We start from the raw sequence: 57,671 nt of genomic DNA on the forward strand, positions 1-57,671 counted from the left end.
GGGCGTCGACGCGGAGCGTCGGCAACCGACGACAACGCCGCAGATGTGCGTGCCAGACCCCGCGACGCCGGCATGATCCAAACGACAGGCCCTAGTCCTGGAGGCGCTCCTCTATCGCAGCCGGCCGCAGTTGCGCGGCCCGGACGCGGTCGACGTCGAGCTTGACGCCGCGGTCGAAGCGGTAGATGCCGTTCTGTTCCTGGAAGACGTCCGTCAGCTGGGTGTAGCAGTAGCCGAACATGTTCGGGTCCTCCAGCAGCACTTGGGTGAGTCCGGCGAAGCGCGCGTGGAACTCCTCCTCGTCGCGGACCCGTTCGCCGTAGCCCCAGGAGGCGGTACGGTCCTCGCCCGACTGGGCGGCGGCCGCCTCGGGGTCCCACCAGATGCCGCCGAACTCGCTGACGAAGTACGGCTGTCCGCGGTACGGCTGCGAGTAGGCGGCGCCGTTGTCGTAGGAGTTGACGAAGGGGTCGCCCTTGGCCAGCCCGGACATCAGCGTGCGGAACTCCTCGGGGTCCTGCTCGTAGTTGTGGGCGTCGTAGATGTCGGTCTCGGCGACCCGGTGGGAGTAGCCGGAGGCGTCGACGACCGGCCGGGTGGTGTCCATGGCCTTGGTGGCCAGGAACATCGCGCGGGTCACGGCGTCGAGCTGGGTGATGCGGTCGTGCAGCTTCTGGTACGTCTCGTTCAGGGGGCACCAGCCGATGATCGAGGGGTGGGAGTAGTCGCGTTCGAGAGCCTCCAGCCACTGGGAGACGTAGGAGGCGTCGGGCTGCTGGTTGTCGCCCGAGGAACCGCCCACCTCGCAGCCCCAGTCCCCGAACTCGCCCCACACCAGATATCCCAGGCGGTCGGCGTGGTACAGGAAACGCTCCTCGAAGACCTTCTGGTGCAGCCGCGCCCCGTTGAAGCCGGCCGCCATGGCCAGCTCGATGTCCCGGACGAGTGCCGCGTCGGTGGGCGCGGTCATCAGGCCGTCCGGGTACCAGCCCTGGTCGAGCACCAGGCGCTGGAAGACCGGGCGGCCGTTGAGGGTGACGGCCTTGCCCCGAAGCCCCACGGCGCGCAGGCCGGCGTAGCTGTCGAGGGAGTCCACCAACTCCCCGTCCGCGTCCAGGAGTTCGAGGCGCAGGCCGTACAGGTGCGGGTCGCCGGGGCCCCACTCGCGGCGCCTGTCGTCGGGGACCGGCAGGACCAGGCGGGGGGCCATGTCCAGGTCGGCGCGGACCTCGGCGCGGCTCACCTCGCCGCCCCCGTCGCTGAGCACGGCACGCACGCGGAGGCCGGGGCGGTTGCCGGACAGCGGCAGTTCGAGGTGGAAGGCGGAGCCGGCCAAGTCCGGCGTGATCCGGGGGCGCCTGAGGTGCAGTTCGGGCACGGGTTCGAGCCAGACGGTCTGCCAGATGCCCGTCACCCGGGTGTAGTTGCAGTCGTGGTTGGCGTACTGGACGGCCTGTTTGCCGCGCGCCTGGGGGCCGGACTTGGGGTCGCGGGCCCGGACGGTGATGACGACGTCCGCCCCCGGGCCGGCGATGTCGCCGAGGTCGGCGGTGAAGGGGGTGAAGCCGCCGCGATGCCGGGCCACCTCGCGCCCGTCGGCCCACACGGTGGTGTCGTAGTCGACGGCACCGAAGTGCAGCAGCACCCGCCGCCCGGCCCAGTCCGCCGGCAGCGTGACGGTACGGCGGTACCAGACGGCCTGAAGGAAGTCGGTGTCACCGATGCCGGACAGCTCGGACTCGGGCGGGAAGGGGACGAGGATCTCGTCGTGCAGTGCGCGGTCGAGGAGGCCGCGTTCGAGTCCGCTGTCCCCCTGGTCGGTCTCGAACTGCCAGGCGCCGTTGAGGTTGAGCCAGTCGCTGCGCACGAACTGCGGGCGCGGGTACTCCGGGCGCGGTACGGAGTGAGTGGGCACACATGCTCCAGTCGATCGGGCGGCCGGCGAGCGAGCCGCCGTGCCTGCGTATACGGCGGGAAAGGTGAGGTCAGGAGCCGCCGAGGCCGGTGGTGGCCACGGAGTTGACGATGCGGCGCTGGAAGAGGAGGAACACCACGATCAGCGGCAGCGCGGCCAGCAGCGCGGAGGCCATGGACTGCGCGTACTGGATGCCGAAGGCGTCCTTCACGGTGGCCAGGCCGACCGGGAGGGTCATCAGGGCGGGGTCGTTGGTGACGACGAACGGCCACATGAAGTTGTTCCAGGCGCCGATGAACACGAAGATCGACACGGCGGCGACGATCGGCCGTGACAGCGGCAGCACGATGGACAGGAAGACCCGGAACTCGGACGCGCCGTCGATGCGGGCGGCGTCCTCCAGCTCACGGGGGATGCCGTCGAAGAAGCGCTTGAGGATGAACACCATCATGGGCGCGACCACTTGAGGCAGGATGACTGCCGCATAGGTGTCCACCAGGTCGAACAGCAGCATCTGTTCGAAGAGCGGGACGACGAGCAGCTGCGGCGGGACCATGACGGCGGCCACCGTCACCCCGAGCAGGGCCCTGCGGCCGCGGAAGGTGCCGCGCGAGAGACCGTAGGCGGCGAGGGTGGAGACGGCCACGGTCAGGAGCGTCACCAGCCCGGCGATCAGAAGGCTGTTGAAGGCCCAGAGGGTGACATTGCCGCGCTCCAGGATCTGGCGGTACGCCCCCAGGGTGAAGGCGCCCTTGAAGGGCGAGAGTCCCGGGGTGGCCACGTCCTGCTCGCTCTGCACGGAGGTGGCGATCGCCCAGACGAACGGCAGCAGCCAGAGGGCCGCCAGGACGGCCAGCGCGGTGCCGGCCAGTACACGCGGCGTCCGGCCGTGGCCGAGGAGCAGCGGCGAGCCGTCCTGCCGCAGTGGTGGGCGGCGCCGTGGACGCAGGGTGGGTGCGGTGACGGACACGGTCAGTCCTCCCGGCGGAACAGGCGCAGCTGGACGAGTGAGACGACGACGATGAGGGCGAAGAAGAGGTACGAGACGGCGGAGGCGTAGCCGAGCCGGTAGCCGGTGAAGCCGACGTCGTAGACGTACTCCAGGACCGGGCGGGTCGAGCCGCCCGGGCCGCCCTTGGTGAGGATGTAGATCTGGTCGAACACCTTCAGCGAGGCGAGGATCTGGAGCATGGCCACCAGTGCGGTGGTCCTGCGCAGTTGCGGCAGGGTGACGGACCACAGCCGCCGCCACGCCCCGGCGCCGTCCAGGGCGGCGGCCTCGTCGTAGGTGGTGGGCAGGGACTGGAGTGCGGCGAGGTAGAGCAGGAAGTTGAAGCCGACCGTCCACCACACGGTGAGCGCGGTGATCGACCACATCGCGACGGCCTCGTCGGAGAGCCAGCCGACGGGTCCGACGCCGAAGGTGTCGAGGAACTGGTTGGCCAGGCCGATGTCCGGCTGGTAGAGCCAGGCCCAGACGAGCGTCACCACGGTCACGGGCAGCAGGTAGGGGGCGAAGAAGGCCAGCCGCCAGGCCCACTGCCCGGCGAGCCCGCTGTGCACCAGCAGCGCCATCGCCAGGGCGACGAGGACGAGGGGCACGGAGGAGATGACGGTGAAGAAGACGGTGTTGCCGAGGCTGCTCCACACATCCGGGTCCCCGAAGGCCTCGGCGTAGTTGTCGAAGCCGACGAACGTGGTGTCGCGCAGGGCGAGGGAGCTGTCGGTGAAGCTCATCCACAGCCCTTGCGCGATCGGCCAGACCATGAAGAGGGCGAAGAGGACCAGGAACGGCAGCACGAAGACCAGTCCGTTGCCGGTGGTCGTAACGATTCTCCAGCGGCCGGGCCGGCGGGGGTCGCCGGCCGGGGTTGCGGCAGCGTCTGCGCGGGCCTGGGCGCCGTGTGGTGCGGTGGTGGTCATGTCGGTCACTCCTTTCGTTCGTCAGGCCACCGGGTTGGGCTGCCGCAGCAGCGTGTCGGCCTCGCCGACCATCTGCCGCACGGCCTTCTCGGGGGTCGTGTTGCCCAGCAGGGCCGACTGGAGGGGCTGGCACATCCGGTTCTGGAAGTTCGAGCCGGCTCCGGCGAACCAGTTCGGCGGGTCGAGCACCGCGACCTCCGCTGCCCGCGCGTACGAGGACTGCGGGTCGAGGGCGGCGTACTCCGGCTGCGCGAGCACGGGCTGGTAGGCGGGGATGTGGCCGGCGCTCGCCCAGGTCAGGCTCTGCTTGACGATCTCGGCGACGTACCGGTGTGCTTCGCGGCGCCTGGCCGGGTCGGGGTTCTCCTGGCGCGGGAGGACGAAGCTGTGGCTGTCGGTGTAGACGGCCGGCTTGTCGAAGACCTGGGGGAAGGGTGCGGCGCCGAGCGGGATGCCGGACTTCTTCAGGGTGGGCAGTTCCCACTCCCCCAGCATGACCATGCCGCCGCGGCCGCCGAGGAATCCGGCCATCGCGCCGTTGTAGTCCAGGTTGTTGGGGTTGGTGCGGCCGTCGAAGAGCTGCTGCATGAACGTCACGACCCGCACCGCGGCGTCGATGTCGATCTCGGCCGGGCCTGACTCGGGGAGGGTGAAGGACGCGCCGGTCTGGGCGTAGAGGGCGGCGAACTGCCGCCAGCTCTGTGCCGTGTCGGTGACGTGGCCGAACAGAATGCCCGACTGCCCGGTCGCCTCGGCCAGCGCCCGTCCGGCGTCCAGCAGGGCTTCCGGTGAGCCCATCGGGGCCAGCTCGCCCGAGGAGTCGAGCAGCCCCGCGGTGTCGGCCGCCTCCTTGTCGTAGAAGACGATGAAGGGGTGTACGTCCAGCGGGATCGCGTGGACGACGCCGTCGTGCCGCGTCCGTTGCCAGACAGCGGGGGCGAAGTCCTTCTCGGTGACGCCGAATTCGGCGAGCAGGTCCAGGTCGAAGGGGTCCAGGAGGCCGCCCGGCGCAAAGCCGGCCAGCCGCGACAGGTGCAGGACCGCCACGTCGCACGCGCGGCCACCGGCGGCCGACATGGCCAGCTTGGTGTAGTACGAGGGACCCCAGTCGAGGATGGTCCGCTTCACCTCGAAGCCCCGCGGGCCTGCGGAGACGGCCTCGATCATGTCGTCCATCAACATGCCGTCGCCGCCCTGGAACAGGTCCCAGACGCTGAGGTCCGAGGCTCCGGAGGCCGCGGCCGGCGAGGCGCAGCCGGACAGCGGTCCCGCGGCGGCCAGTGCTCCCGCCGCGGCCAGGGTGTGGTGCATGAGCCGACGGCGGGTGAGGCCCCGCGGCCGATCGGAGGGGGGCGCTGCTTCTGGTACAGGAGAGCGGGTGGACATCGCTGACCTTTCGACGGCCGGACGCGCGTGCCGGACCGGCGGTGGGCCACCGCGAGGGTGACCACCGGCGGCGGCAGGCGGCGGGTCGCACCGGTCGGATCGGTGCGGTGGCATGTTTTTACATCGATGTACATTGGCTGTAAAGAGCCTCGGACGCACAGCCCCGGATCGGTACCGGACAGCCCGCACGGACAGCGCTCAGGTCCGCGCCACGCCCGGACATAGACTCGGCACGCGCGAAGGGGCAGGGAGGTCTCGGTGGCACGACCCAGGATCAAGGACGTCGCACGGCACGCGGGGGTGTCGGAGAAGACGGTCTCCAACGTGATCAACGACTACGAACACGTCTCCGAGCGGACCAGGCGCGCGGTGCAGGAGGCGATCGAACACCTCGGCTACAAGGTGAACCTGGCAGGGCGTCACCTCCGCAAGGGGCGCACCGGCATCATCGCCCTCGTGGTCCCCGAGCTGGACGTTCCCTACTTCGCCGAACTCGCCCGGCATGTCATCCGGGAGGCCGAGGCGCACTCGCTGACCGTGCTGATCCACCAGACCGGGGGCGACCGGGACCACGAGCTGTCGGCTCTCGCCGGGTTCGGCTCCGCCTTCGTCGACGGGGTCATCCTCAGCCCGCTCGCCCTCACCGCCGACGATCTGCGCGATCGCGCGGACGCCCCGCCCACGGTGCTGCTCGGGGAGCTGCTGGAGGAGGGCGCCGACCATGTCGCCATCGACAACGAGAAGGCCGCACGGGAGGCGACCGAGCACCTGATCGGCCTCGGGCGCCGCACGATCCTGGCCATCGGCGGCCGGGACGACGTCGGCCTGGGCACGGCCGAGGCACGCACCCGCGGCTATCGCACCGCCCTCGACGAGGCCGGCATCGCCCACGATCCGGCCGCGGCGATCCCCGTCGCGTCGTTCAGGATGCCCGACGGCTACGAGGCCGTGACCCGGGCACTGGAGACCGGCGCGCGGCCGGACGCGCTGCTGTGCCTCAACGACCAACTGGCGCTGGGCGCACTGCGCGCGCTGCACGAGCGCGGCGTCCGGGTGCCCGAGGAGGTGGCCGTCATCGGCTTCGACGACGTGGAGGGCGGACGGTTCAGCGTGCCGACGCTGAGCACCGTGGCGCCCGACAAGGCCGCGGTGGCCAAGGTGGCCGTCGAGCTGCTCCAACGCCGTATGGACGAGGCGGCGGGCACCGGCGAGGCCGACGACCGTGCGCCGCGGGATCTGGTCGTGCCGCACCGGCTCGTGCTGCGGGAGAGCACGGAGGGAGTGACGGGGGACCGCTCCGTGCGGACCTGAGCCGGCGACGGCACGCGCGGCGTCACGGTGGCGCCCCTCGCCTCTTGACCGTCGCGCCGCGCCGTTCCAGGCGCCGGCCGTGGGGCCTTCGGCCGTCGCGCCCGTGCCGTTCCACGCCATCGCCGCCTCCGGGCAAGGGGGCCCCGAACTCCCGGTGACCCGAGCACCCGTCATTGACATGCTCACCGCCAGACAGGATGCTGCCCCGTATTCCATCGATGTAAAGCGTGCTGGACGATCCGACCACGGGAGCAACCATGAAGCGTGAACCACGCCTCTTCGGGGCAGCCACCCTGGCGCTGAGCCTGCTGCTCGCGCTCGCGACGGCCCTGTCGGCGCCGGACACCGCCCAGGCGGGTCAGACCTCCCTGCGCGCCGCCGACCCGAGCGTCCTGCGGGTCGGGGGCACCTATGTGTCGGTGCAGTCGACCGGCGACGGCATCGCCGTACGACAGGCCTCCTCGACGGCCGCGCTGGCCACGGCTCCCGCCCGTCAGGTGTGGTCGGACACGCGGGGCCTCGGCGAGGTGTGGGCTCCGGAGATCGTCCGCGACGGCGGCCGCTACCACGTCTACTTCTCGGCCGGCCGAGGCTCCGCCCACCGGATGTACGTGATCAGCTCGGCGAACCCCGACAGCGGCTACACGGCCGCGACCCGGCTCGCCCTCCCTGACGACAAATGGGCCATCGACGGCACCCTGTTCACCTTCGGCGGCCAGCGCTGGTTCGTCTGGTCCGGCTGGGCCGGCGACACCAATGTCGAGCAGAACCTCTACATCGCCCGCATGAGCAGCCCCACGACACCGACCGGCCCGCGATACGTCATCTCGCAGCCGCGCGAGAGCTGGGAGCGCGTCGTCGGGAACCCCTACATCAACGAGGCTCCCGAGGCCGTCAAGGACCCGGACGGCCGGCTCCACATCGTCTACTCCGCCAACGGCAGCTGGAGCGACCAGTACTGTCTCGCCGACCTGCGTCTGCGGGCCGGCGGCGACCCGACGTACGTGTGGGACTGGTACAAGTCGAACGGCTGCCTCTTCGGCTCCCACCGCGCGACCATGATGAGCGGCTGGGACCCGACGCTGTACGTCGACGGGCCCGGCCACCACAGCTTCGTGCTCCTCGACGGCGACATCGCCACCAGCCCGCCCGCCGGTCCCACGTTCCCTCTGATGTTCCACGCGGTGCCGAAGGGGACGCCGTACGCCTGGGAGAACCGGTACTGGTACACCGGCTCCTTCTGCTGGTGGGGTGGGACCACCTACAGCCGCGCCAACGTCCCCGGCCCTGTGACGGACACCGGCTGGAGCCTGAAGTTCTTCGAGTGAAGGCAGCTGCCCCGACGGTCAGGCGGTGTGCAGGGTCAGGCCGTAGCGGGCGAGGATCTCGTTGACCGGCTGGAACCATGTCTCGCCGCCGGTTGAGCAGTTGCCCCAGCCGCCCGATGTGACGCCCTGCGCCTGGTCCCCGCTGATGAACGAGCCGCCGGAGTCGCCGCCCTCGGCGCAGACGCTGGTCTTCGTCATCTGGTACACCGCGCCCTGGCTGTAGTTGACCGTCTCGTTCTTCGCCAGGACGGTGCCGCAGTGCCAGTGGGTCGTGGAGCCGGAGCGGCAGACGGACGTGCCCACCGGCGCCTCTGCGGAGCCCTTGACCAGCCGGTCGGGGATCGTGCCCCAGCCGAGCACCACGGGCACGGTCCACCAGCCGCTGTGGATGCTCACATAGGCGTAGTCGTCGCCGGGGAACGAGGAGCCCTGGAAGGTGCCCATGGCGGAGCCGTCCCAGCCGCGCACGGCCGCTCCGGCCCGCCCGCAGTGGCCGGCGGTGACGAAGCCGCCGTGCACGGAGAACCCGATCGAGCAGCGGACGTTGCCCGTGTAGTACGGGTCTCCGCCTACCGTGCCCGCCGCGTACGTGCGCGGCGCCTCGGCCGTCTGCGTGACGGAGACCGGGGCGTCGCGCCGGGCCCGGTCGACGAAGGCCCGGACGGCCGGGTCGGTCCGCTCACCGCGTACGACGGTGATCTGGACGGAGTTGGCCGCGGGATCGACGTGCCAGCCGGCGACGCCCTTGGGGGCGGAGAGCGAGTCCAGCCGGGACTTGGCCCGGTCCAGGGCGGCGGCGCTGTGCCGCACGAGCCGTGTGTCGGCGCCCAGTGCGCGCACCTCGGGGGCCTTGGCCCGGTCGGTGAGTGCCACGACGAGCCGCCCCGAGGACGGCTCGAACCATGAGCCGCCGTACGCCTTTCCGGCGGCGGTCCGGGCGGCCTTCTCCGTGCGCATGGCGGCCTGTTCGGCGTGCAGGCGCTCCTCGGCCTGCGACGCCGTGAGCCCGAGGTCGCGGCGCATGGCGTCGAGCAGGCCGGGCGAGACGGAGACGGAAGCCTCGGCCTCTCTGAGGGAAGGGGCAGCGTTCGCGGTGCCGGCGTGGGCGGCGCCGAGTCCGGCGACGAGCAGCACGGCCGCAACGGCGGCGCGCAGGGTGGCGGTGCGTTTCACGGGGCCTCCTGGGGTGGGGGAGCGGAAGGGCGCCCTGAGAGCGCTCTCAGGGCGCATTCGCACGCTAGGCCTGCAGCGCTTGACAGGTCCATACCAGGATTCGGCCGTCGTCGGCCCTCTCCCCCGGCCCGTACACGGGCACGCCGAAGCCCCGGTCCGCGTGTGCCGCCCGCGGACCGAGGGTGGCGCGCCGCCTCGTACAGGGGGCCGTCTACCGCTTCTCGGCGGCGTACAGGGCGCTCACCTCCTCGGCGGAAAGTGCCTTGTCATAGGCGTGGACCTGGTCCACCGAGCCGTTCCAGAAGTCGACGTTCCCACCGCCCCACTTGGCCCGGCCCACCGCGAGCGGACCGGTGCTGACATCGGCGGGACCGGGCGTCGCCGTGGCCATGAGCGTGCCGTCGACATACAGCCGGATCTCGTTCCTCGCGGTGTCCCGCACGCCCACCAGGTGGTACCAGCGGCCGAGTTCGGGCGTCGTGACGTACCGGGCGCGGTTGCCTCCCGGCGTGCTGAAGGCGAAGGCGCCCTGTCCGTACTGGAGGTAGAAGGGGTTCTCCTGGCGGCGTCCGTCCTGGCTGACGACGGTCGCATAGTTGCCGGGCAGGGCGTCGAGCGTGGCCCAGGCGGCGACGGTGTAGTCGGTGGTGGTGTCGAGCACGGGGCCGTCGGTCTGGGCGTAGTCACCCTGGCCGTCGAACTTCAGGGCGCTGCCGCGCACACCGTCCGTCCAGGTCGTGCCCGCGGTCAGCGAGAGGGGCCTGGCGTTCGGTCCCGTGTCGGCGGCGGTGGTGCCGCTGCCCTCGTCCAGGGACCAGGAGCCGCCGCCCTTGAGCGGGGCCCGGTCACCGGCCGCGGCGCCCGCGGCGATCACCTTGAGGTTGACCTCCCGGACGCGGGCCGGGTCGACCTTGATCTCGCGGCGGTCGTAGGTGTACAGGCCGTTCAGCTCGTTCTCGAGGTCCGAGATCTGGGTGTAGACCGAGCCGGAGAGTTCGGCGCCGGCGGCCTCCAGGTAGTACTTCTCGGTGTTCTCCACGTACCCGCGGGTGAGCGCCTCCTTGTCGGCGACACCGCTGTAGATCACCGTCGGGGCGCCCGGCCACATGTGGCCCGGGGTGCGCAGCGTGAAGCCGCCGTGCTCGCCGTCCATGGCGGCCCTGCGCGCGTCGGGGAAGGCCGGGTCGGTGTTGTTGTAGTCGTGGTGGTCGATGATGTCGCCCTTGCCGGAATCACCCTTGGAATTGCAGCAGTTGACGCCCGAGTGGGCGTTCGTGACGCGCGAGGGGTCGGCCGCCTCGACCTGTTCGGCGATACGGCCGGTCGCCGCGCGGTCCCATTCGCCCCAGCCCTCGTTGAAGACGGTCCAGCCGATCACGGACGGGGAGTTGTGGTGCTGGCGCATCATCTCGCGGCCCTGGTCGACGAAGGCCTGCTGCCCGGTGGGCTCGGTGATGTCGCCGGAGACGAAGTCCTGCCAGACCAGCAGGCCGAGCCGGTCGGCGTGGTAGAACCAGCGCGGCGACTCGACCTTGATGTGCTTGCGCACGGCGTTGAAGCCGAGCTTCTTGTGGGCCTCCAGGTCGAAGGTGAGGGCCTTGTCGCTGGGCTGGGTGTACAGCCCGTCCGGCCAGAAGCCCTGGTCGAGCGTGGCCAGGGAGAAGACGGGCTTGCCGTTGAGGACCAGCTTGCGGAAGCCGCCCACGTCGGCGACGTCGATCTCCCGCATGCCGAAGTAGCTCTCGACGCGGTCGGCCGACTGCCCGTCGGTCAGCCGCACTTCGAGGTCGTAGAGGTAGGGGTCGTCCGGGCTCCACAGGTGCTGGTCCGCCACCGGCAGACGCAGCTCCTGGTTGGCGGGGCCGGTGACCCGGCCGACGACCCTGCCTTCGGTGTCGCGGGCGACGGCGTCCACGCGCGCGCCGGCCGAGGCCCGCCCGGACTCGACGGTCACCACCAGGCTGCTCGTGTCGATGTCGGGCGTGGTGACAAGGTTGTCAACGGACACGGGGGCGACGGGTTCCATCCAGACCGTCTGCCAGATGCCGGACGACTGGGTGTAGAAGATGCCGCCGGGGTTGCTGGACTGCTTGCCCTTCGGCTGGTTCGCGCCGCCGGTGTCGGTGACCGCGACGACCAGCTCCTGCGGTCCGGTGCCCTTGAGCGCGTCGGTGATGTCGGCGCTGAACGCGTTGTAGCCGCCGGTGTGTCGGGCGACCTGCTTGCCGTTGACCCAGACCCTGGCCCGGTAGTCGACGGCTCCGAAGTTGAGCATCAGGCGGTTGTCCTTGCCGCCCGCGCCGACCTTCCAGCCCTTGGGCACGTCGACCAGCCGGCGGTAGACCATGTGGTCCTCGTGCCGTTCGAGTCCGGAGAGCTGCGACTCCACCGGGAAGGGCACCACGATCCGCTCGTCGAGGTCCTCGCCGAAGACCGGTGTCTCGCCCGCCTCGGCACCGGCGAACTGCCAGGGCCCGTTGAGGTTCTTCCACTTGGCGCGCACCTGCTGCGGACGCGGGTACTCGGGCAGCGGACGCTGCTCGTCCAGCTGGTCGCCCCACTTGGTGGTGAGCCGGTGGGTGGAGGCGTTGGCCGCGAAGCGCAGGATCCGCGGGACGGACTCGTCACCGTCCTTGAGCCCGCCACGGCCGTCGTAGTCGATCCGGACCTGCTGGCCCTGCTGGACCGGCGCCGCGAGGTCTACCAGGGCGGTGGCCGGGTCGCCGGGCGCCGCCCGGACCGAGCTGACGGGGAGGGGCGTCGTGTCGGCCTCGACCGTGAGGTGGTCCTTGACGTCGGCGAGGCCGCTGACCGGGTGCTCGAACCTCAGGCGGAGCTGACGTCCGTTCGCCGGGACCGTCGGCTCCATCGGGTAGACCTCGAAGTCGGCCGGCGGGGTGAACGCCGACTCCGGCACCAGCTGCTTGGGCATCGTCGGGGTGGACCAGCGCAGGAACATGTTGGCCCCGCCGACGTCCTGGAACATCTCCAGGCGGAACTCGTGCTCCTGCCCTGCGGTGAGCCGGACCGGCGCGCTGGTCTGCTCCCGGTCCCAGTCGGGCACCCAGTGGTCGATGACCGGCCGGCCGTCGACGAAGAGCCGGAAGCCGTTGTCCCCGATGCCGTAGAACGTGTAGTCGCCGGTGACGGGCGCTTCGATCCGGCCGGTCCAGCGAGCGGTGGTGTGCTCGGACCGCCCGGTCAGGGACTGGAACGTGCCGGTGAGGCCGGAGAAGTTGATCTGCGGGTCGAGGGCGGTGCCACCGAGCGTGGCGAAGTCCCGGGCGCCGGGCGCCGACATGCTGAAGTACTCGCCCTTCAGGCCGTGCACTTCGATCGCGGCGTCGTCAGCGTTCACAGCGGAGGGCGCGGCCGGTTCCGTGGCGGACGCGGCGGGAACCATGCCTCCGGTGGACAGCAGCAGGACGGCCGCCGCGGTCAGCAGCGCCCGTCTTCCGCTGCGGGGGCGGGTGTTTCGGGGGCGGGTATGTCGTCGTGTCATCGAGTCATTCCTCGGGGGGAGGGGATTCGGAGCCGACCGGAGGCCTGATGAGCTGGTTGCGCTGAAGTGCCCCTGCAGGGCGCCCCGTTCGTCTCGGGGCGTGGGCCTCCGGTGACCACGCAGTCCCGGTCGGCCGGCCGACGACGTCACACGGCGAGGTGTGGGCCGCCGGAATTCCATCGATGGAAATTTCTGCGCAGCGGAATGACAGCACGCCGCCGGGAGGCTGTCCAGACCCTGTGCGACAAGTCGCTGACCGCTCGTCATGTGGGCTGCGTGGACCGACGGTTGCGGGGACCCCGAGAGTTGACCGCCATACCCGAGGGCATCGAGACCGCGAGAACCTCGCGGCGCTCAGTGTCCGGCGGGCGGCTCCAGGCAGCCGGTCTCCGGGTACAGGCCGTTGGTCCGCACCTGGTAGTTGGTCTTCTGCAGGAACGCCGTGACGCAGGTGTCGTCGTGCACGCGCAGTGCGACCAGTGCTCCCTCGGGCGTGACGTAGTGGTCGGTCTCGAAGCGCGGGTACATCTCCCGGACGGTGAGCGTTCCGCCGAGGCGCTTGCCGTCCTGGGTGATGCGCTCCTCCTCGTAGCCCAGGTCCAGCAGGGCGGTGCGTACGCTGGCGGGGTCCCACTTCTTCTGCTTCCACAGCCGCTCGATCACCGGGGTGATCCGCTCGGCCTCGCGGTTCGCGTCCGCCTCATGGGCCGGGGACATCTCGCCCTCGCGGCGGTAGGCGTTGTTCTCGTTGTAGTGCGGGGCGCCGTCGCCGGCTCCGGGTTCCACGTAGGGGCCGGCTCCCGGGTCGCCGGACGAGGCGCTCGCCGAGGGTGCGGCCGGGCCGCCGCCCGTGGCCGTCGTGTCCGAGGCGCGCTCCCGGCCGCAGCCGGTGAGCGCCAGCGCGGCGGACAGGACGAGGACGGCAGCGGCGAGCGGGGCACGACGGGCCGAGACTGAGGCGGACATGGCCTCACACTGTCATGTCCACAGGCGGTCGGGATCAGCACCCGCACGCACGGAACATGAGTACCCGTACTCATGACAGACGCGCCCCGGCGGGGGAGTCGTCGTGTGCTCAGGACTGTCGCGAAGTCATGACATTCGCACGACCCTGACAGTCGCATACTCATCCCATAGGCGCATGCGCGACGGTCAGAGGAGCCGTTCGGCCCTGGCCCCGACCCGTTTCGGCCCTGGCCCCAACCCGTCCAGAGCGCTTTCCCGGAAGGGTCGGAGGAGGCTGCCATGACTGGCGAAATCCCGGCTCCGCGCCTTGGAAGGCGCGTCTCCGTCGTCCTGATCTCGGCACTGGCGTTGTCGCTGCTGTCCGTCGCAGCCTGCGACTCCGGCTCCGGCTCCGGCTCCGGCTCCGGCGGAGACGCGTCCCCGAGGCCCGCCCGGCCGTCCACCTCGACCACCGAACCGGGCACACCGGGCGACACGACCGGCACCCGCACACCGGCGGACACCGGCACACTCACCGTCACCCCGAGAACTCCGGCAGCCCCCGTCCAGCCGGTCACCGAACCGCCCCGGGCCACCCCGCGCAGGGTGGCCACCGCGGTGTACTTCCTGCACGGCGCGTACATCTCCCCCGCCCCGCGCACCGTGACCGCGCCGGGCACCGCCGCGGGGGCCCTTCGTGCCCTGCTGGCAGGCCCCAGCGGCACCGAGGTGCGGCAGGGCCGTACTACGGCGATCCCGTCGGGCACCACGCTGCGCTCGCTGGCGGTGCGCGACAAGGTGGCGACCGCCGACCTGTCCGGGCGTTACGACGACGGCGGCGGCACCCTCTCGATGCGGGCCCGCCTCGCCCAGGTCGTGTACACGGTGACCCGCTACCCGAGCATCGAGAAGGTGCGCTTCCAACTCGACGGCAAGCCCGTCACGTCGTTCGGCGGCGAGGGCATCCTCCTCAACAGGCCTGTGGGACGGGCGGACTTCGAGGACGTCACGCCGGCCGTCCTGGTCGAGTCGCCGCTGATCGGCGGCACCGTCCGTACGCCGGTCAGGGTGTGGGGCACCGCGAACACCTTCGAGGCCGAGTTCCGGCTGAAGATCACGGACGTCACCGGACGGACGGCCGCCGACGTGCGGGTCATGGCCACGTCCGGCACGGGCACCCGCGGCACGTTCGACGTGAGGTTCCCGTACGAGGCGGCGCGGACCGGGCCCGGTGTACTCACCGCGTACTACTACTCCCCCAAGGACGGGCGACCCGTCACGGTCGACACCGTGCCGGTGACCGTGAACCGCTGAGCCGGCCGCACCCGACCCTGGCCGGTCGATGCGGGCCGGCCTGCGCCAGCCGCACGGACGGAAGGCATCAACTGCCGCATGCGGCAAGGGACGTACGAAAGGGACAGTCCTCGCGCCGACCCGGGCCGGAGCCGGTCCCTGTCCAAGATCGTGGCACGATGTCGGCCGTGACGCAGGACATACAGACCCGCGGCGAGGCACTCGTCGCCGCCGCACGCGCAGGCGACTCGAAGACCGCCCGCCGGCACACCGACTTCTTCGTGCTCGGCCATCACGTGGACGAGGGCATCCCGTACTGGGAGCAGGCCGTGGCGGCGGGCGACGCCTTCTCGCACTACACCCTTGCCCGGTACCGGAAGATCCGAGGGGCCCGGCCGGCGGCGGAAGCCCTCTACCGCGCTGTCGCCGACCGCCACTCCGGATGCGCCTACGGACTCGGTGTGCTGCTCAAGGAGAACGGCGACCCGGAGGCCGCCGAATGGTTCCGGCGCGGCTGGGAGAACGGCCGCAACCTGGACTGCAAGATCGAGCTCGGCAAGCTGCTCGTGGCCGAGGGACGGCTGGACGAGGCGCCGAAGTTCCTGATGAGCGACATCGAGCTCGGCGACATCGCGGTCTTCCGCTGGGTGAAGCTCTTCGAGTCGATCCGCGAGGACTTCGACCGTGTGGCCGCGGACCTCGACGCCGCGGAGGCCGCCGGGGACGGGGACGCCGCGGCCTCGGCTCTGCACCCGCTCTTCGACCTGGAGAAGCATTTCCGCGACTACCCGGGCCTGACCGTCGAGGCCGCGGGCTACTACCGCCGGGCCTCCGCGCTCAGCGCGTCGGCCCGTGTGGACCATGCGGTGTTCCTGACGGAGACCGCCGACGACACGGTCTGGCCCGAGGCCCGCGCCCTGCTGGTGCATGCCCACGAGGACGGCTACGAAGGCGCCGCGTATGTACTCGGCGTCCTGCACGAGCAGCGCGGCGACCTCGCCGACGCCGAGCACTGGTACGGCCTGGCGGCCGCTGCCGGGCACCCGGCAGCGCAGTGGAACCTCGGCATCCTCTGCAGACGGCAGCGGCGGTACGAGGAGGCCGAACGCTGGTTCCGTCAGGTCGGCGAGGACGACGAGGACGTCGTCGCGCAGCTCGAACGGATCGCCGCGGCGCGTGAGGCGGGCGGCGTCGCGCCCGGCAAGGACCTGCGCAGGTTGCCCGGGCTCCGCGAGCGCGCGGAGGCGGGCGACGTCCACGCCTCGTACGCGTACGGGAAGATCCTCCGCGACTGGGCCGGCGCGGCCGAACGGCACCTGGTCCGGTGGATCGAGCCCGCCGCGCTGGCCGGCGATCCGGAGGCCGCGTACGACCTCGCGGAGCTGTACCACTCGCTGCGCAGGCCCGCATTGCCCGACCAGTGGTACCGGAAGGCCGCCGAGGCGGGGCACCACGACGCGTGCAACGAGATGGGCTGGCTCTCCGAGTACCACCGGGACTACCAGGAGGCCGAGCGCTGGTACGTGCGCGCGGCCGACGACGGCTCGTCGCTCAACGCCATGCTCGCGGGCAAACTCAAGGCCCAGCGCGGCGCGTACACCGAGGCGGAGCCTTTTCTGCGCCGGGCCTGGGAAGAGGGCGGCGACGCCGCCCACCGCACGGAGGCGGCGGGGTACTACGGACTCGTCCTGCACCGGCTGGGCCGGCTCACCGAAGCCGTCGAACCGCTGCGGGCGGCCGTCGCACGGTGGGACGACGATGTGCGCGCCCGCTACAGCCCGGACGACCTGACCGTGCCGGCCCGGACGGCCGACCCGGAGAAGGAACTCGCTGAGGTGGAGGCCGCGCTGGCGAGCCTGCCGTGATCGGGGCGGTCCGCGGCCACTGCCGCGGACCGCATCACCGACCGGCTGTCCCCGCCGGACGGCTCCGCACTTCGCCGACCGCGAGGATGCTCAGTCGAGACAGAACTCGTTGCCTTCGATGTCCAGCATCGGGATGCACGCGTCATTGCCGTCGTACAGCGTGCGCACATGTACCGCGCCGAGCGGGACCAGTCGCGCGCACTCGGCCTCAAGTGCGGCGAGGCGTTCTTCCCCGACGAGTCCGGTGGCGACCCGCACATCGAGATGCAGCCGGTTCTTGGCGGCCTTGCCTTCGGGGACGCGCTGGAAGAACAGCCGCGGGCCCACACCTGAGGGATCGACGCATGCGAACCACGCGTCCTGCTGCTCGGCCGGCAGCGAGCGCTTGAAGTCGTCCCAAGTGGCGAACCCCTCCGGTGGCGGCGGTATGACGTACCCCAGCACCTCGCACCAGAAGCGCGCGAGACGCTCGGGTTCCCCGCAGTCGAAGGTGACTTGGAACTTCTTGATCGATGACATCGGCGCACCTTACCAAGGGGGAGCGACAGCTCCCGTACGCCCGAACTCCCCACCGTGAACCGGCACATGAAAAGGGAGAAGGGCAAGGAGGTCGCTCTCCTTGCCCTTCTCAACGTATAGCAGGCAGGGGGGCTTGCGGCAAGGCCCGGGTGGTGGCGCAGAATCGTCGGCCAAGGCCACAACCTGCGGAAATGGGGGCACGACGTGCCGGTGTCGTTGTCGATGTACGGGGGATGCGGGTGCGCGCCATGCGACTCGTCAGAGGTGGGGACGACGGTGATCCGGCCGGGCGGTGCGGTGCGACGGAGCAGGACGACCTCGGGGGTGTCGCGATGAGCGAGCAGTACGTGGTGGATCTGCAGGCGGTCGACGAGACGCAGGTCGCCGTCGTCGGCGGCAAGGGGGCGCACCTGGGCGGTCTGTCGCGGATCGAAGGCATCCGCGTGCCGGACGGCTTCTGTGTGACGACGGAGGCCTTCCGGGGGGTCATGGCGGCCGCGCCGGCGATCGAGGAGCTGCTCTCCGAGCTGTCGTGCTCGGACCCGGACGACCGGGAGGCGATCCGCGCCCTCAGTGCGCGGATCCGGCGAGCCATCGAGGGCGTCGCCCTCCCCGACGAGGTCGCGGCGGCGATCACCGGCGCCCTCGCTCGGCTCGGCGAGCGGACCGCCTGTGCCGTGCGGTCCAGCGCGACGGCGGAGGACCTGCCGACGGCCTCCTTCGCCGGCCAGCAGGACACGTATCTGAACGTCGTAGGGCCGCAGGCGATTCTCCGGCACGTCAGCCGGTGCTGGGCCTCGCTGTTCAGCGAGCGGGCCGTGATCTATCGCCGGCGCAACGGGATCGACCACCGTACGGTCCATATGGCCGTGGTCGTGCAGAAGATGGTCTTCCCGGAGGCGGCCGGCATCCTGTTCACGGCCGACGCCGTCTCGGGGAACCGGAAGGTCGCCACCTTGGAGGCAGGCTTCGGCCTCGGCGAGGCCCTGGTCTCCGGCCTGGTGAACCCGGACGTTTTCACGGTGCGGGACGGCGAAGTCGTCACCAGGACGATCGCCGCCAAACAGCGTGCCGTGCAGGCCCTGCCGGACGGCGGTACGCAGGAGGTGGAGGTCGAGGCGCGGCGGCAGGAGCAGCCGACGCTGACGGATGCCCAGGTGCTGGAGCTCGTACGGCTCGGGCGGCGGATCGAAGCGCACTTCGGCTGTCCGCAGGACATCGAATGGTGTCTGGTCGACGACGGCTTCCGGATCGTCCAGAGCCGGCCGATCACGACGCTGTTCCCCGTCCCCGAGGCGGATGACCAGGAGAATCACGTCTACGTCTCCGTCGGTCACCAGCAGATGATGACCGACCCCATGAGGCCCTTGGGGCTCTCCGTGTGCCAGCTCACCGCCATGACACCGATGCAGGACGCGGGCGGGAGGCTGTTCGTCGACACCACCCGGCGCCTCGCCTCGCCCGCGGGGCGCGCCGGCCTTCTGGACCTGGTGGGGAGGTCCGATCCGCTGACCAGGGACGCGCTGGAGACGGTCCTCGACCGGGACGGCTTCGTCCCGTCGGTCCCGGACGCGGGTCCCGGCGGGCCGCCGGCCGGTGGCGCCTCCGCCCCGATCGAGACCGATCCGGCCATCGTCAAGGGGCTGATCGAGCGGAGCCAGGCGTCCCTCGGCATCCTGAGGCGCGACATCGGCATGAAGACCGGGCCGGCGCTGTTCGACTTCCTTCTGGAGGCCTTCCAGGAGCACAAGCGAGTTCTCGGTGATCCCCAGAGCATGCAGGCGATCATGGCGGGGATGGAGGCCACGTGGTGGCTCAACGACCAGTTGCAGGAGTGGCTGGGCGAGAAGAACGCGGCTGACACGCTCACGCTGTCCGCCCCCGACAACATCACGTCGGAGATGGGACTGGCGCTGCTGGACGTCGCGGACGTCATCCGCCCGTACCCGGAGCTGGTGGCGTTCCTGCAAGGCGTCCAACACGACGACTTCCTGGACGAGTTGGCGAAACTCCCGGGCGGGACCGAGGCGCGCGACGCCATCGAGGCCTACCTCGACCGGTACGGCATGCGCTGCGTCGGCGAGATCGACATCACCAGGCCGCGGTGGCGCGAACGCCCCACCGCTCTCGTGCCCGCGATCCTCGACAATGTCAGGAACTTCGAACCGGGCGCCGCCCAGCGGCGCTTCGAGCAGGGCCGGAAGGAGGCGTGGCAGAAGGAACAGGACGTGCTGTCACGCCTGCGGGACCTGCCGGACGGGGCGGAGAAGGCAGACCGGACCAAGCGCATGATCGACCGCGTCCGGACCTTCATCGGATACCGGGAGTACCCGAAGTACGACATCATCAGCCGCTACTTCGTCTACAAGCAGGCCATCCTGGAAGAGGCCGAGCGGCTCGTGAAGGCGGACGTAATTTCCGAGGTGGAGGACATCTTCTACCTCACGTTCCAGGAGCTCCACGACGTCGTGCGCTCGCACCAGGTGGATGAACAGCTCATCCAGCGGCGCAAGGAGGCCTTCCGGTCGTACCACGCGCTCACACCGCCTCGGGTGCTCACATCGGACGGTGAGACCTTCAACGGGGCGTATCGGCGCGACGACGTGCCGGCCGGTGCGCTGATCGGCCTGCCGGTGTCCGCCGGAACCGTGGAGGGAAGGGCCCGTGTCGTGCATGACGTGGCGGATGCCTTTCTCGACGCGGGAGACATCCTGGTCACGACCTTCACGGACCCCAGCTGGTCGCCCCTGTTCGTCGGGATCGCGGCCCTCGTGACGGAGGTGGGCGGCCTGATGACCCATGGCGCGGTCATCGCCCGGGAGTACGGCTTGCCGGCCGTCGTGGGCGTGGACCGGGCCACCCGGCTGATCCGGGACGGCCAGCGCATCCGCGTCCACGGCACCGAGGGGTACATCGAGATCCTGCAGTGACCGACACGTCCGGAGGCTGCGGCTGGGGCAACCGCCCCAGCCGCTGGGCCTGGAGGTGTTACGACGGAACGGCGTCACCGGGGACCGGATCGCCGTCGCCCGGCTCCGCCGGCGGCTCGCCGAGCTGCTCGCGCACGTAGTTCCACACCACGGCGATCAGAGCCGCGACCGGGACGGCGAGCAGGCTGCCCACGATGCCTGCCAGGTTGCCGCCCAGCGTCACCGCCAGCAGGATCACCGCTGCGTGCAGGCCGAGTCCGCGGCTCTGGATGATGGGCTGGAAGACGTTCCCCTCGAGCTGCTGCACGACCACGATGATGGCCAGCACGATCAGTGCGTCGGTCAGGCCGTTGGAGACCAGCGCGATCAGGACCGCGACGAAGCCGGCGAACAGTGCGCCCACGATCGGCACGAACGCGGTGACGAACGTCAGCACCGCCAGCGGGAGCACCAGCGGCACCCCCAGCGCCCAGAGACCGAGGCCGATCAGCACGGCGTCGAGCAGGCCGACGGCGGCCTGGGACCGTACGAACGAGCCCAGGGTGTCCCAGACACGCGCGGCGACGGTGGGGACGTCGGTGGCGAGCCGGCCGGGCAGCTGACGGGCAAGCCACGGCAGGAAGCGCGGGCCGTCCTTGAGGAAGAAGAACATCAGGAAGAGGGCCAGCACGGCGGTGATCACGCCGTTGACGACTGTGCTGACTCCGGTGACGACGGCGGTGACCGCACTGCCGATACCCTCCTGGGCTCGGTCGACCGCGGTGTCGAACGCCTTGTCGATCTGGGCGTCCCCGATGTTCAGCGGCGGGCCGGCTGCCCACTCCCTCAGCTTCTGGACCCCCTCGACCACACCGTCGGTCAGGTCGCCCGACTGGGACGCCACCGGAACCGCGATCAGCGCCACGACCCCCGCGGCGACGAGCAGGAACACGACCGTCACCAGCGACGCGGCCGGCGCGGGACGCCAGCCTCGTGAGCGAAGGAAGCGCGTCGGCGGCCAGGTCAGGGTGGTCAGGAGCAGACCGACGACGAGCGGCCACACCACCGACCACATCCGGCCGAGCAGCCAGAGGGCCACCGCGAGCATCACGAGCACCAGCAGCAACTCGGCGGAGACACGTGCCGATGTGCGCAACGCGGCGCGGGATTTCGTGGAACTCAACCTGGCAGACATGGGGTTCACCCTATGGCGCCCGGCCGCCTCCAGAGCAGGTGGTGGCTGCTGTCAGACTGGTTCCATGCCGAAGAAGCGAACGCCCGACAAGAACTTCGCCGACGTCGTGGCCTCACTGGAGACCACGGAGGGGTCCGACCCGGCCGACGGTCTGCTGTCGCCCGCGAGCGGGGGTGAACTCGTCGACGCCGAGGGGCGGCTGTGGACGAGGGAGCGCGGGCCGCTGGACGCGCGGCTGGCCAGGCGGCTCGTGCGCAGCGCCGACGAGATGATCATCGGAGAGGGCGCCGGGGAGGTGCTGCGGCCGGTGCCGGCCGACGGGCGTGAGGAGGCGTGGGCCCTGATCAAGGACGCGCTGGAGGCGCCCGAGTCGGGCACGTACCGGGCGTACGACTTCCGCTCGGAGGACGGTCGCGTCCTGCTGTACGTCGAGGAGTTCTGCTGACGTCGTACTGACGTCGGTATGCGTCGGGGCGGTCCGGTGTACGGACCGCCCCGACGTTCATGTCACCTCTCTCTGTTCTCCCGGTTCACGTCCGCGGTGTTCACCAGCGGTAGTGGTTCGTGCGGAAGATCCGTCCGAACCGGTTGATGAAGTCGACGTGGACGTGGTTGCCGGAGCCGCACGGACCGCGGTAGCGGCAGCGGCCGCCGGTCCTGGCGACCTGCTTGGCATGGCGGACCGCCGCTGCCTTGCTGCTGAACCGGGTGGGGTGCCACCAGTTCAGTACGTTGCGCTTCTTCGGGATGTACCGGGCGCAGTTGTGGACCAGCGCCGACCGGCCGTCGGTCACCACGAAGTAGGTGTGGCTGCCGGCGACGGTCAGGTTGAAGACGGTCCGGACCGCCTGGGTGCGGCTGGTGGCCGTGACCGTCGGCGCGAAACCGGTCGGGTTCGACAGGCGCGAGCCGGGGGTCAGCTGGAACGCGTCGATCCAGCCGCGGCCCTGGACGAAGAACGGGTGGTTGGCGGTCGCCGTGATCTTCTTCGACCGGCCGTCGCCGTCCGCGTCCACGGACAGGGTGACGAGATCCTTGGTGCCGTGACCGATGATCACGTCGGAGACCGGGGAGACGGTGGTCTCACCGGTGATCTCGTCGACCGCCTGGACCAGGTCGCCGACCTCGACCTGGCTGATCGGCAGGGTGCTGCCGTCGGCCATGACGACGGGCGTCTCGGGCAGGAAGGAGTTCCAGCGGCAGCTGCGGCCGATGGCCCGGGCGGCCCGCAGAGCGCGGTAGCCGCGGTAGGCGCGGTAGCCCCAGGCGGCGGCGCCGAGGCCGGGGATGAAGCCGGCCGCGGTGAGCGCGATGTCCCACTTGTTGCGCCAGGCCCAGCGCTTGGCCTTCTTGAAGAACTTCTTCCAGCCCCACTTGCCGTCCAGGTCGAAGCAGTTGACCGGGTCGGCCGAGCAGTACTCGTAGGCATTGGCGTTGCCGCCGCGCTGGGGGTCGACCGACAGGAACCGGCCGGTGGCGGGGTTGTACTGGCGTACGCCCATCAGGGTGAAGCCGGCCACCGTCTCGCTGGAGCGCTGCTTGCCGCCCAGCCAGCCGTAGCGCACGGCCTGCTGCTTGTCGCGCGCGTTGCCGTACTCGTCGGTGTCCAGGACGATCGGCGCCTCGCCCGCGTTCAGCGGGAGTTGGAACGCCACGTCGCCGTGGATGTCGGTGAACTGCAGCACCGTGTCACCGGTGGCGCTGGTGACCGCGCCGAGGTTCCCGGAGAGGGCGTCCACGTTGCGGGTCAGGGCACCGGTGGCGGTGTTCTCGACGATCCAGCGCGGATTGTCGTTGTCGCCGTCGTAGTGGTTGAGCTTGTTCTCGGTCGGCGACCAGGTCCCGCCGCTGTTGCTCTCCACCGTCCAGCCGCGGAAGCGCAGGGCGGCGTCGAGGGTCCAGGTCTGCCGCTTGGTGCCGCTGGTCTGCTGGTAGGCGAGGTCGTTGGTGTAGTAGCCGACGCTCACGCCGCCCGGCAGGGAGGTGGTGCGGCCGAACGCGTCGTAGACGTATCCGGCATCGGTGATGCGGTCGGCGCTGTCGAACGCCGAGGTCTTGCTGGTGCCTCCGGTGGTCGGGCAGTCCAGGCCGGGCGCCGAGGCGGCGCTGGTCAGGGACGTGCGGTTGCTGTGCTTGTCGAACCCGTAGGTGCGCCGGGTGCAGACCGTGTCCACGGTGTCGTCGACCTGCACGAGGCGGCCGGCGGCGTCGTAGCGGTAGGTCTGGTCCGACCAGCCGGCGTGGCTGGTGGTCTGGCCCTGTACGGACTCGGTGACCGCGTCGGACATCACGACGGTGCCGTCGCTGTCGCGGGTGTAGGTGCGGTCGACCGCGGCGCCGGTGGTGTCCTCGGTCTGGGTGAGGGTGTAGCCGCCGGGCAGCTTCTCCGTGGCGACCGAGCCGTCCGCGTCGTACGTCGCCTGGAAGACGCCGGCGACGGAGTCCGTCGCCTTCGTGGCCAGGCCGCGCGGCTCGACGGTGTGGTCGTAGGTGAAGGTGACGCTGGACGGGACGGTGTCGCCGACCTTGACCGGCCGGTCGAGCAGGTCGTACTCGGTGGTGGTCTTCCCGCCGTCGGCGTCGGTGTACGAGGCGAGCCGGCCGAGCTTGTCGTAGACCCGCGTGATGGTGCCGCCGGTCGGCGACGTCGTACGGATCTCCTCACCGGTGGCCGGGTCGTACTCGGTCGTGGCGTCCGGGACGGCCTGGCCGCTGCCGCCGGTGACCTTCACGGTGACGGGGCGGCCGGCCGCGTCGTACGTGGTGGTCGTGGTGCGGGTGACGCCGCCCGCGGTGTCGGTGCCGATCGTCGCGTTGCCCCACCAGTCGTACTGGGTGGTCGTGGTGGGCAGTTGCGTCGGGTTGCTGCCGCCGCCGGTGATGGCGCCACCGGGTCCGGTCGAGCACACCAGGTCGGCCCACTCCGGGCGGCCGGCGCAGGTGCCGGTGCCGGTCGCGGACCAGTACGAGGTCACCACGGTGCCCGCGTCGGCGCCGGTGCTGCCCGTGTTGTACGTCTTGACCACGCGGCCCAGCGCGTCGTACTCGGTCGTGGTGGTGATCGCCAGGCCGGCCGGGTCCTGGATCGACTTCACCGGCAGGCCCTTGGCCCAGTCGTACACGGTCTGCACGACCCGGGTCTCTCCGTGCACCGCGGGGTGCTCACGCACCTGGGCGCCGGTGGTGACCTTGGTGACCTGGTCCTTCACCTTGGCGGTGCCGTCGGTCGGGCGGCCCGCGTCGTACTCGTTGACCGTCCAGCTGCGGGCGGTGACGGGCGAGCCCGCCGCGACCAGCGTGGTGGTTCCGGACTTCAGGTCCGCGGTGAGGTCGACGCGCCGCAGCGGGCCGAACTCCTCCAGCTCACGGGTGCCGTTGTCGTTGTAGACGGACTTGGTGGTGAGCAGGTCGGCGCGCTCGGACGAGGCGAGCGAGGCGATGCCCAGCTCGGCCTGTGCGGCACGGTCCGCGGCGGTGGTGCCGAGCGCGAGGTCCCGGTTGGCCGCCGTCAGCTCGCGGACGGTGTTGCCGAAGCGGTCGTACTCGCTGGTCGTGATGTGCCCGCCGGGCGTCGCGGCGTTCACCGCGCGGCCCGAGGCGCCCATGTAGGTGATGTCCGCCCGCTGGTAGGACGTGGCGGTCAGGGCGCCGCCCGCGTTCGACGCGGGGACGGCATCGGCGGGGAACACGGCGGTCGCGTCGGTCGGCGCGTCCGTCTGGCCCCATGCCTTCACATCGGAGGCGCCCATCTTGTACGGGGCGGTGGTGCCGGTCAGCGGCACGTCGTAGACGACGCTGGTGGCGGCCTCTCCCTCGATCACGTCGAGGGTGCCCTGCTTGAGCGCGGGACGCGAGGCCTTGAGCAGCATGCCGTCACCGGCCGCGCTGCTGGAGCCCGCCTTGCCGTAGGTGAACGTCCACGGCAGCAGGCCGGGCGGGGTGACCTGCGTGACGCGGCCCGCGGTGTCGTAGGCGTACTGCGTCTTCAGCGCGGGACTGATCAGCGGGTTCCACGTCTCGGTGAGCCGGCCGGCGGCGTCGTAGCGGTAGGTCTGCACGACCTTGGAGGTCGCCGAGGCGGCACCGGGGTCGGTCGACCACAGGCGGATCTCCTTCACCTGGCCGGTGAAGTCGCCGAGCGCGGTCGTCGTCGCGGTGGTGCTCGTCGCGTAGACGAACTCCAGCGAACGGCAGCCCTTCGTGGCCGGCGTGGCCGTGCAGGTCGCGGCGGACGCGGCCGAGGTCGGGGCGATGACGCGCTTGGGGCGGGCCAGCGTCTTGCCGTCGGCCGTCACCGTCTCGGAGACGACGGTCGTGGAGGTCTGGGCCAGGCCGTCCATCAGCGCGCTGGAAACCTGCCAGGTCGTCGCGGCAGGGTCCGGCTTGGTGAACTCGGTGACGGTGCCCTCGGTGTCGGAGAGGGTGAAGCTGCCGGTCACGCTGCCGGTGAGGGTCAGTTCCTCGGAGCCGGGCTCGGGGATCCAGCCGGTCTTCGCCGCGTTCGCGGTGAAGGAGATCTCCTCGCCCTCCAGGTCCACCACGGCGACGGCCGTGTCGGAGATCCTGCGCAGGTGCGAGTAGTCGGAGTCGGTGGCCTCGGCGGCCGTGCCGGACACCCACTCCTTGCCGAAGATGGCCACCTGGCCTGACTGCTGCGCGCCGGCGTCCGGCTTGCGGGACGACGCGGTGCGGGTGACCGACAGGTCGAAGTGCGTGGTGTCGGTGGCGGACAGGGTGTAGTCACCGGTCAGCAGGTTCAGCTGGCCGGGGCCGATCTCGTCGGTCGCGGCGCCGGAGGCGGTGCGGTCGACGACCACGCTCAGCGGCTGCGTACTGCCTGAGGCACTGTTCGGGCCGGTGAAGTCGGCCTTGATCTGGACGGTGCCGTCCGGGTCGACCGTGCTGGTCGCGTCCCACACCAGCTGGGCGTTGCGGCCGGCCGTCAGAGGCACCGGCCATGCCGTCAGCGGGGTGCCGCCGGAGGTGACGTGCGCCGCGGGGATCTGCGCCCACGGGTCGGCCTCGGAGCGGCGCCAGGAGAACGACACGTTGTCGTACTTCGATCCGTCGGCCTCCGCGACGAGCGGCAGACGGCGTGCGGTGCGCTCGCCCTCGTCGGGCTGGACGAAGCCGCCCGGCCCGGCGTGGAAGGTGTAGTCGACGGCCTCGGACTTGTTGTCGGCCTTGTCGACCTGCCGCACCTGAAGGGTGTGGGTGCCGTCCTTGGGCGGGGTGACGGCGATGGCCTTGGCGGCGGTGGAGCCGCCGGTGGAGACCTTGGTCCAGGTCAGGCCGTCCAGCGACCACTCGAGCCAGTTGTGGTCGGTGCCGTTGGGGGTGACGGTGAAGGTGCCGCTCTGCCCGGCGCCCTTGACCCACGCGGTGGACGGGTAGTCCGTCGACGTGACGGAGGTGGGAGCGGAGGGAGCGGTGGTGTCGACCGTGAACGTCTTCCACTCCGACCAGCCCAGGTTGTAGTGGGTGCCGTCGTAGGGCGAGGTGCGGAACTTGTACGTCTTGCCGTTCGTCAGCGCCCCGGCCGGGACGGTCACCGAGGCGACCTGCCCGGAGTTCACCCACGGCGAGACGATGACGTTGCCGACCTGGGTGTTGGTGACGGCGTCGAAGATCTGGAAGGTGCCGTTGACCTTGTCACCGTTGGGGTCGACAAAGGTGTCGCGCAGGGTCGGGGTGAGCGTGTTGACGACGTAGGCGCCGCTGTAGGAGTAGTACGGCGGGCCCGCCTCCTGCTTGGTCCCCGTGCGCGGCCGGTAGTTGTAGGTGACGACCAGCTTCGGCGGGTTGGCGGCGGCGTTGGCGGAGTTGACGCGCTTCCACTGCCCGGTGACGTTCTCGTCCGAGGCGCGCAGGCCCAGGTGGGACTTCGCGGCCTTCGCCGAGGCCCACTCCTGCACCAGCGTGGTGACGTTCGCGTTGATCCAGCCGTCCGGCTGCGTGCTGCAGGAGGCGTTGCCACGCGTCTCCGACGAGGTGGCCTTCTCCGCGATCCACGACGGCTGAGCCGTCCACCGCGAGGAGGTCGAGGCAGCCCCGGTGGACCACACCTCCCACGGCTGGTTCGGGCACGAGGAGCCGGTGTAGTTGCCGGAGTGGAAGTTCCACAGCGAGAGCTTGGCGTCCATCACCAGCGCGTCGGCGATCGGCGCGGTGTTCCAGGAGATGAACGACCGGGCCGTGCGGAAGGTGCCGTCGGCGTTCTTCGTACCCGGGTTGCCCAGGTCGAGCTCGGTGTCGGCGGACCAGTCGACGGTCTCGCCCTGCTGGACGTAGGTGTCGAAGACGTTGCTCAGCGCGGAGGTGGACGGGTCCACCGTCACGGGGTACTTCGTCCTCGGGTCGGCGAGGAAGGCGGCGTCCGGGGTGAGGACCAGGTCGACCGAGCCCTTGCGCTGGACGACCTTCAGGCCGACCTTCGCGCGATGGGTGTGCTCGCCGGAGACCTTGTCGGTGGTCGCGTCCCACATCACCGGGGCGGGCATGACGGCCCGCCGCTTGTTCTTCCTGTCGGTGAAGAGGAGGCTGCCGTCCTTCTGCTGCTTGACCTTCAGGCCCTTGGCCTTCAGCGGCAGCGTGTAGGTGTAGCCGCTCGTCGCCGGGCGCTGCCGGATGTCGACGTACTGCTCGTAGCCGGTGCGGGTGGCCTCCACGACGACGTCGGCGCCGGGTACGGCGTTGACGTAGGTGGCGCGGGTGCCGTCCAGCCGCGGCTTGGGCAGGCCGCCCTTCCACTGCAGGGTGATCTGCTGGTCGCCCTCGCCCAGGGTCACGAGGTCGCGTGCCACTGCGGTGGCCGTGTCCCGCAGCGAGCGGGCCTTCGCGCCGCCGCCGGCGTTGAGCCGGAGTCCGTTGGGATGGCCGACGGGCTCCACCGCGCCGCCGGCCTGCTCGACCAGGGTGAGGTCCACCGGGTGCCAGCGGCCGTTCTCCTGGTAGCGGATCGGGCCGGCCGTGAGCTCGGTGGTGAGCGAACCGTCCTTGTTCGCCCACGTCGTCGACGTCTCGGTGCGTTCGGAGAGCGCCTCGACGCGCCTTCCCGACAGTCGCGCGGCCACGCGGGCCGACGGGATGTCGGCGGCCTGCTTCACCGCGGGCCTGGGCTCCTTGGCGGCCTTGTCCGCGTCGGCCGCGAACGCCGTGCCTGTGGCGTCGAGCAGCGAGACGGCCAGGGTGAGGACAACACCCCCCGCCACGGCGCTGAGTGTCCTCCCGGACCAAGGCCGGCCCCGTTCATTGGGACCGGGTATGTGGATCGTCATGCCTTCTCGGTCTCTTGTGAGTTCCCTGTGCGCCACCTGTGTGACGCTGTTGCAAAAGTAATGGGGAGAAAGTGAGCGAGAATCGTGACAAGTTGCCACAACTGAGCCTGGAAGGTGCTCAAACTGCCCCGTGATCTAAGCCACTTGTGAGAACGAGGGGAACTCTTCCCAGCACCTGGTGTTCCCTCAGGTGAACGCGAAGAGGCCGCCGGCGGGCGCGGCGGTGGTGCTGCCGAGGCACGTCACCGTGCGACCAGCAGCACCCCGGCGTAGGAGACGCCTGCCACCACCAGCCATGCCGTCAGGCCCAGCAGGGCCGTCCGTGCGCCGGTTCGGGTGAGGGAGGGCAGGTCGACCGCGCTGCCGAGCCCGAACAGGGCTGTGGCCAGCAGGAGTTCCTGTCCGGTGTGGGCCGCGTCCAGCACGGGGGTCGGCAGCAGGCCGGTGCTGCGCAGGGTCACGGCGGCGAGGAAGCCGACGATGAACAGCGGTACCAGCGGCGCCCGTTTGCGGCCTGACTCAACCGGCCCGGACTCGACAGGCCCGGGCTCGACAGGCCCGGGCTCGACAGGCCCGGCCGCGGCACGGCTGCGGCGCCGCGCGGACAGCGCGACGGCGGCGACCAGCGGCGCGAGCAGCGCCACCCGCATGAGCTTGACCAGCACCGCCTCACCGAGGGCCGCGTCACCGGCGGTCTGCGCCGTGGCGACGACCTGGCCGACGTCGTGCACGCTCGCGCCGACCCAGCGCCCGAACGCGACGTCGCCCAGCCCCAAGGGCCCCTGGAGCAGGGGCAGTACGGCGATGGCGAGGGTCCCGCAGAGGGTGACCAGGGCCACGGAGGTCGCCGCGTCGCGTTCGTCGCTGCCTCTCGCCTCCCCCACCGCGCCGATGGCCGAGGCGCCGCAGATCGCGTACCCCGCGGCGATCAGCAGGGGCTGGTCCCCCGGCAGCCCCAGTCGCCGGGCCAGCCACCAGGTCCCGCCTAGTGTGGCCATGACGACGGCCAGCGTCATGGCGACGGTGGCCCAGCCGATGCCGGCCACGTCCCCGAGACCGAGCTGCAGCCCGAGGAGGACGATGCCGGCCCGCATCAACCGCCTTCCGGCGTACGACAGTCCCGGGCGGGCGGCTCCCCGCACCACCGAGCGCAGCCGGGGCAGGTGCGCGGCGAGGACGCCGAGCACGACGGCGGCGGTGAGCAGCGGTACGGCGGGAAGCAGCCGGTGGACGGCGAGGGCGAAGCATAGGGCGCAGGCCGCGAGGAGGAGTCCCGGGCTCAGGGCGGGCGCTTCGCGCACGCGGTCACGTTGCCCAGGACGCTCCCTGAGGAGGGCCATCAGCAGTCGGCGGGCAGTTGGTAGACGCGTCGGACGCTGCTGCCGAGGCGGGAGATGTCCGCGCCGTAGACGTGCAGCGAGATCGCCGTCGCGGGGCCGGCGTTCCAGACGCGGTGGATGTCGCCGGGAGGGGCGAAGCCGCAGAACTCGCCCTGTTCGGTGAGGGCGTCGGCGGTGGCGACGAGCCTGGCGGAGCCGTCGGCCGCCGGGAGGAGCCGGTAGCGCCGCTCGCGTTCCTGGCCCTGGTGCACCCCCGTCGTGCACCAGGAGACGTGGTCGTGGACGGTGGTTCCCTGACCGGGCAGCCAGACCAGCGCGACGACGGAGAAGCTCCCGTCGTGCTCCGCGTGCAGCAGGTGCTGTCGGTACCGGGCCGGATCGCTGAGCTGCTGCTCGTCGGTGAGCAGGTCGGGCGCGCCCAGGTGGGGTGCGAGGCGTTCGCCGACGAGGTGCGCGGTCAGGTCGGGCGGGAGGCCTCGCGCGACGTCCTGTCGTATGCCGGCGAGGAGGGCTTCGAGACGGTCGGTGGCCGGGGCCGCGGTGAAGGCACCCGGAGCGGTCGGCGCGGAAGTCATGCAGCAAGCGTCGGACCGCGCCTGCCATCACGTCCAACGACACTTTCTTCGCATGTCCCAAGGAACGCTTATGGGTTGTGCGGTCAACAACCCGTCTTGCCGGCGGCCACCGTCTTCAGCTCCTTCAGGACCAGCGCCGTGGCGGGAACACGCAGGTGCTCCCGTAGGACGTAGGCCGAGACCTTGCGCCGGGAAGCGGGCTGGAGCGGCCGGCCGGCCACCTTGGCGCGGTGCATGAAGGTCAGCATCAGCGCGGGAACCATGGCGACGCCGAGCCCTTCCGCCACCAGGCTCTGCACCGCGAGGTTGTCGTCCGTGGTGAAGGCGATGTCGGGGACGAAGCCCGCCCCCTCGCACTCGTGCAGCAGGTTGGCGCGGCAGCGCGGACAGCCGGCGATCCACCGCTCCCCCGCGAGGTCGGTGAGCTTGACGACCCTGCGCCGGGCGAGCCGGTGCCTGCTGGGCAGCAGCACCGTCAACTGGTCCTCCAAGAGGGGAGTTTCGACCAGGTCCTCCGGGACCTGCTCGTGCAGCCCCGGGTAGGTGAACGCCAGGGAGATGTCGCACTCCCCCTGCGCCAGGCGGTGCAAAGACTCCGGCGGCTCGTTCTCCAGCAGATCGACGCGTATGCCCGGGTGGTCCGCCGCCAGTCGGGCCAGAGCCTCCGGCAGGAGCGTGGAGTTGGCGCTGGGGAAGGCACAGACCCGGACCCGTCCGGCGTGCAGCCGGGCCAGGGCGTTCATCTGCTCCTGCGCCGCCGACAGCGAGCCGAGGATGTCGTCGGCGTGCCGTGACAGCGTCTCGCCCGCCTCGGTGAGGCGTAACCCGCGGCCCACCCGCACGAACAGCGGCATGCCGACGTCCCGTTCGAGCGCCTTCATCTGCTGGGTGATCGCCGGCTGGGTGTAACCGAGGGTGCGCGCGGCAGCCGAGTAGGAGCCGGTCCGGACCACTTCGTGGAACGTTCTCACGTGCCGGGAGTCGAACACCGCTGCATCATAGAGGGAGTTCGGGGCCGCCCGAGGGGCCGGCCTTCCCCACCGCAGCGCGTAGACAGCGTCTACGCCCTCCTGGTAGACACCGTCCATGGACCCGTTCCTTCTCGGGGTCGTCGTGACGGTGGGCGCGTGCGTTCAGTGGCTGACGGGGATGGGCTTCGCGCTCGTCGCCGTTCCCGCGCTCGTGCTGCTGCTCGGCCCGTCCCAGGGTGTCGCCCTGGCCAACTGCGCGGCCGGTGCCATCAGTGCCGTCGGACTGGCCGGGGGCCGGCAGCGGGTACGGCTGCGGGCGATGGTGCCGCTGGTGACCGCGTCCGTCTGCGCGGTCCCGGCCGGGACGTGGGTGGCCGCCCGACTCCCCCTGCCCGCCCTGCTCGTCGGGATGGGCCTCGTGGTGACCCTGGCCGTCCTGCTCGCGCTGCGCGGCCTGCGGATGCCCGCCCTGATCGGCACCCGGGGGGCCGTCACCGCCGGCGCGGCAGGCGGGTTCATGAACGCCTCGGCCGGCCTGGGCGGCCCGCCGCTCTCCCTGTATGCGATGAACGCCGGCTGGAGCGTCCACGAGTTCGTACCGAACGCGCAGTTCTACGGCATCGTCGTGAACGCCTTCTCCCTCGCGGCCAACGGCGTTCCGCGGCTGGGCCCGACAGGGTGGGTGACGGCCGTGGCCGCCATGATCACGGGTGGGCTCATCGGCAAGCTGCTCTCCGACCGGGTCCCGGAGAGCCGCGCCCGGCAGCTCGTCCTGCTGCTCGCACTGGCGGGTGGGCTGTCGGCCCTGGCCAAGGGGTTGGCCGGGCTCTGATCCGGGACGCGGGCGATCGTCGCGGGCGCCGCAGGGCTCGACGCGCCGCCCTTCGTGACAGCGAGTGGTAGCGTCGGGTGCGACTAGGGCCTGTCTTCCGGATCAGGTCGGCTAAAAGGGACTGCGCTTCTCGACCAAGCCGAGCGGGGTCTGGTGCGTGCAGCTGCAAGGCGGAGGAGGGCGTCGACGCAGAGCGTCGGCAACCGACGACAACGCCGCAGATGTGCGTGCCAGACCCCGCGACGCCGGCATGATCCGGAAGACAGGCCCTAGGGGTTACTCCTCGGACATCGCGTTCTCGTACGCGATGCGCGGGGACGGGGGGAACGGCGTGGGATCCACCGATCTGCTCATCACTTTGGACCGGGTGAGCGGTACGACGCTGCAGCAGCAGGTGTGCGACCAGGTCACCGCGCTCGTGCGCGCGGGACGGCTGCGCCCCGGCGACGCCCTGCCCGCCTCACGTGAACTCGCCCAACAGCTGGGCGTCTCCAGGACCGTGATCATCCGGGCCTACGAACTGCTGCGGGCCCAAGGGGTCCTGACCGCCCGGCGCGGCTCGGGCACCCGGGTCGCGGAGCTGCCCACCAGCGGTTCGGTGGACCTCGGCACCGGTACGGCGGCCCGCTCCAGGCCCGTACAGCCGGTTCCCGCACCGCCCCGGCCCACCGACGAGGGCGACCCGCTGTGGCAGCCGTGGGAGCCGCCGCCCGTTCTGCGGCGTCCCGGCAACGTCCTCGACTTCCGGCACGGCACGCCCGCGCTCGCCGCGTTCCCCGTCGCCCGGTGGCGGCAGTCGATGCACGAGGCGTACGGGCGGGCCGACACCGCCGCGCTCGGCTACGGCCCGGCCGAGGGCTCGGCGGCCCTGCGCGCCGAGATCGCCGCCCTGGTGCGGCAGAGCCGGGCCATCGACGCCGCCCCGGAGAACATCATGGTGACCGGTGGCGCCACCCAGGCGCTGGACATCCTGGTGCGGATGCTGGTCGGGCCGGGCGACGTGGTGGTCATCGAGGACCCCAGCCATACCGTCCTGCGGCAGGTCTTCGGGTGTTCCGACGCCGCCGTGGTGCCCGTCCCCGTCGACGAGGAGGGCCTGCGGGTCGCGGACATCGACGACCGGGTGCGCGCCCACGGGCACGATCCGGCGCAGGTGAAGCTGGTGTACGTGACGCCGTCGCACCAGTTCCCCACCGGCTTCATCATGTCGCAGACCCGCCGCCGCGCCCTGATCGCCTGGGCCCACGAACGCGGTGCGACGGTTCTGGAGGACGACTACCACAACGAGTTCACCTTCACCGCGGAGCGGCTGCCCGCGCTCGCCGCCGAGCGGCACCGCGACACCGTCGTCTACGTCGGCAGCTTCAGCAAGACCCTGTTCCCGGCGCTGCGCATCGGCTACGCGGTGCTGCCGCCGCACCTCGTGCAGCCGTTCCTCGGGATCAAGTGGATCACCGACCGGCTCACCCCGACCGTGACGCAGGAGGCACTGGCCGACTTCATCGCGACGGGTGCCTACGCCCGGCACATCAGCCGGATGACGCGGCTGTACCGGCAGCGCAGAAGGCGGCTTCTGGAGGCGCTGTACGAGCACTTCGGAGCCGAGGTGCGCATCTCCGGGGAGGCGGCGGGACTGCATGTCCTGATCAGCTTCACCGGGGCGCGCGGCGTGCCGGAGGAGGAGATCGTGGAGCGGGCGGCCGGACGCGGGGTCCGGGTGTACCCCGCGTCCGGCTACTTCGTCCTCGACCCGCCGGCCGAACCGACGTTCCTGGTCGGCTACGCCGCGCTGCCCACCGCCCGGATCACCGAGGGCGTGGCCCTGCTGGCCGGCGCTGTGCGCGAGGCGAGGGGCCGCTGATCCGCGAGGGCGGCACCGCGGCGTCCGGTGTCGCCTCGGGCTCGGTGAAGCGGGGCCGGCGGAAGCGGGCGCGCTGTGCGTACGGCACCGTGCAGTCGAAGTGCGCCTTCGCGGTCCGCCCGTCGGCGGAGAGGCTGTCCGAGTAGGCGGTGGACTGCGTCGGGTCGAGCGGGAAGCCCTCCCGGTCGGGCAGGACGGTCAGGTCCCGGTCCGCCTGGAGGCGGGTGGCCATCGCCCACCACAGGTCGGCGTCCGACTCCGCGTCGACGTCCTCGTCCACCGAGACGACCAGCTTGGCCATCCGGAACGTCTCCAGGACCGACTCGGCGGACTCACGGACCAGCAGGTCGTCGGCATCCGACCGCTTGGCCTTCCACTGGATCACCACCATGAGCTGCCCGCCGCCCGCCGTGTGGCAGTGCACGGCACCGACCGGTGCTCCCAGGCGGCGCAGCCGGTCCAGGACCGCGGCTTCCATGCCGAAGCCGAGCAGCACCGACTGCTCGTGACCGGGGCCCGAGACGGTCTGCAGGATCGCCCCGTCGCGTGCGGTGATCCCGGTGACGCGCACCGTGGGCAGCGCAGGGTGCGCGCGCCCCTGGTAACCGAGGAACTCGGGGGTGGCGGACGGGCCGTTCGGGTTCTCCGGGGCCAGGTCCGCGAGGAGTTCGCCCTCGATGACGTACTCGGCGTGGGCGACGTACTCCGCGTCGACGGTCCGGCACCGGGCGAGTTCGACGGGTGCGCCGCCGAGGGCGCCCGCGACCGCCAGCTCGTCCACGCCCGCCGGCACCAGGGAGGTGGGGCAGCACGACGCGAGGAGCAGGGCCGGGCCCAGGCCCAGGTGGATCGCGACGGGCAGGTTCTCGCCCCGGCGGCGTGCCGCCTGCCCGGCCGCCTCCAGGTCCCGGCCGGGCACCATCCAGATGGTGAGCCGGTCGGGGCCCTGGACACACATGCGGTGCACGGACAGATTGCGCACACCGGTGTCCGGGTCGGTGGCCAGGACCGCGCCGAGCGTCAGGAACGGCCCGGCGTCCTCGTCGGTGAGGACGGGGATCGGCAGCGCTGTCAGATCGGGTGCGAGCAGGTCGCGGGCCTGAACCCGCCCTTCGGGGACGTACGACGGCGCCACCGGTGAGGCCACGGCGTCGAGCAGCCGGTGGGCCATCTCGGCAGGGGTGAACCCGAGCAGTCCCGCGGCGCGCCGGCGGCTGCCGTACAGGCCGATGAGCACCGAGCGGGCCGCCGCGCCGCCGCTGGGTGCCACTCGCTCGAACAGCACGGCGGGGCCGGGGCCCGTGGGCGGCGGGGCGGGTGTCCCGGCCCACTTCGCGTACCGGGCGGTGACCCCGAACCGGGCCGGGACCTCCTCCCGGACCCGCACCAGCTCGCCGGGCAGCGGGTCCAGCCCGGCGAGCGCGGTGCGCAGATCGGCGAGTCCGCGGCGGGTCATGCCGCTCCGTTCGCCGCGGTCGGCGCTGCGGCGGCCCGGCGTTCGGCGAGCCGCCGCAGCTGAAGGTCGGTCAGCTCGCGGATCAGCGTGCGGTACACGGCCTCCGCGATGGCGGGCGGCATGCCCTGCGCGTCGGCCAGATCGCGCACCTTGGTGATCACCTGCTCCACCCGCTGGGGTGAGCGGACCGCCTGTTCGTCCTGCTTGAACTCGGTCAGCTCGCGGACGACCGCGGTGCGTTCGGCGAGCAGGGCGACGATTCTCCGGTCGAGTGCGTCGATCGAGACGCGCAGTTCCTCGATCCTGTCGGTGCCGCTCATGGCGCGGGCACCTGGTCGACGACGTAGACGACGGTGGACTCGGTGTCGGAGCCCTGGGAGCGGTGCCGTTCGTCGCCGGGGATGATGAAGCCCATGCCGGGACGGCAGGGCACCGAGCGGTTGTCGAAGTGGATGGTGAACTCGCCCTGGAGGACGTATCCCTGGTGGCCGTGCTCGCACCACTTGAGCTCGTTGAAGCCCGCGGGGAGCTCCAGCAGGCGCACCCGGTACCCGCCGGTGTACGCGATCTTCACCCGGCCGTCGGCGCCGGGCTTGTGCCACTTCTCCCAGGGGATGCTGTCGAAGTCGATGCCGACGACGGCGGGGGTGACGGTGGACATGATGTGAGTGCTCCTGATCGTGCGGTGGTCGGATGATGAGGAACGGCAGACCGGCGCGGTGTGGTCAGGCGGGCCGCTGGGCGCTGTCGACCAGGTGGGGCCGGCGGCGTTCGACGCGCTCGTTCTGGTCGTCCAGCGGCAGCACGGGTTCGCCGGTCTCGGCCTGGTGACGGCGCAGCAGTTGGACCATGTCCACCATCCGATGGGCCATGCGCTCCAGGGCGTCCACGCCTTCGGGGTCGTTGAGGCCCGGCTCCCTCGCGGTGTTGCGCAGCAGGGCCGGGAATCCGCTGCCCACCAGGATCATCCGGTTGAGCAGCAGGTTGTCGACCAGTTGGTGGTGGACGGAGGCGTCGCTGTAACGGCGGGCCGTGACGATGATGCCGCCGACCTTGTTGGCGAGCGGCCGCTCGAAGCGCAGGAAGCCGACGCCCGCCCGCTCGATGAAGATCTGCATGAGGTGGGCGAGGCCGAAGCCGTGCACCGGCACGGCGTAGATGATCCCGTCGGCCTGCCGCATCCGGTCGATGATGGCGGGCATGTCGTCGCGCACCCCGCATGGGAGGGTGCGGTTGTTGCAGTCGCCGCACGGGCTGCACGGCGAGATGCGGTGCTCGCGCAGGTACAGGGTCTGGAAGTCGGCGCCGCGCTTGCGTACCAGTTCTCCCGAGTACTGGAGCGCCAGGTCGGTGTTGCCGCCCGCCCGCTCCGACCCCGAGATGCCGAGGATGACGGGTCGGTCCCCCCGTATGTCCGGCGGTGTTCCCTGTGCTGTGAGCATGTTTTCCCCCTGTTTGTGATCGCGCGGCGGAGCGGGACCCCCTGTCCCGCTCCGCCTTGGGTCCTCGCGTCAGTCGGTCAGCTTGCCGCCGAAGTAGTCGATGTAGGCCTGCATGTCGAAGTGGCCGTGGCCGGAGAGGGAGAACAGGATCGTCTTCGCCTCGCCGGACTCCTTGCAGGCGAGCGCCTCGTCGATGGCGACGCGCACCGCGTGGGTGGACTCCGGGGCGGGGACGATGCCCTCGTTGCGGGCGAAGGTGACACCCGCCTCGAAGCACGCGGTCTGCGGCACCGCGCGCGCCTCCAGGTAGTCCAGCTCCTTGAGCTGGCTGATGATCGGGGACATGCCGTGGTAGCGCAGGCCGCCCGCGTGGATGCTCGGCGGCACGAAGTCGTGGCCGAGAGTGTGCATCTTGGTCAGCGGGGTCATGCCGGCCGTGTCACCGAAGTCGTAGTCGAAGCGTCCCTCGGTCATGGTCGGGCAGGACGCGGGCTCGACGGCGATGGCCCGCACCGAGCGCCCGCCGCGCAGCTGCTCGCCGAGGAACGGCAGCGCCAGGCCGCCGAAGTTGGAGCCGCCGCCCGCCGCGCCGATCACGATGTCCGGGTAGTCCTCGGCCAGCTCCATCTGGAGCTGCGCCTCCTTGCCGATGATCGTCTGGTGCATCAGCACGTGGTTGAGCACCGAGCCGAGGGCGTACTTCGCGGTGCCGCCGCTGGTCACCGCGGCCTCCACCGCCTCGGAGATGGCGAGGCCGAGGCTGCCCGGCGAGTCGGGGTCGGCGGCGAGGGCGTCCCGGCCGGCCTGGGTCAGCTCGCTCGGGCTGGCGGTGACGGTGGCGCCGTAGGTCTCCATCAGGCCGCGGCGGTACGGCTTCTGCTGGTAGCTCACCTTCACCATGTAGACCTCGCAGACGAGGCCGAAGTAACGGCAGGCCAGTGACAGGGAGCTGCCCCACTGTCCGGCGCCGGTCTCGGTGGTGAGGCGGCCCACGCCGGCCTGCTTGTTGTAGTAGGCCTGCGGGATGGCCGTGTTGGGCTTGTGGCTGCCGGCCGGGCTGACGCCCTCGTTCTTGAAGTAGATCCGCGCCGGCGTGTCCAGGGCCTTCTCCAGGCGGCGCGCCCGCACCAGCGGGCTGGGCCGCCACTGCTTGTAGACGTCCAGCACGGCGCCGGGGATGTCGGTCTCGCGCTCGGTGGAGAACTCCTGGGCTATGAGCTCAGCGGGGAACAGCGGCTCCAGGTCGTCCGGGGTGACGGGCTGCCGGGTGCCGGGGTGCAGCATCGGCTCCAGCGGCTTGGGCAGGTCCGCCACCACGTTGTACCAGGTGGTGGGCAGCTGGTCTTCGGACAGCAGGAACTTCGTCTGAGACATGAACACTTTCCCGTGATCGTCGGTGCGTGGAGGCGGATGGTCTAGGTGGTGGCCGGGGCCGCGGCGGGCTCCGGCGGGCGGGCGGCGGCCGTGGGCCTGGTCCGCAGCACGGCGTAGGCGGCCATGCCGACGAGCGGTGCCGCAAGCAGGGTGAGGAAGACGGGCCGGTGGCCTTCGGCGGTCCACAGCGCGCCGAGACCCGCGGGCACCGCGAGCCGGGCGAGCCCGAGGACGAAGCCGTTGAGCGCCATGAAGCTGCCGACTCGACGCTCGTCGACATGGTCGGCGATGTAGGTGGGCACGACCACCGAGGCGATGATCTCGCCGAGCGTCCAGATCACCGTGGACAGCAGGATCGCCGGCAGCGAGAAGCCTACGACGATGACGGCCAGGCCGGCGGCCCACAGCGCTCCGCTGACCAGCAGCAGCGGCTTGGTGCCATGGCCCTGCATGCGCTTCTCCATGGCCAGCCCGAGGCCGACCACGACGATGCTGTTGACGGTGTAGACGACGCCGACCAGCCCCGCCGACTCGTGCAGGACCGTGGTGACGGCGAGAGGCAGCGCGTATTCGAGGCCGATCAGCGGCACCACGTAGAAGAAGGACACGAGCACCAGGAGCAGCACGTGGTGGTGGCCGAGCGGGCCCGAACGCGCCTTGTCCTTGCGGCTCTTGGCCTTGTCGCGTCGGTCGGAGGGCACCCACAGGGCGATCAGCGCGGCGCACAGCAGGCCGGCGATGATGTTGCCCGCGAACATGACGTGGTAGGAGTACGCCGCCGCGAGGCCGCCCAGCAGGGGGCCGATGCCCATGCCGAGGTTGTTGCCGATGTAGCTCACCGTGTAGGCGAACGGCCGCTGCTCGGGCGCGGTCAGATCGGCGACCAGGGTGTTGGACGCCGGCCCGAACATGCCCATGCCGACCAGGGCGACGAAGAGCAGTCCGGCGTACGTCCACGGGGGGCCGTCCAGCACGGCGAGACCGAGATAGCCCGCGGCGTTCAGCAGAAGCGCGGTGAGCAGGGCCGTGCGCCGATCGCGCCGGTCGCACAGCGGCCCGCTCAGCAGGCTGCCCACGAGCAGGCCGGTGCTGCCCACCGAGATCAGCAGTCCGGCCTCGCCGGGGCTGAGGTCCTTGCCGCGCACCAGGTAGACGGCGAGCAGCGGGAAGACGAACATGCCCGCGCGGTTGATGAAGGAGGCGAGGAACAACACCCGTAGCGCGAGCGGGAGTTCCCTTAACCGGGTCAGCCACGTCATCGCTGTGCCTGCCCGCCCGTGGTGCCGGCGGTGACCTCGGGCGCCGTCTCCACGCGGAAGGCGTCGCGTACGGTCTTGAAGCGGGCCCGGATGTCGTCGAAGTCGGTGCCCTCGCACACGTACCAGCCGAGGACGTCGTTGGAGGCGGTCGGCGGGGCCAGGACGTCGCCGACCTGCTTCCACACATCGGCGTCCAGGACTCCGTCGAGTGCCATCAGTTCGGCCGGGGTGGTGATGGCGGTGATGTGTCCGTACCGGTCCGAGGCGAGGTACTCGGTGCCGATCTCGGGGCCGAGGCGGGCCTCGGTGCGGTGCGCCGGGTCGAGTTCCAGACGGCACCACTCGCCCGCGAGGTTGATCCCGCGTCCGGCCTCGATCGCCGGGACGATGGAGCCACCGCCGGCCCGCGCACCCGCCTCGCCGAACACCACGTCGCCGTCGTCCAGCAGGAAGAACTCGGCGTGGACCACACCGGTGGCGAGGCCGAAGCCGCGCAGCACCACGGTGTTGAGCTCCAGGATGCGCCGCTCCCCCGCCGACAGGTCGTGCTTGCGTGAGATGGTGCCGCCCGGCTCGTTGAGGTACTCCAGGACGGAGTAGGTGTAGCGGGAGAGCTGGGCGAAGACCGCTTCGCCGTCCTTGAAGAGCGAGTCGACGTGGTACTCCGTGCCGCGGATGAACTCCTCGACCCGGTACTCGTGCCGGTCGTCGCCCATCTCCTCCCAGACCCGCTCCAGGTCCGCCGGGCCGTCCACCCGGTAGGTGCGGCCGCAGGCCCAGCCCGCGTACGGCTTGACGACGACCGGGTAGCCCACCTCCTCGGCGAACTCGGTGACCGCGCCGATGGTGTCCGGGCGGCAGGACCGGGCGACCCGCACACCGAGTTCCTCGGCCCGGCGGTGCATCACGTTCTTGTCGCGGAAGTTGAGCGCCTGGTCCGGGGTGAGCCCCGGGATGCCGTGGTCGCGCCGGGCGCGGCTGGCGGGCAGCACATCTCCCTCGAACAGCGGGAAGATGCGCTCGATACGGTGCTCGGCGACGATCGTGTCGACCGCGGCACGTACGGCCGCGGTGTCGTCCAGGTCGGCGTGGTACTGGGCCAGGCCCTCGGCCTCCGGCGCCTGCCATCCGGCGGGCAGCAGCACCACGGTCCCCACGCCGAGGTCGTCGGCGGCGGCCACGATGCTGCGGAACTGGGCGACGTAGCGCCCGGCGGCGGGCCGGTAGATCACCAGGATCGAACGGTTCATGTCCTGCTCCTCATCCAAGAGTGGGGACCGGCTCAGCGGACCGGCGCGGCCGACAGGGCGCCGAACAGCTCCACGCGGGTGGTGGCGCCGTCGAGGATCCGCGGTGGCTCGGGGGCGGCGCCGAGGCCGGTGAGCGCCTGCGTGAGCTGTCCGAGCGTCCGCTCCACCTCGGCCCGGCCGCCCTCGTGCACCGACTCGACGGTGAGCAGGAGCCGGCGCCGTCCGAGGTCCGACTTGACCAGGTCGCCCTGACGCCAGTTCCAGCGCCGGGAGTGGGCGCGGCCCTGGTCGTCGGCGTAGACGACCTCGCCGGGCTCGGGGTGCTCGGGGGCGTCGGGTGCGCCGAGCGGCAGATAGACCTCGGTCCCGTCGGCGAGCCGCACGGACAGCTCCGCCTCGATGCCGCCCACGTCGCACGAGGCCACGGGCAGCCGGCTCTCCAGGGACACCGCGTTGCACAGGTCCACCAGCGAGTTGATGCGCGGCAGCCGGTCTCCCTTGGCGACCCTGCGCAGCACCGACTCGGCGGCGCAGGGGAACCGGTTGGGGTTCACGCCCGTCTCCCGGTAGGCGTCCCGCCAGGCGGCGATGGAGGGCAGGGCGGAGACGTCGGCCTTGGAGAGCCCCTCGCCGTGCAGGGCGTCCTCGGCGGCGGTGAGGCGGTCCGCCACCTGGGGGGCGTCCGCGACGACGCCGACGTCCGGTACGGCGATCAGGCCGAGGACGTAGCCGGGCACGCGCTCCCACACGCGCGCGTCGACGCCGACGCTGAGGGAGCGGGTGTCCGAGTGGGGGCGGTCGCTTTCCATGGGTGTGTGGTCCTTCGTTTCTTCCGGGCGGCGGCCGCCCGTGCCGGTTGTGCCGGGCGGGCCTTGTTGACGGGTCGACAGTAGGGAGCGGTCGGGGGGCCGGCAGTGGCCAATTACGGGGTAATGCGTGAGGCCACTTGTCGGCCGCGGGAGTCCGCTGTGCCGGTGTCGGCCCGGGTCGGCGGGAGTCTGCTGTGCCGGGTGTCAGCCCAGGTCGGCGGGAGTCCGCCGTGCCGCGGCGTCAGCCGGGGTCGCCGGCGGGAACGGGGGCGGACGCCGCGTCGGTGTGCGGCTCGGCGGTCCGCAGCCGCGCCCCGAGGAGGGCGGTCAGCAGTCCGACCGCCGCGAGCGCGGCCCCGAACTGGCCGAGCCGGTCCACCCCGTGGGCCCCGCCGTGCTCCAGTACGCGGCCGCCGATGAAGCCGCCCAGGGAGATGCCGGCGAAGGTGGCGGACGAGTTCAGGGAGAGCAGGAGCGGACCCGACGTGGGTGCGATCGCGAACAGCCGGTGCTGCTGCGGCGGTTGCGTGGCCATCGCGGTCACACCCCACGCCGCCATGCCCACCATCGCGGTGGCCAGGGAGTCCCGGGTCAGCGGCAGTGTCACCAGGACGGCGGCCAGGCCCGCGACCGACGCCAGCAGGACCGGGGTCGGTCCCCAGCGGTCGGTGGCCCGCCCGCCGATCATGGTGCCGCCCACCGCGAACACGCCGAAGACGAGGAGCAGTACGGCGAGCGTGGTGCCGTCGCCGTCGGTCGCCGGGGCGAGGACCGCGCCGATGTAGGTCAGCGCGAGGTAGCCGCCCGTCATGAACGCGAGCGTCGTCAGCACCGCGCACAGCACCCTCGGGTCCCGCGCGGGTGCGAGGCGGGCCGCGAGCCCCGGTGCGGCGGGCAGCCGCACCTCGGGCAGCCCGCCGGCCACGGCGACGGCGCACACCGCGCCGAGTCCGGCCAGCAGCCAGAACGTGGCGGACCAGTGCAGGTCGGCGGCGAGCCACGTGCCGAACGGCACCCCCGCGAAGGTCGCCGCCGAGAGCCCGCCGAGCACCACCGCCATGGCGCGTCCCCGGCGTTCCGGGGCGGCCAGGGCAGCGGCCGACGCGGAGGCGGCCGGGATGTAGAGGGCGGCTCCCGCCGCGGTCAGAATCCGCGCGGCGAGGAGTGCGGCGAGCCCGGTGGAGAGGGCGGAGGCCACGTTGCCGACCGTGAACACGGTCAGCGACAGGACGAGGACGGAGCGGCGCTCGAGGCGCCCGGTGAGCGCTCCGAGCACGGGCGCGAGGACGGCGTAGGTGAGCGCGAAGACGGTGCTCACCCAACCCGTGTCGGCCAGGCTGGCTTCGAGGTCCCGGGCGACTTCGGGCAGCACCCCGGCCACCACGAAGGTGTCGGTGCCGATGGCGAACGCGCCCACGGCGAGCAGCGGGGTCACGGGGAGACGGGCCTGTGTCCTGGTCATCGCGCGGCTCCCGCGGATGCCGGGGCGCCGTCGAGCTCGGCGTACGGTGCGGTGCCGGTCCGGAACGGCTCGGTGCTGCCCGCGACGGGGGCCCCGCCCAGCAGGACCAGTTCGATGCCTCCCGGCCGGCTGAGAACGGAGATGTCCTCGGCGGGGTCGCCGTTCGTGATGACGAGGTCGGCCAGGCGTCCGGCCTGCACGGTGCCCGCGTCGTCGCCGCGTCCCGCGAGCCGGGCCCCGTTGGCGGTCGCCCAGGTGAGCACGGTCGGCGCCGGGATGCCCGCCATCTCGACGTACAGTTCGAGCTCCTTGGCGTACGTGCCGTGCGGGGTCCAGGCGAAGCCGAAGTCGTCGCCGGCCACCACCGGGATGCCCAGCTCCACCATGATCGGCAGGATGCGCAGGGAGTTGGCCACCTCGGCCTCGAACTCCAGCGTCTCCAGGTACTCGGTGGTCTTGCCGTGCTGGGTTCCCGTGGTGAGCAGCATGTGCGGCTGGTAGAGGCTCGGTACGACGAAGATCCCGCGCTCGGCGATCGCGTACAGCGCCTCGTCGTCGGCGTAGGTGGCGTGGTCGATGACGTCGACTCCGGCCGCGATGGCGTTGCGGATGCCGTCGAGCCCCCGGGAGTGGGCGCGGATGCGGGCTCCGTGCTCATGGGCGGTGCGCGCCGCGATCTTCAGCTCCTCGGGGGTGAAGAGGAGTTCGTGGGAGCGCCCGTTGGGGAAGGTGTCGTCGCCCGAGGAGAAGACCTTGACGATCTCCGCGCCCTGCGCGATCTCCGTGGCGACGTACTCCGCCATCTCCTCCGGGGTGTCCGCCAGCCGCATCAGATCGCTCGGGATCCGCTTCTTGACCTCGGGATTGCGGCGCTCGGGCGGTCCGGACACCATCAGGTCCCGGCTGCACGGCGTGATCCGGGGGCCGCGCAACTGCCCGGCGTCGACGGCCCGTCGCAGCGCCATGTCGATGCCGGAGACCGAACCGGCGCCCACGAAGGCGGTGTAGCCGAGGGCCAGCAGGTTCTCGGCGTTGCGCGCGGCGGCGAGGGTGAGGTCGGGGACGGAGTACTTGAAGAGCATCTCGCGTCCGTCGAGGACGTTCAGGTAGGCGATGTGGGTGTGCCCGAGGGTCATGCCGGGCATCACCGTCCGCCCGTCGAGGTCGAGCACGTCGACGCCGGGCGCGTTCAGCGGGGCGAGCCCCTCCGGCAGCACCGCCTCGATGCGGTCGCCGTCGATCAGCACGCTGTGCCGCGGCAGCGAGGGCCGGCCCAGGCCCTCCTGGACCGTGGCACGGTGGAGCAAGGTCTTGCGTGGCACGTCGTATCTCCTGTGATCAGGGTTGCGGGTCCGCGGTGAACGGCTTGTGCGGCTGCTCCGGCGTCTCGGACTCCTCCGCGTGGTCGAAGAGCGTCCAGAGGATCTCCGCGCCGGGCCGGGTCGCCATCCAGCGCAGTCCGTACGCCTGGACTCCCGGGGCGTTGGTCACCGCGAGCTGGGCGCCGCCGCCCGCGACGATCTGGGCGGCGTGCTGGGTGGAGGACGCGTCCACCCAGTCGACGTCCCGGCCGCGCAGCGCCGGCGGCACGACCTCGGCGTAGATCCGCCGTACCTCCCACATCGCGGCGACGGACAGGGGTCCGTCACCCGGCTGGAACGGGCTGCTCGCGGCCGCGGCGATGCCGTATTCCGGGGTGGCGCGCGGGAAGAACGCGCGCAGCCGCAGCGCCCGGTGCCAGTGGAAGCGCGTGAGTCCCGCGTAGGCGCTCGGTACGAGGGCGAAGTCGAGCTTGCGCAGCAGGAGTCGGTCCAGGACGTCGTCGAAGGTGTCGTGCAGCTCCACGCGCAGGTTGTGCTCGGCGGCGAGGTAGCGGGCGACGAGGTCGCTGGAGGTGCCCGCGGGGCCGAGTGTCCCGAGCACGGACCCGGGGCGTGCCGCCCACCGCTCGGACAGTTCGCTCCAGCGTGCGGCGTACTCGCTCGCCAGGGTGCGGGGCAGCGGGGCGGTCCGGAGGGTCCCGGCCGCCAGGTCAGGTCGTATAGCCACGGTTCGCCGCCATCCGCTGTGCCACCGAGGTCTCGTGATCGGTCGCGGTGCGCCGGTCCACCACGCGGGCGGCCTTCCAGCTCACGAACGCGCCGGTGCTGACGATCGGGTCGAGCCCGTCGCTGAGTTCGACGGTGACGGGCACGCCGAGCGCGTCCGCGGTGCGTGCGCGTACCGCGTCGGCCAGTGCCTCGGGGTCGTCCACCAGGCCGGTGAGGAGTTCGAGCCTCACCGTGAGCCGGTCCTGGCCTGCGGCGTCCTGCTCGATGACCACCTGGTATCCGGCGGACCCGGTGACCCCGGTCAGCACGGCCGTCTCGATCTGGCCGGCCGTGAACCGCTGTCCGCCGAGGTCGATGCGGTCCAGGGTGCGTCCGACGATCCGTACGAGGTCGCCGGGCATCTCGCAGTCGCAGTCGGACTCCGTCACGGCCACCACATCGCCGGTGCGGTAGCGGACCAGCGGTTTCACCCCGTCCATCAGCATGGTGAGGGTCAGCTCGCCCGTGCCGCGCGGGCCGTTCGACTCCTCGGTCTCCGGGTCGACGACCTCGACGACGTAGTTGGTCTGGGAGAGGTGCATCCGCTTGTTGCGGCAGGCGGTCGCGACGACGAAGGCTTCCTGCGAGCCGTAGAGGATGTTGTAGACGTCGGCGCCCCAGACCGTCTCCAGGTTGTGCGCGAGGGCGGGGGTGCACATCTCGCCGGTGACGAAGAGCAGCTTGACCGCGAAGTCCCGCCGCAGGTCGTAGCCGTAGTGCTCGGCGGCCTTGGCCAGGGTAAGGGCGACGCCGGGCGTGCAGCAGACGACCTCGAGTTCGAGGTCCTTCATCAGCTGCAGGGCCTTCTGGAAGCCGATGACGGGCGAGTAGGGCCAGATCTTGGCGTTCATGGAGCCGGTGTTGCGGGCGATGTCGCCGAGCGTGTCGCCGAAGGAGTGCACTTCGGTCGGCCCCATCAGCCCGATGCGCGGGGCGTGTTCGCCGAAGTGGTGGCGGAAGATCGAGCTCCAGGACTCCGTGACGTGGGCGTTGCTGGCGACGATCTCGCGGCCGTCGCGGGGGCAGGGCGTGGCGCGGCCGGTCGTGCCGGTCGTCTCGTAGAAGAAGAGGGCCTCGGCGAGCGGCCGGCTGAGGACGTCCAGCATCTCCTCGCGCAGATGCGCCTTGGTGGTGAAGGGCAGCCCGGTGAGGTCGTCCGGCGTGGCGGCGGACAGGTCGGCCTGCTTCAAGTGGCGTGCGTAGAACGGCGATCGGGTGCTGACCTGTTCCAGGACCGCGGCCAGTTGGCTGCGGCGCCAGTCGTCGAGGTCCGCGGCGGACAGGGTGCGGTTGTAGAAGGCACGGTGGAGTTCCAGGTACCGCGCGGCGAACTCGGCCGCGGGTCCGTGCGTGGGAAGCCACATGGGCGTCGGGTTCCTTTGTACGTTCGACGGTGCTGCCGTGCGCGGGTGCGTGGGGCAGCCTGGTGCCGCGCCGGCACAGCCACGCGCGGGAGCGCGGCGACTGTGGCGGGGCGGGAGCGAATGCCGTCGCTCGGCGGCGGGGGTGGACGGCGCGAGGTCGCCGTCGGCGGAGCGTGGTCGTCTACCGCAGGGCGGCGGTGGCCGTTTCGGCTCGTGCCAGGAAGTTGCGGAAGAGCCGCATCCCGTCCTGGGTCATGACGCTCTCCGGGTGGAACTGGACACCTTCGACGTCCAGGTTCTCGTGGCGTACGCCCATCACGCAGCCGTCGTCGGTGGACGTCGACGTGACCACGAGCGGCGCGGCGGGGTTCTGGATGACCAGGGAGTGGTAGCGGGTGACGGTCAGCGGGTGCGGGGCGCCCTCGAAGACGCCCTGTCCGTCGTGCTCGACGGGGCTGGTCTTGCCGTGCATCAGCCGTTCGGCCACGGCGATGCGCGCCCCGTAGGCGAGGCCGATGGCCTGGTGGCCCAGGCACACGCCGAGCAGCGGGACGCGTCCGGCGAAGGCGTGCACCAGCTCGACGTGCCCGGAGTCGGCCGGATGCCCGGGTCCCGGTCCGAGGACGACCGCGTCGGGCGCCGAGGCCACCAGCGCCTCGGTCGAGCGGGTGCGCGAGCGCACCACTTCGGTCTGCGCGCCGAGGCTGAGCAGGTACTGGTCGATGATGTGGCTGAAGCTGTCGTACGCGTCCACCAGCAGGACCTTCATGCGAGCAGCTCCTCACCGGTCAGCGCCCAGTAGGCGGCGCTCATCTTGGCCAGCGTCTCGCGCCATTCGGCGGCCGGCTCGGAGTCCGCGACGACCCCGGCCGACGCCTGGGTGCTGTAGCGGACCCCGTCGTGGACGACGGTGCGGATGCACAGGGCGAGGACCGCGAAGCCGCGTACGTCGACGAGGCCGAGCGCGCCGGCGTAGATGCCGCGGGGCTCCTCCTCGAGGTCGTTGATGATCTCCATGGCGCGCAGCTTGGGCGCGCCGGTCATGGTGCCCGCGGGGAAGGTCGCGCAGATCGACGCCCAGACGTCGAGGCCGTCGCGGACCCGGCCGGAGACGGTCGACACCAGGTGGTGGACGTAGGCGAAGGGTTCCACCTCCATCATCGTGTCGACGCGCAGCGTGTCCGGCACGCACACCCGGCCGATGTCGTTGCGGCACAGGTCGACCAGCATGACGTGCTCGGCCTGTTCCTTGGCGCTCGCGCGCAGTTCCGCGACCCGGCGGGCGTCCTCGGCGGGGTCGGCGGCCCGGGGCGTGGTGCCCGCGATGGGCCGCATCGAGATGTCGCCGTCCTTGATGCGCACGAACAGCTCGGGGCTGGCCCCGATGACCGTGCGGCCCGCCCAGGGCACGAGATACATGTACGGGGAGGGGTTGCGGTGGCTCAGCCGCCGGTACACCTGAACGGGCGTCAGTGTGGTGTCCACGTCGACGCGGTGGCCGATCTGGATCTGGTAGCTGTCACCGATTCCGATGTGCTCCAGGCATCGCCGGGCGCGGGCGGTGAACGTCTCCTCGTCCACCGTGTCGCGCACCGAACGAGGCCTCGGCGCGTCCGGGACCGCCGGCCGCGTGGTGCCGAGGGACCGCGCCCGGTCCATGGCTGCCCGCAGGTCCGGGGCCGTGCCGTCGAGCTGGGGCCCCTGGGCGGCGAGATGGCGCACTCCGCCGTCGCGCAGGTCGTACCAGACGGTGTCCTGGAAGAGGGTCAGCGTGCACCGTGGCAGGCCGGATGCCGTCTGCTGGGCGGGCAGTTCTTCCATGGCCCAGGCCGCCTCGTAGGAGAGGGCGGTGAGGAATCCGAAGGCGAAGGTGCCGGTGGGCACGTCGGTGTCGAGGTCGAACGCGTCCTGTGCGGCGCGCAGCACCCGCCACACCGTGTCCGGTCCGGACAGGGGCCAGCTGCGGGTGCCGTCGGCGTGCGTCGGTGTCCCGCCCGCGGCGGCCGAGACGGCGGCGGTGAGCGCCTCGCCGAGTTGTCCTGGCGCGATCAGGTCCACGCGGTCCGCGTATACGCGCAGTTCGGCCAGCCGTCCACAGCCGACGGCGGCGAAGTGCCGGTCCTGGTCGGGGCCGTCGAGGCTCTCGAAGAGATAGACGTCGTCCGGTGTCCGGATGGCGGACAATTCCTGGTAGAGATTGAGGGCGTCGACGTAAGGAAGTTCGTCCGACGTCACCCGCACCGCAATTTTTGCCGTCAGGGCGATTTCTTCGGGCACCTCCGGAGCCGGATCGGCCCCTGTGGACGTGAACGGCCCCCGCTTGTCCGATTCATGCGACAACGCCGCAGCCGATTGCACCGAAACCAATGACACAACGCTTGCCTTTCGATCTCAAGGACCGCAGGGGCGTCGAGGAATAGGTCCCCCGTGCCGCGGGAGCGCGCCCCTTCGCCGGGCGCAGCACCGCACTTCGCACGCCCCGGCCCGCAACGGCCGGTTCCCCCCTGCCGCACCGGCCACCGGGTCTGAGAGTGGCCGAATGCGCGTGCGAGGCAACTCCATCAAATGTTTGAATGCTCCGGCCATACCACTTCGACCCTTCGAGAGGAGACCACTTGTCACGCCACATCGCGCTCACGGTGGAACGGGATTCTCGGATTCCGCTGGCCATGCAATTGCGGGACTCCCTCCGAAATTTGGTTGAGAGTGAAACTTTAAAGCCTGGAACCCGCATACCCTCCACCCGCCAGCTCGCCGTCGACATCGGCGTTTCCCGCAGCGTCGTGGTCGAGGCGTACGACCAGCTGACGGCCGAGGGATACCTGACGAGCCGCCGTGGTTCGGGCACGTCCGTCGCCGAGCACACCGGTGCCAAGACAGCCGCCTCCGCCCTCGCTCCCCTCGCCGAGGAGCCGGCCCCCGACGCCCGATGGGACCTGCGCACCGGAACGTCCAACACCATCGACTTCCCTCGCGCGGAGTGGCTCCGCTGCATGACCGCCGTCATCAACGAGGCGGGCCACCAGGAGCTCGGGTACGCCCCCCTCGCCGGAGTCCCCCACGCCCGGCACGTGTTGACCGGCTATCTCGGCCGGGTCCGCGGGGTACGCAACCGGCCCGAGGACCTGATGATCACCTCCGGCTTCGCCCAGGGCCTGGCACTGGTCTGCCGAGTCCTGCTCGATCGCGGGCACACCGCCCTGGCGGTCGAGGACCCGGGCCACCCCGGCGAACGCGAGTTCATCGCCACGTCGGGGCTGCGGCCCATCGGTATCCCCGTCGACCAGGACGGCCTCGACGTCGAACGCCTCGAGGCGAGCGCCGCGCGGGCCGTACTGGTCACGCCCGCCAACCAGTTCCCCACCGGCGTACGTCTCAGCCGCGAACGCCGCGCGCGGCTCGTCGCCTGGGCGCGCAAGGTCGGCGGCTACATCCTGGAGGACGACTTCGACAGCGGCCTGCTGGACACCGCCGACCGGCCACCCGCCCTGCAGAGCCTCGCACCGGACCGCGTCGTCTACGCGGGCAGCGCCAGCAAGACCCTCGCCCCGGCACTGCGGCTCGGCTGGCTGGCGGGCCCCTCGGACTTCATGGCCTCCGTCGAGCACATACGCGCCGGCTGGGACATCGGCTGCTCGGGCCTCGAACAGCTCGCCTTCGCCCGTTTCATCGACACCGGCGCCTTCGACCGCCACCAGCGCAGACTCCGCACCGAGTTCCGCCGCCGCCGTCGCACCGTACGCGCCCACCTCGACACCCAACTCCCCGGCGCCTGGCTGCCGAGCCGCGCCGGCGGCCTCCAGGCCTACATCCGGCTCCCACCCCACATCGACGAACAGTCCCTCGTCCGCGCCGCCCGCCACCGCTCGGTGCTCCTGCGCGGCGGCCGCCACTATTCCGCGTCCCCTGCCGCGAGGCCACCGGCGCTCGTCATCAGCTATGCGACGGCTAACTGCACGGCGTTGTCGCGCAGTTTGGCTGAGGTGGGGGTGGCTTATCGGGAGCAGTCGGAACGGCGGGAGCAGCGGGACGCCGGGGCATCACTCTGACCGAGCGGACTGTTCCATCAGCCGAAGAACGACTTGAACTCGGTCAGGCTGATCCTCCTGTCGCCGTCCGTGTCGGCACCGCGGACGAAGTCGACGAGCTTCATGCCCTGAATGGTGGTGTCGTGGGCCTGTCCGTAGGCCCTCAGTTCCCTCAGTCGGATTTCTCCGTCCCCGTCCGTGTCGATCTCCGTGAAGAGGGCCTCGGCTTCGGCATCGGTCAGCTTGTCCACTGTTCGTCCTCGTTTCCTGTTCCGATCAGCGCTTCGCCATTCCGACGCTATAGGGGTAAAGGCGGGCATACCCACTCGGATTACACCCGATGGGCGGCGGGACGTCTGCGCCAGGCAAGCCGCGAGTCCTTGGCGGGATGACAACGGGATGACGCCGCGATGACGCCCCTTCCGTAGCTTGGTACGAGGCGCTGCCCCTGGACGGTCACCTGTCCAGGAACCGCTGACGGCGAGGTACGGCATGGGCGGCATCTTTGGACTCGATCTGGCGCGGCTGGCGGTCGACCCGACGAAACTGGAGGTCGACACGACCCTGCCGCCGGTGCGGCTGCGCGGCCGGCTGGAACGCAGGCAGCCCGATTCGTACTCCGGTGTGCTGAGCGCGGCTGTGCCGGCCACGACGGTGACCGCCTTCGGGCAACTGGACCTCGCCGCACCGGGCGGTCCGGCGTTCATCGCGTTGATCGGTGCCGCCTTCCCCCCGCCCGGCCTCCAGCTCGGCCTCGGTTTCTCTCTCAGCGGCGTGGGCGGCGTGGTGGGCGTCAACAAGGCGGTGAGCCAGGACGCCCTGATCGCCGCCATCGCCGACGGCACGGCCGGCGAGCTGCTGTTTCCCCCCGACCCCGTGGCCGCGGCACAGCGGGTCGTGCCCCGGCTGCCGGCGCTGTTCCCCACCGCACCCGGGCGCGCCGTCGTCGGGCCGATGTTCCAGGTCTCCTGGGGCGGACGGCTCGTCTCCCTCTCGGCGGCCGTCGTGGCCGAGCTGCCGGATCCTGTACGACTGTCCCTGCTCGGCGTGCTGCGGGTCTCGGTGCCCGACCCGGCGGTGCCGCTGATCCACCTCAAGGCCACCTTCGCCGGACAGTTCGACACCGCCGAGCCCAGCGCGCTGCTGATGGCGAGCCTCACCGGCTCGCACATGGCGGGGGTGCCGCTCGAAGGGGACGTCGTGCTGATCAGCCGGGGCGGCCCCGACCCGGTGTTCGTCCTGAGCGCGGGCGGCTTCCACCCGGCGTACCGCATCCCGCGCGGCGTGCCCGTGCTGCGCCGGCTGACCATGAACCTCTCGCCGATACCGTGGATCCAGCTGAGCTGCCAGGCGTACTTCGCGATCACCAGCAACACGCTCCAGTTCGGGGCCCGGATCTCCCTGGTCGCCGAGATCGCCGACTGCGGGCTGCGCGGCCAGTTCGGGCTCGACGTCCTGATCCGCCGGGAACCCACCCTGTCGTTCACCGCCGACATGCGCGGCGCGGTGTCCGTCGAGGTGTTCGGTGAGACGCTGCTGGGCATCGCCTTCTCGCTCACGCTGGAGGGGCCCGCGCCCTGGCACGCGGTCGGGCACGGGAGCATCGACCTGTTCCTGTTCAGCGCCTCCTTCGACTTCGACGAGCGCTGGGGCAATCCTCCGCCCGCCGTGCCGGCCGAGCCCGCGGACCTGCGGGGCAGGCTCGAGAAGGCTTTCGGCCGCCCGGAGGCGTGGAGCGCCATGCCGCCCAGCAAGGGCGAGTACCTGCCTGTGCTGCTGTCCCCGGCCGCCAACCGGCTGATCGGCGACGGCAGCCTGGTCCATCCCCACGGCACCATCGTCGCCCGGCAGCGTGTCCTGCCCTTCGGTGTCGCCATCGAGCGCTTCGGCCCGTCGGTGGTCGAGCCCGCCGAGACCTGGGACATCGGCTCCTCCACCCTCGGCGGAACGGACGCCGACGACGGGCCGACCGTGGACTCCTTCGCCCCTGGTCAGTTCCACACACTCAGCGACGACGAGCAGCTGACCCGGCCCGCGTACGAGACCTACCGCTCGGGCAGGCGCTTCTCGGCCGACATCTCGGAGCCGGAGAACGACGCGTTCGTCAGGGCCACGCTGGCCTGGGAGACGAGGGTGGTCCCGGACCCCCGTCCGCAGCGGCCCCTGGACCTGCTGCGGTTCGTGCGCATCGCGGCGCTCGCGGACGCCGAGGACCTGGCCGTCGCGACCTCCGTACGGGATCCGCGCTGGTGGCAAACCCAGCTCGCCCTTCTCGTGACCGACCGGCCGCCGATCGCCGCGGTGTCGACCTGGTCGATGGCGCCCGTCGAGACGGACACCGGGTCGGCGTCCACGGACGCGGAGCTCCTGCTGCGCTGTCGCGAGCTGGCCGGCGTACGGGCCGTCGAGGCCTGGGAGGTGGGCACCTGATGGCCGAGGAGCTGGAGTTCGCCCCGTACATGCAAAGCTCGATCGGCGCGGCGCTCAGCAGCACCGTGCCCGACGGTCCGGCCCTGATCAGCCCCGAACTCACGCTCCTCGGGCCCGACCAGGAGGTGACGGTACGGCCACCGCAGGGAGACCTGCGGATGCTCGGCCCGGAAGGTGTCATCGGGATCGACACCCGGCGCGTCCTACGGGTCGACCCGCCGCCCGGCATCCAGGACACCGAGCCGAACTACATGGCCTGCATCGAGTTCGACGCACCCGAACTGCCGTGGCTGTTCACGCCCGCCCGCGCCGACGGCGGCAGGCTGCGGCCCTGGCTGGTCCTGGTCGCCCTGGAGAGTGCCGCGCACCCGCTGCAGAGCGGTCGCGCGCTGCCGTTCGTGGACGTGGACACTGCCGCCCTGCCGTCGCTGGGACAGTCCTGGCAGTGGGCCCACGTGCAGCGCCCGGCGGGCCGGTCGGAGCCGCTGATCTCACGGCTGCTGTGCCCACTGCGGCTGAGGTCGAACACCGACTACACGGCCTGTGTCGTGCCGGCCTTCCAAGGCGGCGTCGTGGCCGGGCTCACCGGCGGGCTCACCGACGCCGAGCCCCACGGCGACGCCTGGTGGCCGGGCCAGGGCGTCGTCCGGCTGCCCGTCTACCACAGCTGGCAGTTCCGCACCGGCGAGGCGGGCGACTTCGAGCAACTCGCCACCGCGATCGGCCCGTTGTCGCCCGAGGAGAGCGCCCTGCTGGCGGGGCGGACCGTGGACATCACCGAGCCCTGGCTGTACGACGAGCCGCTCGCCTCCGACGGGCCGCCGGGCACCCGGCAGACCATCACCGTGCAAGGCGCGCTCCAGCTGGTCGACACTTTCACGGAAGGGGCGGAGACCGCCCTGGCCGACTTTGAGGAGCGGGTCGCCCTGTACATCGACCGAGGCAGGGAGGGCGTGGTCGCCCCACCCCTGTACGGCGGCCATCCGGCCGTGCGCGACCGGCTCGACGACAGTCAGATGGGGTGGCTCGAGGAGCTCAATCTCGGTCCGGAGACCCGGATCGCGGCCTCCCTCGGCACCGGCTGGGTGCGGGACAACCAGGAGTGGCTGATGGCCAGGGCGTGGGACCAGGTCGGTGCCGTCCGCGACGCCAACCGGCTGCTCAACCGCACCGCGTTCTGCGCCGAGGTCTCCGGGTCCGTGCACCGGCGCCATGTGCAGCCGCTCGCGCCGGACGAGATGCTCGGATTCGCCGCTCCTGTACGCGACCGCGTCCGCAGCGACAGTGGGCTGCCGTTGAAGACGGAGGTCGCGGTCAGCCCCGCCCCGAACGAGCTGGTCGCGCCCGCTCTGCGGCGCCTGCTGCGTCGCCGGGGACCGCTGGCCAGGCACGCCGGCCTCGACGGTGAGTCGTACGCACGGCGCACGCTCAGCGGCGAGCTGCTGCCGCCGCTGCCGACGGCGATGGTGACCCGCTCCACGCAACCGGAGCCGATGGAAGGCGAGGACGCGAACGAATTCAACGCCATCGTGGGCAACGCGGTGCGCGCCACCGGTGAGGTGCGTGACGCCGAGCGGATCAGGCTTCTGTCGGCCATGGCCCCCTCGGCCCTGGCGAACGGCTTCGACACCCAGGCGAGCGCGATCACCGCGCTCCTGGAAGGCCCGGCCGCCACCCTCGCGGCCGGCTCCGAGCCGGCGGAGGAGCCTCTCACCGGAGCGACGCGGCTGTTCCGGGCCCTGTCCGTCGCCGCCCCGGAGAACCTGGTCGGGGACGTGTCCTCGGCCTTCGCCGAGCAGCCCCCGGACGCCGTCATGACGCTCGTCGACCCCGACACCGTGCTGGCGCCGACCGTCTCAATGACCGACGACCCCGGGGCACACATCCTGGAGTTCGGCGTACCCCTCGACGCGGACACGATGAACGGCCGCCTCACCGAGGCCCTCGACCCCGCCCCCCTGCTCTCGGCCAGGCTGGACAGCCAGATCATCGACCTGTCGGAGGGCGAAGCGTTCAATCTGCCCGAGGCACCGGGCGAACCCGTCATGGCCACCCCCGACTTCGCCGCGCCCATGGCCCTGGCCCTGCAGAAGGACATCCCCGACTGGTTCCTGCCGGGCTCGGCGACGATCCCCGACGACCGGGCCGTGCTCCTCCAGGCGAACGCGCCCTTCATCGCCTCCTTCATGGTCGGCGTGAACGACGAGATGAATCGCGAGATGCGCTGGCGCGAGTACCCCACCGACCTGCGCGGCAGCCCCTTCACCCACTTCTGGCCGCGTCCCGACGGCGCGCCGGACGTCCCGCCGGTGCACAGTTGGGTTCGGGAGAAGGGACTCGGCTACCAACTCGCGCTGGACGCCGGCGAGGTCGATGTCCTGCTCCTCCGGGGCCGCCTCGTGCGCCGGTATCCCAACCTGCTCGTCGCCGCCGTACCGGCGTCGTCGGTGAGCGATGCCGATGACCTCGCGGAGGGCACGTGGCAGCACCCGAAGATGGTGCTCACGCTGGACGAACGGACGGTCGCCTACACCTTCGTGCTGGAGGGGGACATCCACGACTGGTGGTTCGTGCTCGCCGAGAACAGTTACCGGATGCGCTTCGGGTTCGACACCGCGTCCGCCGGCTATGAGCACTGGTCGGATCTCACCTGGCAGGTCCCGGAAGGCGGCTTCGCCGACCTGTCCGTGATGCCCCCGGTACCCGCGCAGGAGCAGTCGCCGGACCGGTGGAACGCCGCCACGGTGGCGATGGTGTCCCTGCAACGGCCCTTCCGGGTCCTGATGTCGGCCCGCGAACTGATCGGAGAACCGCAGTGAGCGTCAACCTGGAAACGGCGCGGGCCCACCAGGAGGTCCGCGACGCCCGGATGGCCCGGGACCGGTCCCGCGCGGAACTGGCCATGTGCGTCAAGCGCTTGCTGGCCGCAGATCCGGATCTGGGAGAACAACTCACTGTCGCGCAGGACGACACGGCCGCGCAGGAGACGCGCCACGACACCGCTCGCGAGGCCTACCGCGAACTGGCCTCCGCGGAACCGGGTCTCTGGGACGACGGCAGCGGAGCCGACCCGCTGCTCCTCCTCCCGCTCCGCCTGGAGACGGTGTACCGCAACGACGGAGAGGCCGGCCTGGAGCTGATGATCCGCGCCTACCCCGACGACATCCACATCGACGACCTCGATCCCACCCTCACGGCGGCCGAACGGACCGCCACCGAGGCGTACTGGCGCGAGGTGTGGGCCGCGGGCCCCCACTACGAGCGCCGCGAGAGCGCCTGGACGCGGCTCGTCACCGCCATCGGCCCCGGGCGGGCCGCCTGGGCGGTGAAGGCGCTGCGGCCCAGCCGGACGGAGCCGCCGGACACGGAGACCCCGGCCGGCGTCACCGGGCCGTCACCAGAACCGTGGGAGGCGCAGCCGCAGATGCGTGAGGGCACCTGGACCCGGGCTGCGCACAGCTACGTGCTTCCCGACCGGCTGGTGTTCTCCGGCTACGAGGCCGACGACGACGGGCAGCCCGTGCTGCTCTGGCGGGAGGAGGGCGCCCCCGTCCCCGAGGTGCTCGACGTCGGCCCCGGCCCCGACTCGCCCGAACCCCCGGCCTGGCTGCGCGACTTCGACGAGGCCGTGCGGGTGGGCATGGGCGTCAGAGTCCTCATCGAGGGAGAGATGCGCCCCGACTTCGCACTGGTCACGGTCACCGGGATACGGGGCGGAACCTCCGAACACACCGAGGAACTGATCGGTACCTTGCTCGACGCGCACCGCTGCACCGACGGCCTGGCCGTGCTGCCCACCGGCACGCCCACCAACAACACCGACGCCACCAGGTCCGCCTGGCGCACCCGCATGCCTCCGCCGACCCCCGAGGAGGCCGACGCGCAGCGCGCCGCCCTCGGCGACCTCGCCCCGGGAGATCCCCACGCCGCCGCTCGGATCGCCCTGGCCCTCGGTCCCGCCGCCGGACGCGTCGTGGCCGAGACCGCCGACGGTCTCGACCTGGACGACCACGACCTGCTCACGGAACTGCACGCGGCGATCGGCGCGATGGCGGCCGCGTCCACCAGGTGGCGGGGCTACGACGCCGACACCCCGGTGGATCTGACCTTCCTCGTCTCGCACTTCATCGACCATGTGCGCGCCCGGGGCCAGTTGCCCACGCTGCGCGTCGGCCGACAGCCGTACGGCCTGCTGCCCGCCACCTCGCTCGACCTGTGGCACGGCACCGACGTCGCCCCGCGGATCTTCGACCACGTACAGGGGTTCCGGAGCTTCGCGGAGTCGGAGTCCTGGCGTGCGCCGAGTGTCGGCAGCCGGTTCGACCCCGACGAGGTCATCAACGACCTGCTGCACCGGCTGCCGGCCTCCCGCAGGGTGCGCTTCGTGCAGCAGGAGCCCGTCGACCCGCCCTTCCTTCCCGTGCCCGACACGCCCGTCGATGTCGCCACCATGAGCCACTTCGCCTGGCTGCAGCCACCTGATCTGGAGATCCCGCCGTTTCCCCTGGAGTTCTCCGTCATCGACGAGGCACCACCGGAACTCCAGGAGCTGTTGAACGCCGGACCGCTCGGCACGCTCCACGGCGT

At 71.4% G+C, this 57,671-nt stretch carries 40 protein-coding genes (1 of these 40 running past the window's edge); 12 read left to right on the forward strand and 28 right to left on the reverse strand.

Going from position 1 to position 57,671, the window contains the following annotated elements; genetic code table 11:
- Positions 1–91 precede the first annotated feature (91 nt).
- The 4 genes from ACIQ6Y_RS34055 to ACIQ6Y_RS34070 form a co-directional block, all read right to left on the reverse strand.
- On the reverse strand, positions 92–1,915 hold the full coding sequence (locus tag ACIQ6Y_RS34055; RefSeq protein ID WP_404045156.1) for a glycoside hydrolase family 2 protein: 1,824 nt from the start codon (positions 1,913–1,915) through the stop codon (positions 92–94).
- Positions 1,916–1,985: 70 nt separating this feature from the next.
- Complete coding sequence (locus ACIQ6Y_RS34060) at positions 1,986–2,885, reverse strand: carbohydrate ABC transporter permease (protein ID WP_404045159.1); 900 nt, start codon at positions 2,883–2,885, stop codon at positions 1,986–1,988.
- A gap of 2 nt (positions 2,886–2,887) precedes the next feature.
- Positions 2,888–3,838, reverse strand: coding sequence for a carbohydrate ABC transporter permease (locus ACIQ6Y_RS34065; protein WP_404045162.1), 951 nt, complete (start codon positions 3,836–3,838; stop codon positions 2,888–2,890).
- Positions 3,839–3,859: 21 nt separating this feature from the next.
- A complete protein-coding gene (locus tag ACIQ6Y_RS34070) occupies positions 3,860–5,224 on the reverse strand; it encodes an extracellular solute-binding protein (protein ID WP_404045164.1) in 1,365 nt (454 codons plus the stop codon).
- A 258-nt stretch (positions 5,225–5,482) separates the two neighbouring features.
- On the opposite strand from ACIQ6Y_RS34070, the gene ACIQ6Y_RS34075 reads away from it, so the two are divergent.
- Positions 5,483–6,535 (forward strand): LacI family DNA-binding transcriptional regulator, encoded by a 1,053-nt coding sequence (locus ACIQ6Y_RS34075; RefSeq protein WP_404045166.1) that lies wholly within the window; start codon positions 5,483–5,485, stop codon positions 6,533–6,535.
- Between the two features lie 257 nt (positions 6,536–6,792).
- Positions 6,793–7,863 (forward strand): glycoside hydrolase family 43 protein, encoded by a 1,071-nt coding sequence (locus ACIQ6Y_RS34080; RefSeq protein WP_404045169.1) that lies wholly within the window; start codon positions 6,793–6,795, stop codon positions 7,861–7,863.
- An 18-nt stretch (positions 7,864–7,881) separates the two neighbouring features.
- Here the strand turns inward: ACIQ6Y_RS34080 and ACIQ6Y_RS34085 are convergent, their stop codons facing one another.
- The 3 genes from ACIQ6Y_RS34085 to ACIQ6Y_RS34095 form a co-directional block, all read right to left on the reverse strand.
- Positions 7,882–9,036, reverse strand: coding sequence for a S1 family peptidase (locus ACIQ6Y_RS34085; RefSeq protein ID WP_404045171.1), 1,155 nt, complete (start codon positions 9,034–9,036; stop codon positions 7,882–7,884).
- A gap of 211 nt (positions 9,037–9,247) precedes the next feature.
- Positions 9,248–12,538: a LamG-like jellyroll fold domain-containing protein gene (locus tag ACIQ6Y_RS34090; RefSeq protein ID WP_404045173.1), complete on the reverse strand. Its 3,291-nt coding sequence runs from the start codon at positions 12,536–12,538 to the stop codon at positions 9,248–9,250.
- Positions 12,539–12,892: 354 nt separating this feature from the next.
- Complete coding sequence (locus tag ACIQ6Y_RS34095; RefSeq protein WP_404045175.1) at positions 12,893–13,504, reverse strand: hypothetical protein; 612 nt, start codon at positions 13,502–13,504, stop codon at positions 12,893–12,895.
- 279 nt (positions 13,505–13,783) lie between these two features.
- On the opposite strand from ACIQ6Y_RS34095, the gene ACIQ6Y_RS34100 reads away from it, so the two are divergent.
- Both ACIQ6Y_RS34100 and ACIQ6Y_RS34105 read left to right on the forward strand, forming a co-directional pair.
- A complete protein-coding gene (locus ACIQ6Y_RS34100) occupies positions 13,784–14,797 on the forward strand; it encodes a GerMN domain-containing protein (protein WP_404045178.1) in 1,014 nt (337 codons plus the stop codon).
- 158 nt (positions 14,798–14,955) lie between these two features.
- Positions 14,956–16,641, forward strand: coding sequence for a sel1 repeat family protein (locus tag ACIQ6Y_RS34105; protein WP_404045179.1), 1,686 nt, complete (start codon positions 14,956–14,958; stop codon positions 16,639–16,641).
- 90 nt (positions 16,642–16,731) lie between these two features.
- Here the strand turns inward: ACIQ6Y_RS34105 and ACIQ6Y_RS34110 are convergent, their stop codons facing one another.
- Positions 16,732–17,160, reverse strand: coding sequence for a VOC family protein (locus ACIQ6Y_RS34110; protein WP_404045182.1), 429 nt, complete (start codon positions 17,158–17,160; stop codon positions 16,732–16,734).
- A 332-nt stretch (positions 17,161–17,492) separates the two neighbouring features.
- On the opposite strand from ACIQ6Y_RS34110, the gene rph reads away from it, so the two are divergent.
- On the forward strand, positions 17,493–20,090 hold the full coding sequence (rph, locus tag ACIQ6Y_RS34115; RefSeq protein WP_404045947.1) for a rifamycin-inactivating phosphotransferase: 2,598 nt from the start codon (positions 17,493–17,495) through the stop codon (positions 20,088–20,090).
- 58 nt (positions 20,091–20,148) lie between these two features.
- Here the strand turns inward: rph and ACIQ6Y_RS34120 are convergent, their stop codons facing one another.
- Positions 20,149–21,264 carry an AI-2E family transporter gene (locus ACIQ6Y_RS34120; RefSeq protein WP_404045184.1) on the reverse strand — a complete coding sequence of 372 codons (1,116 nt, stop codon included), beginning with the start codon at positions 21,262–21,264 and terminating at the stop codon, positions 20,149–20,151.
- A gap of 64 nt (positions 21,265–21,328) precedes the next feature.
- On the opposite strand from ACIQ6Y_RS34120, the gene ACIQ6Y_RS34125 reads away from it, so the two are divergent.
- Complete coding sequence (locus ACIQ6Y_RS34125; RefSeq protein ID WP_404045187.1) at positions 21,329–21,709, forward strand: hypothetical protein; 381 nt, start codon at positions 21,329–21,331, stop codon at positions 21,707–21,709.
- 100 nt (positions 21,710–21,809) lie between these two features.
- Here the strand turns inward: ACIQ6Y_RS34125 and ACIQ6Y_RS34130 are convergent, their stop codons facing one another.
- The 4 genes from ACIQ6Y_RS34130 to ACIQ6Y_RS34145 all read right to left on the reverse strand — a co-directional run bounded on the left by ACIQ6Y_RS34130 (position 21,810) and on the right by ACIQ6Y_RS34145 (position 31,445).
- Positions 21,810–28,541 carry a polymorphic toxin-type HINT domain-containing protein gene (locus tag ACIQ6Y_RS34130; protein ID WP_404045190.1) on the reverse strand — a complete coding sequence of 2,244 codons (6,732 nt, stop codon included), beginning with the start codon at positions 28,539–28,541 and terminating at the stop codon, positions 21,810–21,812.
- A gap of 242 nt (positions 28,542–28,783) precedes the next feature.
- A complete protein-coding gene (locus ACIQ6Y_RS34135) occupies positions 28,784–29,881 on the reverse strand; it encodes a YeiH family protein (protein WP_404045192.1) in 1,098 nt (365 codons plus the stop codon).
- Positions 29,881–30,456, reverse strand: a complete 576-nt coding sequence (locus tag ACIQ6Y_RS34140; RefSeq protein ID WP_404045194.1) for a cysteine dioxygenase — start codon at positions 30,454–30,456, stop codon at positions 29,881–29,883. The genes ACIQ6Y_RS34135 and ACIQ6Y_RS34140 overlap by 1 nt, the downstream gene beginning before the upstream one ends.
- An 83-nt stretch (positions 30,457–30,539) precedes the next feature.
- Positions 30,540–31,445, reverse strand: coding sequence for a LysR family transcriptional regulator (locus ACIQ6Y_RS34145; protein WP_404045197.1), 906 nt, complete (start codon positions 31,443–31,445; stop codon positions 30,540–30,542).
- Positions 31,446–31,542: 97 nt separating this feature from the next.
- On the opposite strand from ACIQ6Y_RS34145, the gene ACIQ6Y_RS34150 reads away from it, so the two are divergent.
- Together ACIQ6Y_RS34150 and ACIQ6Y_RS34155 are read left to right on the forward strand one after the other, a co-directional pair.
- Positions 31,543–32,259, forward strand: a complete 717-nt coding sequence (locus tag ACIQ6Y_RS34150; RefSeq protein ID WP_404045200.1) for a TSUP family transporter — start codon at positions 31,543–31,545, stop codon at positions 32,257–32,259.
- Positions 32,260–32,590: 331 nt separating this feature from the next.
- Positions 32,591–34,120 carry a PLP-dependent aminotransferase family protein gene (locus ACIQ6Y_RS34155; RefSeq protein WP_404045202.1) on the forward strand — a complete coding sequence of 510 codons (1,530 nt, stop codon included), beginning with the start codon at positions 32,591–32,593 and terminating at the stop codon, positions 34,118–34,120.
- Here ACIQ6Y_RS34155 and ACIQ6Y_RS34160 read toward each other — a convergent pair.
- The 14 genes from ACIQ6Y_RS34160 to ACIQ6Y_RS34225 form a co-directional block, all read right to left on the reverse strand.
- A complete protein-coding gene (locus ACIQ6Y_RS34160) occupies positions 34,065–35,576 on the reverse strand; it encodes a UbiD family decarboxylase (RefSeq protein WP_404045205.1) in 1,512 nt (503 codons plus the stop codon). The genes ACIQ6Y_RS34155 and ACIQ6Y_RS34160 overlap by 56 nt on opposite strands.
- Entirely contained in the window at positions 35,573–35,896 is a 324-nt protein-coding gene (locus ACIQ6Y_RS34165) for a chorismate mutase (RefSeq protein WP_404045208.1), read from the reverse strand. Before ACIQ6Y_RS34165 ends, ACIQ6Y_RS34160 begins: the two co-directional genes overlap by 4 nt.
- Positions 35,893–36,237, reverse strand: a complete 345-nt coding sequence (locus ACIQ6Y_RS34170; protein WP_404045209.1) for a cupin domain-containing protein — start codon at positions 36,235–36,237, stop codon at positions 35,893–35,895. Before ACIQ6Y_RS34170 ends, ACIQ6Y_RS34165 begins: the two co-directional genes overlap by 4 nt.
- Before the next feature lie 64 nt (positions 36,238–36,301).
- Positions 36,302–37,018 (reverse strand): flavodoxin family protein, encoded by a 717-nt coding sequence (locus tag ACIQ6Y_RS34175; RefSeq protein WP_404045212.1) that lies wholly within the window; start codon positions 37,016–37,018, stop codon positions 36,302–36,304.
- Positions 37,019–37,087: 69 nt separating this feature from the next.
- The gene (locus ACIQ6Y_RS34180; RefSeq protein WP_404045215.1) at positions 37,088–38,392 is read right to left on the reverse strand and encodes a TrpB-like pyridoxal phosphate-dependent enzyme; all 1,305 of its coding nucleotides are present in this window, start codon (positions 38,390–38,392) and stop codon (positions 37,088–37,090) included.
- A 41-nt stretch (positions 38,393–38,433) separates the two neighbouring features.
- Positions 38,434–39,651, reverse strand: a complete 1,218-nt coding sequence (locus tag ACIQ6Y_RS34185; protein WP_404045218.1) for an MFS transporter — start codon at positions 39,649–39,651, stop codon at positions 38,434–38,436.
- Complete coding sequence (locus ACIQ6Y_RS34190; protein WP_404045220.1) at positions 39,648–40,901, reverse strand: ATP-grasp domain-containing protein; 1,254 nt, start codon at positions 40,899–40,901, stop codon at positions 39,648–39,650. Before ACIQ6Y_RS34190 ends, ACIQ6Y_RS34185 begins: the two co-directional genes overlap by 4 nt.
- 32 nt (positions 40,902–40,933) lie before the next feature.
- Positions 40,934–41,710 carry a B3/4 domain-containing protein gene (locus tag ACIQ6Y_RS34195; RefSeq protein ID WP_404045223.1) on the reverse strand — a complete coding sequence of 259 codons (777 nt, stop codon included), beginning with the start codon at positions 41,708–41,710 and terminating at the stop codon, positions 40,934–40,936.
- A 241-nt stretch (positions 41,711–41,951) separates the two neighbouring features.
- The gene (locus ACIQ6Y_RS34200; protein WP_404045226.1) at positions 41,952–43,172 is read right to left on the reverse strand and encodes an MFS transporter; all 1,221 of its coding nucleotides are present in this window, start codon (positions 43,170–43,172) and stop codon (positions 41,952–41,954) included.
- Positions 43,169–44,494: an amidohydrolase family protein gene (locus tag ACIQ6Y_RS34205; RefSeq protein ID WP_404045229.1), complete on the reverse strand. Its 1,326-nt coding sequence runs from the start codon at positions 44,492–44,494 to the stop codon at positions 43,169–43,171. The genes ACIQ6Y_RS34200 and ACIQ6Y_RS34205 overlap by 4 nt, the downstream gene beginning before the upstream one ends.
- Positions 44,495–44,510: 16 nt before the next feature.
- Positions 44,511–45,221 carry a hypothetical protein gene (locus ACIQ6Y_RS34210; protein WP_404045232.1) on the reverse strand — a complete coding sequence of 237 codons (711 nt, stop codon included), beginning with the start codon at positions 45,219–45,221 and terminating at the stop codon, positions 44,511–44,513.
- Positions 45,205–46,626, reverse strand: a complete 1,422-nt coding sequence (locus ACIQ6Y_RS34215) for a phenylacetate--CoA ligase family protein (protein WP_404045234.1) — start codon at positions 46,624–46,626, stop codon at positions 45,205–45,207. The genes ACIQ6Y_RS34210 and ACIQ6Y_RS34215 overlap by 17 nt, the downstream gene beginning before the upstream one ends.
- A gap of 181 nt (positions 46,627–46,807) precedes the next feature.
- Complete coding sequence (locus tag ACIQ6Y_RS34220) at positions 46,808–47,395, reverse strand: anthranilate synthase component II (protein ID WP_404045236.1); 588 nt, start codon at positions 47,393–47,395, stop codon at positions 46,808–46,810.
- A complete protein-coding gene (locus tag ACIQ6Y_RS34225; protein WP_404045239.1) occupies positions 47,392–48,903 on the reverse strand; it encodes an anthranilate synthase component I family protein in 1,512 nt (503 codons plus the stop codon). The genes ACIQ6Y_RS34220 and ACIQ6Y_RS34225 overlap by 4 nt, the downstream gene beginning before the upstream one ends.
- Positions 48,904–49,295: 392 nt before the next feature.
- Between ACIQ6Y_RS34225 and ACIQ6Y_RS34230 the strand changes: the two genes are divergently transcribed.
- Positions 49,296–50,675 carry a PLP-dependent aminotransferase family protein gene (locus ACIQ6Y_RS34230; RefSeq protein WP_404045950.1) on the forward strand — a complete coding sequence of 460 codons (1,380 nt, stop codon included), beginning with the start codon at positions 49,296–49,298 and terminating at the stop codon, positions 50,673–50,675.
- 17 nt (positions 50,676–50,692) lie between these two features.
- On the opposite strand, the gene ACIQ6Y_RS34235 is transcribed toward ACIQ6Y_RS34230, so the two are convergent.
- Positions 50,693–50,905, reverse strand: a complete 213-nt coding sequence (locus tag ACIQ6Y_RS34235; RefSeq protein WP_404045242.1) for an EF-hand domain-containing protein — start codon at positions 50,903–50,905, stop codon at positions 50,693–50,695.
- Between the two features lie 241 nt (positions 50,906–51,146).
- Here ACIQ6Y_RS34235 and ACIQ6Y_RS34240 point away from each other — a divergent pair, with 241 nt between their 5' ends.
- The 3 genes in view from ACIQ6Y_RS34240 to ACIQ6Y_RS34250 are tightly spaced (each overlapping or abutting the next) and all read left to right on the forward strand, a layout consistent with a single transcriptional unit that may run on beyond the window.
- Positions 51,147–53,084 (forward strand): DUF6603 domain-containing protein, encoded by a 1,938-nt coding sequence (locus tag ACIQ6Y_RS34240; RefSeq protein WP_404045244.1) that lies wholly within the window; start codon positions 51,147–51,149, stop codon positions 53,082–53,084.
- Entirely contained in the window at positions 53,084–55,903 is a 2,820-nt protein-coding gene (locus tag ACIQ6Y_RS34245) for a hypothetical protein (protein ID WP_404045246.1), read from the forward strand. The genes ACIQ6Y_RS34240 and ACIQ6Y_RS34245 overlap by 1 nt, the downstream gene beginning before the upstream one ends.
- Positions 55,900–57,671, forward strand: partial view of a hypothetical protein gene (locus tag ACIQ6Y_RS34250; protein ID WP_404045249.1) — the beginning only. Its footprint extends 2,818 nt past the window's final position; the window shows 1,772 of its 4,590 coding nt (coding positions 1–1,772); it begins with the start codon at positions 55,900–55,902; its stop codon lies beyond the right edge, outside the window. Before ACIQ6Y_RS34245 ends, ACIQ6Y_RS34250 begins: the two co-directional genes overlap by 4 nt.

This window comes from Streptomyces sp. NPDC096205 (assembly GCF_044763135.1).
Lineage (GTDB): Bacteria > Actinomycetota > Actinomycetes > Streptomycetales > Streptomycetaceae > Streptomyces.

Excerpts from the sequence above, each read along its gene's own strand:
- ACIQ6Y_RS34065 (WP_404045162.1), bottom strand. The coding sequence starts at position 3,838 with ATGACCACCACCGCACCACACGGCGCCCAGGCCCGCGCAGACGCTGCC.
- ACIQ6Y_RS34070 (WP_404045164.1), bottom strand. The coding sequence starts at position 5,224 with ATGTCCACCCGCTCTCCTGTACCAGAAGCAGCGCCCCCCTCCGATCGG.
- ACIQ6Y_RS34080 (WP_404045169.1), top strand. The coding sequence starts at position 6,793 with ATGAAGCGTGAACCACGCCTCTTCGGGGCAGCCACCCTGGCGCTGAGC.
- ACIQ6Y_RS34090 (WP_404045173.1), bottom strand. The coding sequence starts at position 12,538 with ATGACACGACGACATACCCGCCCCCGAAACACCCGCCCCCGCAGCGGA.
- ACIQ6Y_RS34095 (WP_404045175.1), bottom strand. The coding sequence starts at position 13,504 with ATGTCCGCCTCAGTCTCGGCCCGTCGTGCCCCGCTCGCCGCTGCCGTC.
- ACIQ6Y_RS34100 (WP_404045178.1), top strand. The coding sequence starts at position 13,784 with ATGACTGGCGAAATCCCGGCTCCGCGCCTTGGAAGGCGCGTCTCCGTC.
- ACIQ6Y_RS34105 (WP_404045179.1), top strand. The coding sequence starts at position 14,956 with ATGTCGGCCGTGACGCAGGACATACAGACCCGCGGCGAGGCACTCGTC.
- ACIQ6Y_RS34110 (WP_404045182.1), bottom strand. The coding sequence starts at position 17,160 with ATGTCATCGATCAAGAAGTTCCAAGTCACCTTCGACTGCGGGGAACCC.
- rph (WP_404045947.1), top strand. The coding sequence starts at position 17,493 with ATGAGCGAGCAGTACGTGGTGGATCTGCAGGCGGTCGACGAGACGCAG.
- ACIQ6Y_RS34120 (WP_404045184.1), bottom strand. The coding sequence starts at position 21,264 with ATGTCTGCCAGGTTGAGTTCCACGAAATCCCGCGCCGCGTTGCGCACA.
- ACIQ6Y_RS34125 (WP_404045187.1), top strand. The coding sequence starts at position 21,329 with ATGCCGAAGAAGCGAACGCCCGACAAGAACTTCGCCGACGTCGTGGCC.
- ACIQ6Y_RS34130 (WP_404045190.1), bottom strand. The coding sequence starts at position 28,541 with ATGACGATCCACATACCCGGTCCCAATGAACGGGGCCGGCCTTGGTCC.
- ACIQ6Y_RS34135 (WP_404045192.1), bottom strand. The coding sequence starts at position 29,881 with ATGGCCCTCCTCAGGGAGCGTCCTGGGCAACGTGACCGCGTGCGCGAA.
- ACIQ6Y_RS34140 (WP_404045194.1), bottom strand. The coding sequence starts at position 30,456 with ATGACTTCCGCGCCGACCGCTCCGGGTGCCTTCACCGCGGCCCCGGCC.
- ACIQ6Y_RS34150 (WP_404045200.1), top strand. The coding sequence starts at position 31,543 with ATGGACCCGTTCCTTCTCGGGGTCGTCGTGACGGTGGGCGCGTGCGTT.
- ACIQ6Y_RS34160 (WP_404045205.1), bottom strand. The coding sequence starts at position 35,576 with ATGACCCGCCGCGGACTCGCCGATCTGCGCACCGCGCTCGCCGGGCTG.
- ACIQ6Y_RS34165 (WP_404045208.1), bottom strand. The coding sequence starts at position 35,896 with ATGAGCGGCACCGACAGGATCGAGGAACTGCGCGTCTCGATCGACGCA.
- ACIQ6Y_RS34170 (WP_404045209.1), bottom strand. The coding sequence starts at position 36,237 with ATGTCCACCGTCACCCCCGCCGTCGTCGGCATCGACTTCGACAGCATC.
- ACIQ6Y_RS34175 (WP_404045212.1), bottom strand. The coding sequence starts at position 37,018 with ATGCTCACAGCACAGGGAACACCGCCGGACATACGGGGGGACCGACCC.
- ACIQ6Y_RS34180 (WP_404045215.1), bottom strand. The coding sequence starts at position 38,392 with ATGTCTCAGACGAAGTTCCTGCTGTCCGAAGACCAGCTGCCCACCACC.
- ACIQ6Y_RS34185 (WP_404045218.1), bottom strand. The coding sequence starts at position 39,651 with ATGACGTGGCTGACCCGGTTAAGGGAACTCCCGCTCGCGCTACGGGTG.
- ACIQ6Y_RS34190 (WP_404045220.1), bottom strand. The coding sequence starts at position 40,901 with ATGAACCGTTCGATCCTGGTGATCTACCGGCCCGCCGCCGGGCGCTAC.
- ACIQ6Y_RS34195 (WP_404045223.1), bottom strand. The coding sequence starts at position 41,710 with ATGGAAAGCGACCGCCCCCACTCGGACACCCGCTCCCTCAGCGTCGGC.
- ACIQ6Y_RS34200 (WP_404045226.1), bottom strand. The coding sequence starts at position 43,172 with ATGACCAGGACACAGGCCCGTCTCCCCGTGACCCCGCTGCTCGCCGTG.
- ACIQ6Y_RS34215 (WP_404045234.1), bottom strand. The coding sequence starts at position 46,626 with ATGTGGCTTCCCACGCACGGACCCGCGGCCGAGTTCGCCGCGCGGTAC.
- ACIQ6Y_RS34220 (WP_404045236.1), bottom strand. The coding sequence starts at position 47,395 with ATGAAGGTCCTGCTGGTGGACGCGTACGACAGCTTCAGCCACATCATC.
- ACIQ6Y_RS34230 (WP_404045950.1), top strand. The coding sequence starts at position 49,296 with ATGCAATTGCGGGACTCCCTCCGAAATTTGGTTGAGAGTGAAACTTTA.
- ACIQ6Y_RS34240 (WP_404045244.1), top strand. The coding sequence starts at position 51,147 with ATGGGCGGCATCTTTGGACTCGATCTGGCGCGGCTGGCGGTCGACCCG.
- ACIQ6Y_RS34245 (WP_404045246.1), top strand. The coding sequence starts at position 53,084 with ATGGCCGAGGAGCTGGAGTTCGCCCCGTACATGCAAAGCTCGATCGGC.